Origin of the sequence: Aeromonas sp. 600724 (genome assembly GCF_049175135.1) — a bacterium.
Taxonomy (GTDB): Bacteria; Pseudomonadota; Gammaproteobacteria; order Enterobacterales; family Aeromonadaceae; genus Aeromonas; species Aeromonas veronii_A.
Genome location: NZ_JAAKUM010000003.1, coordinates 173,015 through 229,569, shown reverse-complemented (window position 1 = coordinate 229,569; position 56,555 = coordinate 173,015). Strand labels below are relative to the sequence as shown.

The window sequence follows — 56,555 nt, the reverse complement described above, 5'->3', positions numbered from 1 at the left end:
CAGATAGTGCGGGTTGATCTGCAGCGGGAACAGGCCCAGCGCGGGCAGCACGGCGGCGCTGCAAACCGGCATATCGTTGGTGGTGCGGATGCTTGGGGTCGCCACGTTGCAACCGGCGCTCCAGCCCACATAGGGGACACCCCGCTCGCGCACGGCACGCTGGATCGGCACGATCAGGCTGTTTTCATGCAGCATCTGGTTGAGGCGCCAGGTGTTGCCGCCGCTGATAAAGATGGCGTCCGCCTGATTGATGGCATCGACCGGGTCATCGAAGTGGTGGATGCTGATGGCATCGACTCCCAGACTCTCCTGCAGCTCGTTGGCGCGGGCATCCCAGTCGCTGCGGATCACCGCGTAGGGGATGAGCAGAATGCGCTTGACCTGTTTGCGAGCCAGCAGGCTCTGAACCCGATCGCGGGCCCAGCCGAGCAGACCCGGAAATTCGTTGGCTTTACCGTTGCTAAGCAGAAGCAGTTCCATCAAATCGTTCCTCAAAAAGTGAAAGCGGAGGAGGGAGGGCCACCGGATCCGCCGTGCGGCCGGATGGCAAGAGGAGGCATGCTACCACCATTGGCGCGGCGGTTCTGTGATCGCGAGGCCCATTCAACTGTTATGGATGGGGGATGCCATGCCAAGCGGTGGATTAATGAGCCGTGGTCAACGCGCCACCCCTCGCCAATAAAAGACCCCGCCGCAGCGGGGTCATGGCAGGGTTAGTCGAGTTTGAGATCGACCCACACCATGCGGTGATCCGAACTGACTCCCTTGGCGATGCCGAGTTTCGCATCATAGACCAGGTGATAACCGGCCTCGAAGCTGGCAGGCCAGTAGACACCGCTCTTCACCGCGTTGAGGTTGGCGGAGGGGATGACGTGATCCAGCTGCAGCACGCTGCTATTGGTGATCCGCTCCGGGTTGGGGCGATTGAGGTTGCGTTTGCAGTCGGTCCCCTTGCTGACACACTCCGGGCCCCCTTCGCTGACCGGGATCAGGGTGCCATTGGTGATGGCCTGATTCATCAGCGGGTTGTTTAGCAGATCCTGAATGGCGGTCAGGTCACCGTCACCGGTGAGCGGATCGGCGTTGAGATCGCCGGCGATGACAAACTTGGCGTTTTTGGCCAGCCCACCCTTGGTGCCCTTGTCATCGGTCATGTAGTTGAGACCCTTGACGTAGTCGTTCCAGAAGGCGATCTCGGCGCGGTTGTGCTTGACGGTGTGACGCGCCGCATTGGCAAAGATCGGCGGGGTCGGGTGGGAGATCAGGAAGTGGATCACCTCTTCCCCCTTCTCGGTCTTGATCCGTACCGGCACATCGGCGTGGTTCTTGGAGGAGAGCGGGTACTGCTGCCAGGCTGCGTCTGAATACCAGGCATCACCACACTGGCGGCTGGCCGGGATCTTGACCTTGGGATTGTTGCAGTCATCGATGATGGGGTTCTGCTCGCCCGGCATATCCTTCCACTTGAAGTTCTGGAAGGTGCGGATCTGCTTGGTGTCAATGGGATATTTGGACATCACCGCAAAGGCGTACTGGCCGTGATAGTTGCCAAAGCCCCAGGCATCGTCGGGGCCGCTGTTGACCTTGCCATCCAGATTGAGGTCATAACCGCTCATCAGGCCGGTGTTGGTGGCGAAGTGCTGCATCACCGGATAGCTGATGGCCGTCACCTCTGCGTGCTGGGCGTGAGCCAGATAGTTGTCGTTGAAGGCTTTCAGGTCGGCGGTGCTCTCGCCTTTGCCGTCGTTGTCGAACTCGTTGAGCAGGAACACATCCGGGCGGGTGCGCTGGATGATCTCCGCCACGTTGCGGATCTGCTGCACGTTCTTGGCTTTGGTTTCCGTGGCGCCGCTCAGGCTCCCTTCGGCGAGGCGGGCCAGCAGGGCATCCTGCTCGGTGCGGGTCAGTGCCAGCTCACCGGTCAGCATACCGGCGGCAGTGCGGTCAAAAGAGAGGTTGAAGGTGGCAAAACGAACCATGGGATCAGCTGCCTTTGAGTCGTTGTCGCTGTTGCAGCCTGCCAGCATCCCGAGAGAGATGGCGGCAGCCAGTAGGGTCTTGTTGATATTTTTCATTGTAATTGTTCCGTAGCATCAATGAGTTATGCCTTCTGTGAGGCGGCGCCATTATAAGTAGACGGCGATGCTGCGGGGATTTTGCCTGAGTAAAGTGTGAGGATATTCACACCATATAGCTGGCGATGATGAATGTTAGCAGGGCGATATGGGGTGTGAAAAACCGGTTTATACGCTGCAGTTTTCGTGATGAATAGCGCGCTTCCTGCCGTTACCGCACTCTGAATTTGTCACACTACCATAGGCAGGCCGCTCTCGGGGTGATGGATCACCTGTGCCGGATAATCATAGAGACGGGCGATCAGCTCAGGGGTCAGCACTTCGGCTGGTGTGCCATCGGCCATCAGTTTGCCCCGCTCCAGCATCACCAGCCGATCGGCATAGCGCGCCGCCAGATTGAGGTCGTGCAGCACCACCAGCACGGCGGTGTTGCGACTGGCCAGCGCCCGGGCCATAGCCAGCAGTTGGTGCTGATATTTCAGATCGAGGGCCGAGGTGGGTTCGTCGAGCAGCAGCAGGCGGGGTTGCTCGGCTTGCTCGGTCGGGGAGGGGGCCTGCCAGATCTGCGCCAGCACCCGGGCAAACTGCACCCGCTGCCGCTCGCCGCCGGAGAGCCCCGGATAGAGCCGCTTGGCCAGATGCTCGACCCCGGCATGGGTCATGGCCGCTGCCACAATCTCGTCACGCCGCGCCGCCGGTTCACTGTGGGGCAAGCGCCCCATGGCGACCACTTCCTCGCAGAGAAAGGGGAAGTTGAGAGAGGAGCTTTGCGGCAATACCCCGAGCCGGTGGGCCAGCTGGCTGCTGTCCCACTGCTGGCGATCCGCGCCAAACAGGGTGATGGAACCCTCATATTCCAGCTCGCCGGTCAGGCACTTGAGCAGCGAGCTCTTGCCCGCCCCGTTGGGGCCGAGCAGCGCGGTGAGGGTGCCGCTCTCGAGACTAAGATCGAGCCCATCCAGGATCAGGCGCTGGCCACGGCGCAGGCTGAGTCGGGTGCAGCTCAACAGGGGGGAGGAGAGTGAGGATGAGAGTGGTTGCATAACAGTCCGTATCACAGGGCGCGGCGGCCTTTTACCAGCAGCCAGATGAAGAAGGGGGCGCCGAGCAGGGCGGTGATGATGCCCACCGGCAGCTCGGCCGGGGCCAGCAGGGTGCGTGCCAGCATATCGGCTGCCAGCAGCAGAGCGGCGCCAAGCAGGGCCGAGAGCGGCAGCAACCTGACGTGGTTGGGGCCCGCCAGCAGGCGCACCAGATGGGGCACCACCAGCCCGACGAAGCCGATCATCCCCGATACCGCCACCGCCACCCCGACGCCCGCGGCGGTGAGCAGAATCAGGCGGCGCTTGAGGGATTGCACATTGACTCCCAGATGACGAGCCTCTCCTTCACCCAGCAGCAGGGCGTTGAGGGGATTGGCATCGCGCATAAAGAGCCACAGCAGGGCCGCCAGAGTGAGCAGGGCCAGCGCCACATCGGCCGGTTTGCCTGCCGCCAGCGTTCCCATCTGCCACAGGCTCAGGTTGCGCAGCATCTGATCGTCCGCCAGATAGGTGAGCAGGCCGATCACCGCGCCGGAGAGCGCCGTGATGGCGACCCCGGCCAGTAGCATGACGGTGACCGAGGTGCCCCCCTCACGGGTGCCGAGCAGATAGACCAGGGTGGTGGTGAGCGCGCCGCCGAGAAAGGCGAGCAGCGGCAGCAGACCAACCCCGATGGTGGCTTGCAGCTGCTGGCCGAGGGGGGCCAGCAGCACGATGGCGAGCGCCGCACCGAGTGCCGCACCGCCGGAGACACCTATGATGCCGGGGTCAGCCAGGGGGTTGCGAAACAGCCCCTGCATCACGGCGCCACAGAGCCCGAGGATCCCCCCCACTGCGATGCAGAGCAGGGTACGAGGCAGGCGAATTTCCTGCACGATCAGCAGTTTGTGCGACTCAATCCCGCTCTCCTGCCCGGCAAACAGCGCCCGTAGACTCTCGCCCAGGGTGAGGGTCATGGGGCCGGTTGCCAGCGAACCGAGCAGCAACAGCGCCAGTGCGGCCGTGGTGAAGGCCAGCAGCCAGGAGAGGGGTAACCGCATCATGACCCCTGCTTGATCCACTGGGCGATCTGGTTCGCCTGTTGCAGGGAGTTGAGGCTCAGGCCCCCTTGCAGGGCGTGGCCGTCGATGGCGTGAATGGCGTTACGCTTACCAGCCGGGGTGGCGGCCAGGGCGGGCACTTCTGCCAGCACCTTGGCCGGGTCGGCATATTGCTGCCAGTCACGACCGCTGACCAGTACCAGATCGGGCTGCATCTCGATGAGGGATTCGGCGGATACCGGCTTGTAGTTGCGCAACTCGGCGACCGGATTGATGCCGCCTGCCAGCGAAATCAGCGCGCTGGCGGTGGTGTCCCCCCCGGCGATGCTGGTGGGTTGCCCCTTGTGCAGCAGCAGGAAGGCGACCTTGAGCGGCTTGTTCTGTTTGGCTTGCGCCGCCAGCTGATCGGTCTGAGCCTGGATCTCTGCCTTCAGGCGATCGCCAGCGGCTTTGTCGCCCAGCAGGCTGGCGAGGGTGTCGATACGCTGGTTGAGGTTGGCGAGGGTCGGCGCGGTATCCAGCACCTCCACCTTGACCCCGGCACGACGTAGCTGATCCAGGGTCGGGGCCGGGCCCATCTCGTCGCTGCCCACCAGTCGGGTGGGGGAGAGGCTCAGGATCCCTTCGGCGGCCAGCGCCCGGTGATAGCCCACCTTGGGCAACCCTTTTGGCAAGGGGCTGCTGACATCGGTGGCGATCAGGCTCGATTCACCGCCAAGGGCCAGAATGAGTTCTGTGGTGGCCGGGCCGATACTGACGATACGCTCTTTCTGTCCGTCGGCGGCAACGGCAGAGAAGGGGGATAGTGAACTGCAGAGCAGGGTGATGGCGAGGGCAAGACGACGGCCCATGCTAACCTCCGAAGGGGTGAATGAAACGGGTGTGCCGCCGAGAATATCAAGGCTTTAGAAAAAATGCACTGATAATGATAGCAATTATCAATTGCATTGATTCCGGTGCTTTATTAGAGTAGCCGCCATGATAAACAGCGGGACGACCTGGTCCCGCAGAGGGAGAAAACATGAGCATTGCACAACGCATTCACGCGCTGCTGGAGCAGGATCCCGGCGCTCATCCGTCCACCCTGGCTGCCCAGCTTGCCATCAGCGAATGGGAGGTGGTTCGCCATCTGCCCGCCGAGCTGGTGACCCTGCTGCCCGCCGATCGCGCACAAGGTCTGTTGGAAGATCTGGCCGACTGGGGCCCGGTGACCACCATCGTCGAATCAGAAGGTTCCATCTTCGAGGTAAAAGCCCCCTTCCCGAAAGGCAAGGATGCACGCGGTTACTACAACCTGATGGGCCGCGACGGTGAGCTGCATGGTCACCTCAAGCTCGACAACGTGGCGGGGATTGCGTTGGTCAGCAAGCTGTTCATGGGCAAGGAGGGGCACTCCTTCCAGTTCTTCGGTCACTCCGGCCGCTGCATTTTCAAGGTCTATCTGGGTCGCGACGAGAAACGCCAGTTGCTGGCCGATCAGGTCACCCGTTTCATGGCGCTGCGCCACAACTCTCAAGAGGAAGTCAAAGCATGAGTGAACGTCAGGAGCGTCTGCAGAACCGTCTGCAACCGGAGATCCGCGAGTTTCGCGACAGCTGCCGCACCCTGCAGCTCGCCACCGTCGATGGCGAAGGCAATCCCAACGCCAGCTATGCCCCGTTCGTGCTGCAGGAAGATGGCTACTATGTGCTGATCTCCGAGATCGCTCGCCACGCCCGTAACCTGCAACAGGTGCCGCGAGTATCCCTGATGCTGATCGAGGATGAGAGCGGTGCCCGCGAGCTGTTTGCCCGCAAGCGCTTGACCTTCGATGCGGTGGCTGAAGTGGTGGCCCGTGACGACGCCCGCTGGAGCAAGGCGGTGGCGGCGCTGGAGGGGCGTTTTGGCGAGATCATCAAGGGTCTCTCCAACCTCAAGGATTTCAAACTGTTCCGCCTCAAGCCGGAGCAGGGGCTGTTCGTCAAGGGCTTCGGCCAGGCGTTCGCGGTCTCCGGTGACGAGCTGGTTGATTTCGTCCATCTGGTGGAGGGGCACAAGCGCATCGACACCGGTGCCGAGCTCACCAGCCCGGCCGATGCGCCGGTCTGACGATCCCTGTCGACCACGACAGCCGTCATAACAAAACGGGCAGCCATTGGGCTGCCCGTTTTTATTGCGTTATCTCATCCGGCCTGTTCAATCCTGCCAGCTGGCCTTGTTGGGAAAGGCGCGACGATCGGCGTCGGTGGCCGTTTCGTTGCACTCCCCCCGCACCTTCCAGGAGGTCTGGCTCAGCACGATGTACCCCTGACGGCAATACTGCTTGGTCGCCAGGGTCTCGGTCAGCAGGTTCTCCTGTAACGCCTCCCGCTGTTCCAGCAGCCGCTGGCTCTGGGCCGCCGAGAGGCCGCGCGGCAAGGTGTCGTTGGGTGCGGCTTCAAAGGTGAACCGCTTGCTCCCCTCCTCGTTGATGTGGGTCAGAAACAGGGGTTCCGGCCCGTCATACTTCTGTCCGGGCAAGCTGGAGCAGGCCGACAGCAGGGGAACAATCAACAACAGGGTGGCAGACAACAGGCGCACGACAGACTCCAGTGAGAAACGAGGCGAGGTTCGCAGATTAGCACGGCTGCAGGGCGGGTGTTACTGCCAGCAGCTCGTCGGTGGTGAGCAGGGTGACACTGCGCCCCTCCGGCAGGCTGAGGTGGCGCCACATCCAGTGATGGTGCTCGGTGATCTGGGCCGCGCTAAGGTGGGGGCGATCGGCGGTGGTGTGACCATCGCTCAACACCAGCACCTCGTACCCATGGGAGGCTGCACTGCGCACTGTGGTGTCGACGCAAAAATCGGTGGCGCAGCCACAGAGAATGAGTCGATCGACCGGCTGCTCGGCCAGCAGGAAGGCGAGCTCGGTGTCGAGAAAGCTGTCACAGGCCGTTTTGCGCACCCGGCTCTCTCCCTTGGCCGGTTGCAGCGCACTGTGCAACTGCCAACCCGGGGTGCCCGGTTCCAGTTCGGAACCGGGGGGCGAGTCATGCTGGATATAGATGACCCGTCCCTGTTGCTGCCTGACATGGGCCGCAGCCCGATTGATATTGGCCAGCACCTGCTCCTGGCGGTAACGGGGCTCGTTGAACAAGCCTTGCTGCACATCGATGATCAGTAACACATCCATATTTTACCCGCCGTTTCCTGGAAGATTAGGGTTGCAGCCACTGGCTGCAGTCACGACTGCGGGATTGATGCAGCGCGCCCATATCTTGCTTCATCTCGTCACTGTTTTGCCAGCGCTTAGGCAGCGGCATGATGGTTACCTGCACATCGGCTGCGGGATCTGCAACAGAGGTCTCATCTGTGCGGGGCACGACCAGCGCCACCTTGAGGGCAGGATTGCGGCTGGCGATGCGACTGGCGAGCCCAAGCCCCCCCTCGACGTGGAAATTGCCGGCGATATGCATGATCTGCTGGCCCGGGTGCTTGGCGAGATAATCCACCATGCTCTCGGCCATGGTGTCATCCCAGCTGGTCTGGGCGGCGAAGCGGCGGGCGTTGCTGTCGGCATCGCCGTGGTGCATGGAGGCCATAAATTTCTGGCGGTAGGGGTCATCCCCCAGCGCCAGCTGGCGGGCCAGCTGGTTGCGACGTGTGGCTGGCAGTTTGTCGAGCCACTCAGCCCCCTCCTGACCGACACAGCTCACCAGCGGCTTGGGGGCGTTGGCGGCGATCACCGGCATACGGTGAGCCTTGGCAAACTCCACCAGCGGGCGGTAGTCGCTCGGATAGTTGGGCCAGGCGTTGCCTTCGCGGATCAAGGCCGCTTCACCAATCTGGTTCGCCAGATAGGCATCCAGCGTCTTCTGATCGGCGCGGCTGAACTGCTCCATGGAGAGGACCAATGGCCGACCGTGCTGCTGACCTGCGGTGTAGAGCCCGCTCAGCAGGCGCGATTGCAACAGATGCACGGCGGGATGGCTGTGCAGCTCGCCCACCAGAATGATGTCGGCGTCGGCAATTCGCGCGATTGCCTGCTCCAGCGTCAGGTCTGCATCTCCCTCGCTGCTTAGCCGGTAGTCATAGAGCGTCTGCAACTGTGATGACACGGTTGGCTGGGTTGGGGTGGCACAGGCTGCCAGTAGCAGCGGCAGGGCGAGCAGGGGAAGTCGTCTAATCATGGGATCTCACGGCTGATATGCCCGGATGCCGGTGCATCTCGGGGGGCTAATAGAGAATAAGGGCAACACAGGGCGACAGTGTAAAACCAATTTGGTTCAAAACAAATGAGAATGATTTCGTTTCTTGTTGATCTTTGTCGAGAGCCGGGTAATATGCGGCCTGTTTGATAACAGTTCTCAATAAGGATTCGCTGTGACCCATCATAACGCACTCTCTCTGGTTGCCCTCGCCGTGGCGGCCGGTCTCTCCTCCCAGGTCTTTGCTGCCACCCAGAAGGCGGATGAAGTCGTGGTCGTCAGCGGCTCACGGATGGAGCAAAAACTGGAAGATGTCTCCGGCCCCATCTCGGTGATCACCGCCAAGCAGATTGAAGAGCAGGTCGTCACCAACGTCGCCGACCTGTTCCGCTACGAACCCGGTGTGACCGTGCTGGGCGGTCAGGGGGATGCGCAGACCTTCATCATCCGCGGCATGGGGGAAAACCGGGTCAAGGTGGTGCGCGACGGTGTGCGCCAGAACGATGCCTACAGCAAGGGCGGGGTTGGCCAGAGCTACTTCGATACCGACATGATCAAGCAGGTAGAAGTGGCCAAGGGGCCGGCGTCTGCCGCCTACGGCTCCGATGCGCTGGGTGGCGTGATTGCCATCACCACCAAGGATGCCAGCGACTTCCTCAAGGGCAAGGATAGTTATCTGGATGTGACCAGCGGTTACGCCTCCAGCAGCCACCAGAAGATGGCGGGCTTTACCGGCGCCCTGCGCACTGGTGAAGTGGAGAACCTGCTGCGCTACACCTGGCGCGATGGCGGTGTGACCCAGAATTTCGACTCCACCAAGAACGACTTCGATATCGGTACCCACGCCCTGCTGCTCAAGAGCAAGTGGAACCTCTCCGATGAGCAGTTCCTCAAGCTGACCGTTGACTACCTGACCGATGGCGAGGAGCCGGATGCGGTCAAGCTCAACAAGGTCGGTACCGGCACTGCCCGTGTCTTTGATCAGCCCATCACCGACAAGCAGACCGACAACCTCTCAGTGGTGCTGGATCACGGCATCGCGCTGAATCAAGGCTGGGCCGATCGGATGGATAGCAAGGTCTATTTCGCCCGCACCAAGCAGACGCTGGATCAGTACGCCTCATCCAAGTATCCAGTCAGCCCCGGCAACCCCTATGTGACCAAAAACTCGCTGGATCACAACGTGTTCGATCAGAAGAACATCGGCGCCCAGCTGCAGTTCCACAAGGCAGTCGCCAACCACCGCCTGGCTTGGGGGGCTGAATACGAGCACACCGACAACGAACGTACCCGTTACAAGGGGCCGACGACTCCCGGTGATTTTGTCGGCTACAACGAGCTGAGCTTCCCGGCTACCACCAGCGAGCGCAGCGCCCTGTGGGCCTTTGACGAGATCAAGTTTGGCGAGCGCTGGGTGCTGACCCCGGGTGCCCGTTATGACTACTACCGGATGACCCCGGACAACGATCCGGCCTATACCGGCGACAAGCTGCACAAGTTCTCCGAAGGGGAGTTGTCACCCAAGCTGGGCCTGGTGTTCAAGGCCCACGAGGCGGCCAACCTGTTCGCCCAGTACAGCCACGGTTTCAAGGCCCCCATGTATGACAGCGCCTTCTCCACTCTGAACCATCAGGCGTACGGCTATCGCATCGAGCCCAACCCGAACCTCAATCCGGAGAGCAGCGACGGCATCGATCTCGGCGTGCGTGGCAGCAGCAACGGCTTCAGCTATGAAGTAGCCAGCTTCTACAACAAGTTTGAAGACTTCATCGAGATGGTGGAAGTGGGCAAAGAGGGGCGCACCGCCGTCTACCAGTACCAGAACCTGAGCAAGGCGACCACCAAAGGGGTCGAAGCCAAGGCGGATTACTGGCTCAACGACATCGTCAATGTCTGGGGCAACCTCGCCTACATCGAAGGCAAGGATGGGGATGGCAACTACATCAACAGCCTGAGCCCGCTCAACGGCTCGGTCGGTGTGCGTCTGGAACAGGCCCAATGGAACTTCAACACCGCGCTGCGCTTTGCTGACGACATGGACAAAGTCCGTAAAGACAGCAAAGGCAACGATTACGTGAAGAGCGCAGGTTGGGGTGTGGTGGATATGTACGCTCAGTTCAACCCGATGAGCGATCTGCAGCTCAACGTCGGGGTCTTCAACCTGTTTGACAAGGAGTACACCAGCTACGAGCGCATCGCCGGTCGTGCCGAGGGCTCCGATAACAGCATGATGACCGAACCGGGCCGCAACCTGAGTGCACGGGTCAAATACGTATTCTAAAGAGCAAACAACAGACGCAGATGATCAAAGGGGCTTCGGCCCCTTTTTTGTCGCCGCCATGTTGTGACGATGGCGCAGAGCAGATGTTTGCCTAAAAAAAGAAACCCGCCGTGGGCGGGTGGAAGGATTGCAACACTAACCAGGAGGAGGTGTTATCAAGTAGACCCCGCCTATTCGGTAATAGTTCAATTTTATTGAAGTTTTTCGTTTTCTGCGCGGGGTTTCCATCGGGATCTGCGGGGGAGGATGGGTTATCATTCTGCTCCCGTCATCCGGTTGCAGAGGATCTATGCCCGCGTTTTCCTGGTTAGCGCTCTTTTTCGGCGCCTTCTATTTTGTCTACGGTGCTTACTTGCCGTTCTGGTCGCTCTGGCTGGAGGGGGTGGGCGTCAGCGCCGAGATGATTGGTCTCCTGCTGGGGGCTGGGATGGCGATCCGCTTTGCCGGCAACCTGATGGTGATGGGGCAGATCAAGGGGGCGGGCCATCTGCTGCCGGTTACCCGGTTGCTCTCCCTGGTCAGTCTGCTGGCGTTTCTCGGCTTCTATCTCAGCCATCACCTCTGGTGGTTGGTGGGTTTGACCCTGCTGGCGAACTTTATCTATCCGACCCTGATGCCGGTGGGGGAGGCGCTGGCAACCCGCATGGTGGTGCAGGCGCACCTCGATTACGGCAAGGTGCGGCTGTGCGGTTCGTTTGCCTTTATTGTCGCCTCGACGCTGGTGGGGGCACTGGTGGGCAACTTCGGCAGCGACTGGATTTTGCACACCATGGTGGCGGGGCTGGTGCTGATGCTGCTGCTCAGTTGGCTGCCGCTCTATCCGGCGCCACAGGATAGTCAGGGCGAGCGGGCCAAGGCGTCCTTGCTGGCAACCCTGCGCAGCGCACCGGTACGTCGTTTCTTGCTGCTGACCGCTCTGCTGCAGGGGAGCCACGCCGCCTATTACGGTTTCAGCGCCATCTACTGGAAGGCGCAAGGGTATAGCGGCACCATCATCGGCTATCTCTGGGCGCTCGGGGTGGTAGCCGAGATCTGCATGTTCGCCGCTGACAAGCGGTTCTTGCAGCGCTTTGGCGCCCAGAGCCTCTTTATCGCTGGTGCCATCGGTTGCGTGGTGCGCTGGGTATTGCTGGGGGCCTCGACCGAGTTGTGGGTGCTGGTGCTGGGGCAACTGCTCCACTCGGTGACGTTCGGTATGAGTCATCTCGGGGCGGTGCGTTTCATGACTCGCCAGCTACCCGCCGAGCAGTTGATCCCGACCCAGGCGCTCTATGCGGCCCTTGGCCTCGGTATGACGGTGGCGGCCCTGATGGCGCTCTGCGGCGTGCTGTTCGAGCCTCTCGGCGGTGGCATCTTCTTCCTGATGGTGCTGGTGGTCTTGCCGGTGTTCTTCCTGCGGCTGCGCCCCTTTGCGCCGTCTGCGCAGGAGAGTGCTCCAGCCTGATATTTGTCTATTTGAATCATCACCTAACAAAAGGGAGAGCCACGGCTCTCCCTTTTTCGTTGCTGCGGTTTGCGGCGTTACTGTTGCTCGCCAAGATAGAGGCGGCTGAGGCGGCGCCAGGTATCCGAGCCGATGGTGCCGGCAAGCAGCTCATTGGATGCGGCATCAAAGCGGCCATCCGGCAGCCAGCCCAGTTGGGGCAGCAGTTGGGGCAGCGTCACGTCATTGTGTTGCAGCTCCCGCTCCAGCGCTTCCCAGAAGGCGCTCCCCTTGACGTAAAAGAGCGGGTAGTAGGAGCGATCGCCAGCCATCACCTCGCGGGCCGCCCGATAGAGACCGCTATCGCTATGGGGCAGCTGTTTGCCCCACTCGGCCAGCTCGTTGACCGCCGTGACTTGATGCAGCCGAAAGCGGCGTAGCGCCTTGATGGCAAGGTACTCGGCGAGGCTCTCGTTGACCCAGGTGGGTTGTGGAGCAGAGTGGCGAGCGCTCAGGATATGCACCGCCTCGTGGGCCGAGGTGCGCAGCAGGCGCAAGGGGGCCTGTGGCGTCGGTTTGCCAGCCTCGGTGGGGTAGTTGGCGACAAACACCTGATCTCCGGCGGCGCCGCCGAGAGAGCGGGTCGCCACATCCCGCCCCAGCCACACCAGTTGCCACGGGTGAGTGGGTGGATCCACATCGAGCTGGAAGGCCAGATAGTCGATGATCTCATTCAGTTGCTGCTGCAAGGCCGGCAGATCGAGCTGATTGGCGGTCTCGTCATGGCTCAGCACCAGCCGCGGATCCGGCTTGGTGACGGGCACAGTTTGCAGACCAAATGGCAAGATCAGCGGTGGCTGGTTGACATCCGGTAACGGTTGGCAGCTGCCATCCGGCAGACATACCTTCCCTTGGCGGCTCCCCTGCTGGCGCACAAAGTTACCCCATTCGGTCAATAGCCACTGGTTGGGAGCGAACAGAAGCGACTGTTGGGCCGAGGCATCCGCACCCACTGTCGGAGCCGGTGTGAGCGTGATCTGCCAGCCAACCTCTTTGCAGGAGAAGGGCTGGTTGAGGGCAACCGGCTGGTTGTCTGCAAGGCAGACCTGCGCGGGGGAAACCGGCGTGGCACTGCCCGGCAACTGACGAGCGGGGAGCAGGGTAAAAGGGGGCTTGCCCTGCATGGTGAGGCGCACTTGCAGCACATTGGCGCTGGCGCCCCGCTCGATAAGATAGCGGGGGCCGCTCGCGTCATTGCCAGCGCAGGCCCACAGCGGCAGCAGCCACAGGGCAAACAGGGTGATATGACGACTCATAAGGGGTTAGTGCTCCTGCTCGTAGCCCAGCAGATCGCCGGGCTGGCAATTGAGTTCACGGCAGATGGCCTCCAGAGTGGAGAAGCGCACCGCCTTGGCGTGGCCATTCTTGAGGATCGAGAGATTGGCCTCGGTGATGTCGATGCGCTGGGCCAGCTCGCGGGCGGTCATTTTGCGCTCGGCCAGCAGGGCATCGAGGCGGATGATAATGGGCATATGTTCCTCACACCGTCAGTTGCTGTTCATCGGCCAGCAGTTTGGCCTCGCGCATGACCAGTGCCAGCGCTGAGACGATCAATCCGGCCAGCAGCAACTGAAAGTTTGAGGAGCTGATATTGATGGTGCCGTGCAGTTCAGGGCCTTGCAGAGTGAGCGCTATATCCAGCAGTGGCGTGGTGATGATCTCGGCGATGAAACTGGCACACAGCAGCAGTCCGATCATTTTGTAACGACGGATCTGGTCGAAGGTGAACAGCATGGCGCATCGATAGCCACGAAACAGCTGGAGCAGTTGCCACAGGATGAGCATGAAAACTACATCAGGCAGCAGCATGACCAAGGTCGCCAGCAGGCGGGTACCCACATTGAGGGGGTAGTCGGCAATCGAGGGGGCCGTAGTGGTCACTACTGGTGAGGGCATGTTCAGTGGGACATTACTGAGTGTGGAACCGTCATTCACTGCCAGGGCATCGACCAGCTCCTGATGCAGATAGTCGTTGCCACCCAACAGGTGTGACCAGGCTCCCATGACGGTCATAAGTGGGGTGGCCACCAGTGCAAATAGCAGAACCCACTCGATCAGGCCGCTCATTCGTTCGAGCTTGTTGTGTTTCATCGTTTATCTCCAGATGGAATGTGACAGAAAGATTAGGGCCATGAACGGTGCTGTCAGCAGGGTCAGCAGCAGGCACCATTCGATCAGGTCGCTGATGTGTCCGAGCGTATGGTGTTTCATCGTTTCACCTCTTGCTTGAAAGAGAAAAAAGATGGAGCGTGCGCGCATGAAATTATTGTTTATCAATAAACAGATGCTAGTGTTTATCGTTTTGCGATATAGAGTCAAGGCTAAACTTATTGAAAAACGATAATTTCAATCCGTTCGAAGGGGATGACTTTTGGCTGCTGCCTCTCTAGACTGGCGAGGTTGTATACAAAAACTCAACATGGACAAGGAGTTATCGATGCACCAGGGATGGCTGCTGATCGGATTGTCGCTCACCTATCTGGGGCTGCTGTTTCTGATCGCCTTCGTGGCAGACAAGCACAAACGGCACCGTCTCAAGGGGCAACCGCTGCTATACAGCCTGTCGCTGGCAGTCTACTGCACCTCCTGGACCTTCTTCGGCACCGTGGGGCAGGCGAGTGAATCGCCCTGGTCGCCGGTGCCCATCTACCTTGGCCCCATGCTGGTCTTTCTGTTTGGCTGGCGGCTGCTGGCCCGCCTTATTCTGGTGGCCAAGCGCGAGCACATCACCTCCATCGCTGACTTTATCGCCGCCCGTTACGGCAAATCCCAGCGGCTCGCCATGGTGATCGCCCTCATCGCCATCATGGGGATCCTCCCCTATCTGGTATTGCAGCTCAAAGCCATCGTCACCGGGCTGGATCTGCTGATGGTCAACAGTGGCGGCATCAGCCCGACCAGCAATACCAGCGAGTTGGCGCTCGGGGTCACTCTGCTGCTGGCGCTGTTCAGCATCCTGTTCGGCACCCGCCATCTCGATGCCACCGAGCACCACAGGGGGATGGTGGTGGCCATTGCTTTCGAGTCGGTGGTCAAGTTGCTGGCCTTTATCGCGGTGGGGGGCTTTGCCCTCTGGCTGATCCTGAGCAAACCGGGCGAGGCTCACGAGCAGGTGACCCGTGACTTCTTTGCGCAGGTGGTGGCGGTGAGCCCCGGCAACCTGCTGGAGCTTGCCATCTACACGGTGCTGGCGATGTGCGCTGTTATCTGCCTGCCGCGCCAGTTTCATGTGACTGTGGTGGAGAACAATCAGGGGCAGGATCTGCACTGGGCGCGCTGGATCTTCCCGCTCTACCTGTTCGTGATGGGGCTCTTTATCTGGCCGCTGGCACTGGCGGGCAAACAGTGGGTGGGGGCCGACATGGCCTCCGACACCTATGTGATCAGTCTGCCGATGGCCCTCGGTTTCGATGGCATGGCGATGCTGGCTTTTCTCGGCGGCACCTCGGCGGCCACCGGCATGGTGATCGTCTGCACCATCGCGCTGGCCATCATGGTGAGCAACGATCTGGTGCTGCCGGTGCTGCTGCGCCGCTTCTGGCGGCAGGGGCGCGACGAGCGGCTGGTGCGTCTGCTGTTGCAGGTGCGCCGTGGCGCCATCCTGCTGATCTTGCTGGCGGCCTGGGGGCTCTACCTATGGCTCGGCGATCTCACCAGCTTGTCGCGCATCGGTTACCTCTCCTTTGGCGCGGTGGCCCAGTTTGCGCCGGCTCTGCTGCTCGGTCTCTACTGGCGCCACGGCAATCGCAAGGGGGTCTATCTTGGGTTGAGCCTCGGAGTGAGCCTCTGGTTCGTGACTCTGCTGGTGGAGAGTGGCTTGCTGGCGGGCTCGCCCTTGGCCGAGCTGCTGGCGCCGCCGGACTGGCCCGCGTTTCGCGAGCTGAGTCTCGGGGCCTGGTGCATCTTCCTGAGCCTGCTCTTCAACCTGCTCGGCTATGTGGCAGGCTCGCTTCTGTCGCGCCCTGCGGTGAGCGAGCGGCTGCAGGCGGCCAACTTTGTCGGCAAGCCGAGCCGCGATACCGCCGCCCTCTATCAGGCGCGGGTCTCGGTCAAGGAGCTGGAGATGCTGGCGGCTCGTTTTGTCGGCTCAAGCCGGGTCAAGCGCGCTTTTGGTCGCTTCGCCGGTGAGCGGGGCGGCACCCTTGCTCCGCAGATGCAGGCTTCGGCCGAGCTGATTGCACACACCGAGCGGCTGCTGGCGGGGGTGTTTGGTACCTCGTCGGCACGGCTGGTGCTTGCCTCTGCCCTGCAGGGGCGCAACATGCAGCTCGAGGAGATCGCCACCATCGTCGATGAGGCATCCGACGTGTTTCGCTTCAACCGCGGCCTGCTGCAGGGGGCGATTGAGCATATCGGGCAGGGGATCTCGGTGGTGGACAGGGAGCTTCGGCTGGTCGCCTGGAACCGCCGCTACATCGAGCTGTTCCACTATCCGCCGGGGCTTATTCAGGCAGGGCGCCCCATCGAGGAGATCATCCGCTACAACGCCCAGCAGGGGCTCTGTGGCCCCGGCGATATCGAGGAGCACGTGGCGCGGCGGGTCGCCTTTATGAAGCGGGGCAGCGCCCATATCTCGGCGCGGGAGCGCCCGGACGGGCGGGTGATCGAGATGCAGGGCAACCCCATGCCCGCCGGTGGTTTCGTCATGACCTTTACCGACATCACCCCGTTTCGTGATGCGGAGCGGGTGCTGCGCGAAGCGAACGAACATCTGGAGGCGCGGGTGGCCGAGCGTACCTGTGAGCTCTCCGAACTCAACCGCCAACTATTGCTGGTGAACCAGCAGGTGGAGCGGGCCAATCAATCCAAGAGCCGTTTTCTGGCGGCGGTCAGCCACGATCTGACCCAGCCCCTCAATGCGGCCAAGCTGTTTACCTCCTCCCTGCTGGAGATGTTGCCCGATGCTGGCGAGCAGGCCCGCATCGCCCGCCATATCGACGATGCGCTGGGGGCGACCGAGGATCTCATCACCGATCTGCTCGATATCTCGCGGCTCGAAGCGGGCAAGTTCAAGGCCAGGAAGCTCGACTTTGCCCTGCGCGATCTGCTCGACAACCTCAAGGCGGAGTTTGGCGTGTTGGCGCAGGCGGGGGGGATCCACTTCTCGGTGGTGGATAGCAAGCATGCGGTACACAGCGATGTGCGGCTGCTGCGTCGGGTGCTGCAGAACTTCCTCACCAATGCGTTTCGCTACAACCCGGGTGGCCGGGTGCTGCTCGGTTGTCGCCGGATGGGGGAGAAGATCCGCATCGAGGTATGGGACAACGGCCCCGGCATCCCGCAGGACAAGCAGGAGGCTATTTTTGACGAGTTCTCCCGCCTCGATCACTCCCGCACCGCCAAGGAGCAGGGGCTGGGTCTGGGGCTCGCCATCGCCCGTGGCATCTCGCAGGTGCTCGGTCATCAGCTCACATTGCAGAGCTGGCCGGGCAAGGGATCGGTCTTTGCGGTGACCCTCAATCTGGCGACCCGGCCGGTCACGGCCTATCAGCTGGCGGCGCCGGTGGCGCGCGACAGCCAGCTGGAGGGGGTGGCCGTGCTCTGCATCGACAACGAGCGGGACATTCTGACCGCCATGAGCACCCTGCTTTGCCGTTGGGGCTGCGAGGTGCGCTGCGCCGTCGATCTGGCCGAAGCCGAGGCGCTGGTGACAGAAGGGTTTGTGCCGCGGCTGGTGCTCTCTGACTACCACCTCGACGACGGCAAGACCGGGTTGGAGGCGCTCGCTGCCCTGCAGCGGGTGTGTGGCGACGAGCTGGGAGGCATCATCATCAGCGCTGATCGCAAGAGCGAGTTGCAGGCGCAGATCCGCGAGCGGGGGTATGGCTACATCAGCAAACCGGTCAAACCACTCAAACTGCGGGCCCTGATGAACAGCCTGCTGCTGAGTTAAACAGGGGGAGATGTTTCTTATGGCTCCATAAGGGGCTCAATAAAACCGGCTACCTTGTCGCGGATCTTGGGCTGGGCCGCAGGGGTGGGATGAATACCATCGTTCATCATAAGTTCAGGGCGCAGCGCAATATCATCCATGAAGAAGGGCAGCAGCGGCAGATCGTTAGCCTGGGCCAACTCGGGAAAGATCTGTTCGAACTGGCGCAGATAGCGGGCACCGTAGTTGCGGGGCAGCTGGATTTGGGTCAACACCACACGGATCTGCTGCTCCTTGGCGAGCGCGATCATGCTGGCCAGATTCTGGCGGGTAATGGTCGGTGCGAAGCCGCGCAGGCCATCGTTGCCCCCCAGTTCGATCAGCAGCCAGTCCGGCTTGTGCTCCTTCAGCAGAGCGGGCAGACGGGCCAGCGCCCCCTGGGTCGTTTCACCGCTGATGCTGGCATTGAGCAGAGTGTGTTTGCCCCCCTCTTCCTGCCATTTCTGGTTGAGCAGGGCAGGCCAGCTCTGCTCAACCTGCATTTGATAGCCGGCGCTCAGGCTGTCTCCCAGCACCAGCAGGGTCTGGGCCTGAGCCGACGATAGCAGGCTGCCGAGGCCAACGAACAAGACAAACAGAATACGCACCATCAATTCAACTCCCGCTATGGATTGTCATCAAGGGATTGGAACAAAGGATACAGAGCATGAGTTCAACCCCCATTATTGTCGTCAAGGGCCTCGGCAAATCGGTTCGCCTCGGCCAGGAAAGCCTCACCATCCTTGAAGGGATCGATCTGCAAGTCAATAGCGGCGAGACGGTGGCGCTGGTCGGTGCCTCCGGCTCCGGCAAGTCCACCTTGCTGGGGCTGCTGGCCGGGCTCGATCTGCCGAGTCAGGGGGATATCGAAATCCTCGGCAAATCCCTTGGCGAGCTGGATGAGGAAGGGCGAGCCCGATTGCGCGCCGAGCAGATCGGCTTTGTGTTCCAGTCGTTCCTGCTGCTCCCGACCATGACGGCGCTGGAGAATGTGATGCTGCCCGCCGAACTGCGCGGCGAGCGTGATTGCGAACCAAGAGCTCGCGAGCTGCTGGCCGCGGTCGGGCTTGGCGAGCGGTTGCACCATCTGCCGCCACGGCTTTCCGGCGGTGAGCAGCAGCGGGTGGCCATCGCCCGCGCCTTTATGACCCGTCCAAGCCTGCTGCTGGCGGACGAGCCGACCGGCAACCTCGACAGCAAGACCGGCGAGAAGGTGATCGAGCTGCTGTTTGAACTCAATCGCAAGCACGGCACCACGCTAGTGGTCGTGACTCATGACCATCAGCTGGCCGAACGCTGTCAGCGGCAAGTGGTCATGACGGCGGGTCGGCTGGATCGCGAGGTGGCCCATGATGTGGTGTAACGGGGTGAGCTGCGGGTCAAGCGGGAGATGCAAGGGATGATGCAGTGGCGATTGGGATGGCGGTTGCTTCGCCGGGAAGGTTTCAGCGGCGAGCTGCGCTGGTTTGTGCTGGCGCTGGCCCTGAGCGTGGCGTGCGTCTTGAGTGTGGCATTGGTGGCGGATCGGCTCGATGCCGGACTCAAGGCCTCAGGCCGCGACTTTATCGGGGCGGATCGGGTGCTGCGCACCGCGGCCGCCCTGCCGGATGGCTGGCTGGCCCGAGCGAAACAGGATGGCTTGGCGGTGCAGATCACCGTCAGCTTCAACAGCATGCTGTTTCATGGCGATGCGTTGCAGCTCGCCTCCATTCGGGCGGTGCCCGATGGTTTTCCCTTCTATGGCAAGTTCACTCTGGAACCTGCCCGCGCCCCGGCCCCCGGCGAGATCTGGCTCTCCGCCCGGGTGATGCAGCTGCTTAAGGCCAAAACGGGGGATGAGCTGGAGGTGGGCAATACGGTGCTCAAGGTGGCCGGTCTGCTTGGCGAGGAACCGGATCAGGGTTTCAGCCCCTTCTTGCTGGCGCCGCGTGCACTGATCCATAGCGCTGATATCGAGGCGACCGGCGCTCTGCTCCCCGGCAGCCGCCAGCAGTGGCGCTATCTGTTCAAGGGGCCGCGAGAGTCGCTTGCTCGTTACGAACAGTGGCTATTGCCGCAGTTGCAGGCCGGACAGAAGTGGATCAAACCGGATGACAGCGAATCCCGTGTCGGCCGCTCGCTGGCCAATGCCGAGCGTTTCTTCCGGCTTGCTTCCCTAAGCGGGGTATTGCTGGGGGCGTTGGCGATGGGGATCGCTGTGCGCCACTTTGCCGAGCGCCAGACCAATATGGTGGCGCTGCTCAAAACCCTGGGGGCATCTCGTCGCTCGCTCTGGCAACTGATGGGAACCCTGCTGCTGTCGTTGACGCTGATCGGCGCGTTGCTGGGTCTGGTGGCGGGCACTGCCATGCAGTGGATCACCTTGCAACTGCTGGGGGACCTGCTGCCGCCGGATCTGCCGCCCCCCTCTTGGCGCCCCTTTGTGCTGGGCGTGGCAGTGGCGCTCTTTATCACCCTGCTGCTCGCTTTTGTGCCCTTCTTGCGGCTGCTGAAGGTGCCGCCGCTACGGGTGTTGCGTCGCGAGCTGGAGGCGGGGATTCCCCCCTGGCTGGCCCTGCCGGTCGGTCTGCTCGGGCTGTTTGCGCTGGTCTGGGGCTTTACCGCCGATGTGCGGCTGGCGCTGGGTCTGGTCGGTGGTATGGGCTTGCTGATGGGGCTGCTGGCCCTGCTGGCGGCGCTGATGTTGCGGCTGGGAGCAAGAGTGAACGGGCCTCATGCCTTGCGGCTGGCTCTGGCCCACCTGTCGCGCGAGCGCAGCAGCGGCCTGTTTCAGTTGGCGGGCTTTGCGCTGGCATTGATGCTGTTTGGCTTGCTCTGGGCGGCCAGGGTCGATCTGCTGGATGAGTTTTCGGCCCGTCTCCCCGTCGATGCGCCCAACCGTTTTCTGGTCAATGTGGCCGAGAACGAACGGGAGGGGATCCTGAGCGAACTGGCGGCGGCCGGGGCCACCACCTCCGATTTCTATCCCATGGTGCGCGGCAGGCTGACCCATATTGCCGGTGAGGCGGTGGGCGAGGGGGCCAGCAGTGGCCGCGAGGGGGTAGATCGGGAGCTCAACTTCACCACCACGGCTACCCTGCCAACCGACAACAAGCTGGTGGCCGGGAAGTGGCTTGCCGGGTCCGGCGAGGTGTCGGTGGATAGCGAGTTGGCCAAGCGACTCGATATCAAGCTGGGGGACATGCTCGCCTTTACCATCGAGGGGCGCAGCTTCGGCGCCAGGGTCACCAGTCTGCGCAGCATCAAGTGGGACAATATGCGCCCCAACTTCTACATGATCTTCTCCGAGGATCTGCTGGCACCCTTCTCCCGTACCTGGCTTGGCAGCTACCGGCTGCCCGAGGCGGGGCGCACTGCCGAGGTGGAGTTGATCCGCCGTCACCCCACGGTGAGCCTTATCGATGTGGATGACCTGATTGCGCGGCTCACTCAGGTATCGGAGCAGGTGAGCCGGGCACTGGCGCTGATGCTGGGGCTGGTGACAGTGGCCGCGCTGCTGGTGCTGCTGACCCAGACCCAGGCCAGCATGGCTCAGCGTCGGCGCGAACTGCTGCTGATGCGCACCCTGGGTGCCAGCAGCGAACTGCTGAAAAAGATGCTGCGTTGGGAGCTGGTGGCCAGTGGTGCGCTGGCGGGGCTCTGCGCCGCCATGGTGGTGGAGCTCTGTTCCTTTGGCCTGCAGTGGTGGTGGTTCGAGGGGTTGTGGCAGTTCCACTGGGCCATCTGGCTCGGTCTGCCGACTCTGGGGGCGCTGTTGGTGACGCTGGCGGGGCAGGGGATGCAGCGCCAGCTGCTGGCTGGCACCCTGAGCGATCGGCTGCGGGGGCTGGGTCAGGGACTGTTGTAATCCCGCCAGCGCGAGCCGATACACACAAGGTGCAATAGCGCAGCCGCAATAAGCAAGCAGCCCGGCCTTGGTCGGGCTGCTTGCTATGCGAGGTGCTGACGAGTGGACGCAGCGAACAGGTGTGAGTTAGCGGGGCTCGCGCAGCAGATTGGCGAGGGCGCTCGGCAGCTCGGGATAGCTGAAGTGAAAACCGGCCTGTTGCAGCCTTGTTGGTATCACCTTTTGTCCGGTCAGCAGCAGATCTGCCGCCTCCCCCATCACCAGTTGCAACAGCGGCGCCGGGACGAAGAAGAGGTGTGGACGGTGCAGGGTCGCGGCCAGAGTCTCACTGAACTCCCGGTTGCTGACCGGATGGGGGGCGGTTCCGTTGAAGATGCCGCTGCACTCTTCGTGCTCCAGTATGAACAGGATGGCGCGCACCAGATCCTGCACATGGATCCAGCTCATCATCTGGCTGCCCGACCCCATGGGGCCGCCGAGTCCGAGTCGGTATGGGGGGAGCATTTTGGGTAGCGCTCCCCCATCCATGCCGAGCACCAGCCCGATCCGCACGATACAGACCCGGGTCTGCTTGCTTTGTGCTTCCAGTGCCAGGGTCTCCCACTGTTGGCAGAGTTGGTGGGTGAACTCGTCGTTGGGAGAGCGGCACTGCTCGTCGAGGGTTTCGGTGCCCTGTCTGCCATACCAGCCGATGGCGGAGGCGTTGATCAGCACCTTGGGCGGCGTTGTGGAGAGCTTGATGAGATCCACCAGCTGCTCGGTCAGCAGCCAGCGGCTGTCGCAGAGCAGCTGTTTACGCGATTCGCTCCAGCGTCCGGCGGCGATGGGTTCACCCGCCAGATTGATCACTGCGTCCACGTCATTGAGGTCATCGAGCCGGTCAAGGTTATCCAATACCTTGATATCGTGACCGAGCAGGGAGTAGGCGCGGCTCCCCTGCCTGCTCAATACCACGACCTCGTGATTGACCTTGAGATGGGCAACCAGCTTGCGGCCGATAAAGCCGGTTCCTCCGGTAATCAGAATCTTCATCGTTGCACGCTCCTGCTGCCGTTTGCTCTACTCTAATGGCGTCGTCCTCCTTCAACAAGTGGACGAGTTTGACACGTTTTGTTCATTCGACTGATGTTAACTCTATCCTCTTCTTGCGACATATTGTTGAACAATAGTTTGAATTGATTGATTTTTGTCGGGTGGACATTTGTTGTTCAATCGCTATTATGGCGACCCTTTCGCCTGTCCACCGGGGCTGTCACCCACCATCCGAGCATCAAAGAGGCCGCCATGCCATTTCGTCGTTTGAAACTTCGCCAGCTTTACTCGAGGATTCTGGTGGCACTACTGATGGGGGGCGGGATCCTGCTGCTGGGGGTTGTTGCCGTTATCTGGCAGACAGTGACCGAGATAGAGCATGATTCCGATTCACGGTTGCAGCATGCCCGGATGATGTTTGATCGCTCCATCGGCCATGCCCGGCAAGCGGCCATCAATGTGGAGGGGATGCTTGGTCACTCCTGCAAGGAGGCGGCACAACTGCTGCGCGAACAGGTTGCCACTGTGCCTGATGTCCGCTCTGCCAATCTGGCTATAGGAAATCGTATCTATTGCACCTCGCTCTATGGTGACTACGATGGCCCCTTCAACCCTGACAGTTATGTGGATGGCAGGCTGCAACTGCTGCCAGGCAATGAGGTCACACCGGATCGCCCCCTGATCGTGCTGCGCCACGAAACGGACAAGGGGAGTGTGCTGATCGGTGTGGATGGCTACTACCTGCGCAATACCCTGGAGATCTCCAGCAAGAACTCCCCGATGGCTCTGGTGGTGGGGCAGAGGGCACTGTTTGGCTCGGGTCAGTTCGGGGCGGCGCCCTCTCCGGCAGAAGAGGGTTATATTGCCCTCGCTTCGGCCGATTTCCCCTATCAGGTCGTCACCCGGATCACGGTGCATGATTACTTGAGCCACGCATGGCGCTACTCCAGAGATACCTTGATCCTCTCTCCACTGCTGGCGCTGCTGATTGGATTCGGCACCTTCAGGCTGATGGGGCGTAGCAGCTCACCAGCGGAGGAGCTCAAGCGGGCGTTGATCGAGGAGGAGTTTATCCCCTACCTGCAGCCGGTGGTCTCCGGTGAGGATGAGCAGTGGCGTGGCTGTGAGGTGCTGATGCGCTGGCAGCATCCCAAGCAGGGGATGATCTCGCCGGATCGCTTTATCCCGCTGGCGGAAGATAGCGGCCTGATCGTGCCCATGACCAGCCTGTTGATGGCCGAGGTGCGTGACCACTTCTCCCCTTATGCCCGCAAGCTGCCGGCAAAGTTTCATTTTTGCTTCAATATCAGCGCCAAGCACTTCCAGGATCTCGACCTGTTGGCTGACTGCAAGGCCTTTCTCGACGCGTTTAAGGACAATCCCGTTGATTTGGGGTTGGAGCTGACGGAGCGGGAGCTGCTGGTGGCTGATGAGACAACCGCCCGGATGTTTGCCGAGTTGCGCAAACTGGGCGTGTTGATCGCTATCGATGACTTTGGCACCGGTCACTCCAGTCTGACCTATCTGCAGCAGTTTCAGGTCGATGCAATCAAGATTGACCGTAGCTTTGTAGAGATGATCGGTACGGATGCACTCTCCAGCCATATCGTTGAAAACGTGATTGATCTGGCGAAGCGACTTGAATTGATCCTGATCGCGGAGGGGGTCGAGAAGCAGTCGCAGGCGGACTACCTGCGGGCTCGCCACGTTGACTATCTGCAAGGATATCGCTACGGCCGCCCCATTCCGATGAAGCAGTTTTGCAAGACCCTGTTTGGCTGAACGGGTGAATGGGGAGCATAAAAAAACCAGCGAGCGCTCGCTGGTTTTTTGTTAATACGGTTTGGCTTGGGCGTTCAGAGCATCCGCTGGAGGGCGCGGGCCAGCCGCTTGACCCCCTCCTCGATGGTCGCCTCATCGACGCAGGAGAAGCTCAGGCGCAGGGTGTTCTTGATTTCGGGGCGTACATAGAAGGGGGCGCCGGGCACGAAGGCTACCTTCTCCTTGATCGCCTCGTCAAACAGCGCCATGGCGCTGATGTGGGCTGGCAGAGTCAGCCAGAGGAACATGCCCCCTTCCGGTCTGGTGTAGCTGACGCCGGGCGGGCAGTGACGGGCCAGTGCAGCCTCCATGGCGGCACGCTGGCGACCATAGACCTCCTTGATCTTCTCCAGATGGGCATCCAGTGAATTGTCGGTCAGGAAGCGGTGCAGCACCTGCTGGCTGAAGGCGTTGCTGTGCAGATCGGTTGCCTGCTTGGCGATGGTCACCTTCTTGCGTAGCCACTCCGGCACCAGCATCCAGCCCAGACGGAAGGCGGGCACCACGGTTTTGGAAAACGAGCCGAGCAGCACGGTATTGTTTGGCGCCAGCTTGGCAATGGGGGGCAGATGCTCCCCTTCGAAGCGCAGCTCGCCGTAGGGATCATCTTCCACCATCAACAGCTCGTGGCGCACCAGTCGCTCGGCCAGTGCCTCGCGGTTGGCACGGTTGTAGGAGACACCGCTCGGGTTCTGGAAGTTGGGCACGCCGTAGAGCAGCTTGGCATTGGATCCGCTTGCCAGCAGCGCATCCAGCGCCGCCAGATCCAGACCCTCTTCTTCAAGGGTGATCGGCTTGAAGGTGGGTTGATAGACAGAGAAAGCCTGAATGGCGCCAAGGTAACCCGGCTCTTCGATGATGAGATCCTGACCCTCGTCGATCAGCACCTTGCCCAGCAGATCCAGCGCCTGCTGGGAGCCGCTGGTGATGAGGATGTTGTCCGGATTGACCTGCATGCCGTGGCGGGTCAGATAGCGGTCGGCAATATATTGGCGCAGCGGGGCGAAGCCTTCGGTCGCCGCATATTGCAGGGCGGCAGCCCCTTGCTCGCGTAGCACATCCTGACAGGCCTGATCGATCGCCTTGACCGGAAACAGGTGGGGATTGGGCAGGCCACCAGCGAAGGAGATGATCTCCGGATTGGCGGCAACTTTGAGGATTTCACGGATAAAGGAAGGCTCAACCTTCTCGAAGCGCTGGGCAAAAAACGGCTGCATAGACAATTCTCTCGGCATGTGGGCGGTCGCTCCATTCGACCGCCAGGTTATCCGTTTGTATCAGATTTCAGAAATGAGGCAATGATTGTCACAAAAATCGCCAAAAAAGGCAGGTTTGGCACCTGCCCGAATTTTACCTGCCCGTGTGGCTCCCATGAATTGAAATGAGTTAGGGCGATCTTGTTTTGTGGACAAGCAACTGACCTTACAAACCCGGTTCCTTGAGGAAGCGGATCATCAGGTCGGTGTTGGCGCCAAGTTGGCTTTCTACTCTGCCTGGGAATAGTTCCGCCATCTTGTCGAGGCGGTCGTACTGGGTGTGCCAGATTTTTCCCCACTGGGTTTCGCTGTCACGATCGCAGGCGTTCTTGGTGGTGGCGTCATAGCAGTCCCACAGCGCTGGATTGGTGCTTTGGGAGTAGCCGTCATAGCCATCAGCGCCGTTGATGGTGAAGTTGGTCGCTTCAACGTAGGCGATCGGCACCCCCAGGCAGGCAAAGGGAGCGTGATCTGACCAGCTGCCAGTCTCCCCTTCCGGATAACCGCTGTAGCTGGGATGAATGGCAAACGGGGTCGCAGTCTGTTTGGAGAGGGTAAGCAGGCGATCCCGCACCTTGGGATCGAAGCTGTAGCGGCTCGGATCTGTGCAGTTGTATTCGGCGACGTCCGAGTGGGCTGAGTGGACGTAGACGATGTCGCCCCCGGCGATGGTGTCGTAGTTCACCATCGCCAGCAGCTTGGCGACGGCGGTGCTGTCGAGGCTGGCGGCATAGGCTTTGGAGCCGTTGAGACCGTTCTCCTCCGCCCCGAAGAATGCAAAGCGAACCGTGTAGGGCAAGGTTTGTCCTTTAAGCGCCTCAGCCACTGCCAGCAGGGCTGCGACGCCAGCGCCGTTGTCGGTGGCTCCTTCAGAACCTTTCTTGTCGCCCGTACTGTCGTAGTGGGCGCCGATCAGGATCACCTTGTCACTTGTGCCCTTGAGCTCAGCGATCAGGTTTTGGGAGTTTTTACTGGCGCCGCTTTTGGTGTAGGTGAAGGGTTGGCGTTGCACATTGTAGCCCCAACCGGTCAGATGGTCCTGGATCCATGCCGCGGCACGAGTTTCTGCCTCTGTCCCCGTGGGGCGCGCGCCAATCCCTTCTGCGGTTGAGCTCAACTGCACCAGATACTCATAGGCCTGCTCGGCGGCAGCAGGGGTTTGTGAGTCATTTGTTGATGTGTCGCATCCCGCAAGCAAAGTGGTGATGGCAAACGCCAATGCTCTGTATTTCATACTGCAATCCTTTGTTGTGTATGGTTTTATTTGCGCAGGCAGCATGTACTCGACGCGTGACCGATTCTGTGAACGGGTCGGCATTTGTCAACTGTTGTCAATGAAATGGAGAGAGATGAGGGATTTGTTTCGCGAAACACTTGCGCCTTGGGCCTATCTTGGGATAATTCGCTCCCCTGTTTTCGCGGGTCGATGAAATGCCGAGCCGCGAGCGGTCCCGCTAGGGATCGGACACAAGATGTATTACCCGGATTGATGAAATAACGAGACCATTATGCCTGTGACCCAAGATGTATTTAACGAAGACGGCAAGTTCATGCGCAAGATCCGCAGCTTTGTCCGTCGCGAAGGCCGCCTGACCAAAGGGCAGGAGAAGGCCCTGGAAGAGCTCTGGCCGGTCATGGGCATCGATTTCGAGCCAAAGCAGCTCGATCTGGTCGCACTGTTTGGCCGTGAAGCACCTGTGGTGCTGGAGATCGGCTTTGGCATGGGCGCCTCTCTGGTGGAGATGGCCAAGAATGCCCCCGAGAAAAACTTCATCGGCATTGAAGTGCACTCCCCGGGCGTGGGCGCCTGTCTGGGTACCGCTCAGGAAGCGGGCGTCACCAATCTGAAGGTGATCTGCCACGATGCGGTCGAGGTGCTGGAGCACATGATCCCGAACGGTTCACTCTCCTGCCTGCAGCTCTTCTTCCCGGATCCCTGGCACAAGAGCCGTCACCACAAGCGCCGCATCGTGCAGCCGGCGTTTGCCCAGGACATTCGCCAGAAGCTGGCCATCGGTGGTGTATTCCACATGGCTACCGACTGGGAAAACTATGCCGAGCACATGCTGGAAGTGATGAGCGCCGCCGAGGGTTACGAGAACACCTCAGCCACCGGCAACTGGGTGCCGCGCCCTGACTGGCGTCCGCTGACCAAATTCGAACAACGTGGCCATCGTCTGGGGCACGGGGTTTGGGATCTGATTTTCAAGCGTGTCAGCTGAGCTGGCACGTCAACACACCGAGCGTATCAACTAACTTGAGGAGCTATCATGGCCAATCGTAGCCGCCGCCTGCGCAAGAAACTGCGCGTCGATGAATTCCAGGAAATGGGTTTCGACATCAGTTTCAACTTCCCGGTCGGCACTGCCGAAGAGACCATCGATGCCGTAGTCGATGCGATGATCGATGAAGTGATCGAACCCCGCAAACTGGCTTTCGCCGGTTCCGGCCACCTGGCCTGGGAAGGGATGATCTGCACCCAGCAGCTGGGCAAGTGCAGCGAAGAAGACCGTGCCGCCGTCAAATCCTGGCTGGAAGGCAAGGGGATGGAAGCTGTCGTGGTCACCGAACTGTTCGACCTCTGGTACGGCGAACCCGCCTGATACCAGACTCGCTGTGGCAGGCGAGCCGGTGTCGACTGCCTGCCGCAGTCAGATAGACAAATCCCGCCACTGGCGGGATTTTTGTCAGTGGGGATGGGATCTCCACACCCGCTTTAGTCATGGAATTGCTTATGGTGTTGTCATCCGAATTACTGGCCAGCATTCTGGAAGAGGTGCGCCCGCTGCTGGGGCACGGCAAGGTGGCCGACTATATTCCTGCACTGGCGCAGGTGCCAGCCGACCGGCTCGGCATTGCGGTCTGTACCGTGGAGGGGGAGCTGTTCACGGCCGGTGATGCCTTCGAACCCTTCTCCATCCAGAGTATCTCCAAGGCCCTGAGCCTGACGCTGGCCCTCACCCTCTATCAGGAGGAGGAGATCTGGGCCCGGGTCGGCAAAGAGCCCTCCGGCCAACCCTTCAACTCGCTGGTCCAGCTCGAGTTCGAGCAGGGGATACCCCGCAACCCCTTTATCAATGCCGGCGCTCTGGTGGTCAACGATCTGCTGGAGACTCGCCTCACTGCACCGCGTCAGCGTACTCTGGAGCTGGCTCGCCGCCTCTCCGGCAATCCGGCCATCATGGCGGATCAGGTCGTCGCCCGCTCCGAATATCAGCACTCGGCCCGCAATGCCGCCATCGCCTATCTGATGAAGGCGTATGGCAACTTCGAAAACGAAGTGGACAAGGTGCTGCAGAGCTATTTCAATGCCTGCGCCATCCGCATGAGTTGCGTCGATCTGGCGCGAACCTTTATCTATCTGGCCAACCGCGGCTTGCCGCTTGGCGAGAGTACCCCACTGCTGCCGGCGCGCACCACCAAGCAGGTCAACGCCCTGCTAGCGACCTGCGGCCTCTATGACGAGGCGGGAGATTTTGCCTACCGGGTTGGCATGCCGGGCAAGTCCGGGGTCGGCGGTGGTATCGTGGCCCTGATCCCGGGAGAATTGTGCGTCTGTGTCTGGTCGCCCGAGCTTAACAAAGCGGGCAATTCGCTGGCAGGGACGGCAGCGCTGGAGTTACTGGCCGAGCGTCTGGGCCGCTCCATTTTTTAACCTTGTTCACTATGAATCGAGAAATCACCATGAAACGACATCTTCGCTTCTTGCAGGCCGCGCTGGCGACCTTGCTGCTCTGGTGTGCCCTGCCCACCTTTGCAGCCGAGTTGCCACCGCTTTCGCTGGCTGATGCCAAGGCCAAACAGGCGGTCATCCTGGATACTCGCGCCAGCTACTTCTATCAGGGGTGGCCCATGGAGGGCGAGAAGCAGGGGGGCCATGTGGCCGGCGCCGAGAACCTCTCCGCCGAGTGGAAATACCGCGATGCGGATTGGCCTGCCGCCCTTGCCATCAAGGGGCTGAAAGCCGACCGCCCGGTCGCACTGTATGGTGCGCCGCGCGAGGTGGCCGAGGTGGCGCGCATGCTGCGCATGCAGGGCATCAAGCAGCTGTTCGAGCTGCAGGGTTGGCAAAGCGCCCCGCGCGAACACCTGGCTCGCTGGCAACAGCTGGTCTATCCGCGCTGGCTGCTCGACCTGCAGGAAGGCCGGCCGGTAGCTGCAGCGCCCAAGGGTGACTGGAAGCTGTTTGAAGTGGATTGGGGTTCACCCAAGGCCTATCTGCTGAGCCACATTCCGGGGGCGGGTTATATCGATACCAACCGTCTGGAAGAGGAGCCGCTGTGGAACAAGGTCTCTGACGAGGCGCTCAAGGCGCTGCTGCTGGAGAACGGCATCCGCCACGACACCACCGTGATCCTCTACGGTCGCAACACCATGGCGGCTGCCCGCGCTGCGCATCTGATGATGTATGCTGGCGTGGAAGATGTCCGCCTGCTGGACGGCGGCCTGGATGCCTGGTTTATCCAGCACCTGCGCACCGAAACCGGCCTGCCCAACAAATATGAGCCGGTGAAGGATTTTGGCGTGGCCATTCCGGCTCACCCCGAGTACTACACCACGCTAAGTCAGGTGAAAGAACTGCTCAAGCAGCCCGATAGCGCGCTGGTCAGCGTACGTACCTGGGACGAGTTTGTCGGCAACACCTCCGGCTACAGCTACATCAAGCCGAAGGGCGATATCCCGGGGGCCAAGTGGGGTCATGGTGGTGTCGATGCCAACAGCATGAGCGACTTCCATAACCCGGACGGCACCATGAAGCCGGCCCGCGAGATCCTCGCCATGTGGAATGAGTGGAACATCGAGCCGACCCAGCAGGCCGCTTTTTATTGCGGTACCGGCTGGCGTGCCTCCGAAGCCTTCTTCTACGCCTGGCTGATGGACTGGAAGCGGATCAGCGTCTACGACGGCGGCTGGTACGAGTGGAGTTCCGATCCCAAGAACCCGACCGTGACCGGCGAGCGCCAGCCCGCCAAGTCATGATTGCGCTCTTGCGCTTGAAAGAAGAGGCCGGACAGATGTCCGGCCTTTTTGTATCCGCTCGGACCTGCGCCAGCCTGCCACTACACTTTGCTGGTGGCTATCAGGTCGATGGAAGGAGTGACTGATGAGACGGATATGGACAGGCCTGCTGGTGGCAGGCGTACTGGCACAGGGGGTAATGGCTGCCGAACGGGCTCGTTATCTGGTGCAACTCAAGCCGGGGGCGGAGGCCGCTGTGCTGGCCCAAAGCAAAGGGATGGGGGGCGAGCTGGCCCTGCAACTGCCCGAGCAGCATGCGCTGGCGCTCTGGTTGCCAGCTGCTGCAGCGACAGCGCTGGCGCGCAACCCCAACGTGCTGTGGGTGGAGCCGGATGCCAAGCGTTATGCCAGTGCCGAGACCCTGCCTTATGGCATTCCCATGGTACAGGCGCCACAACTGAGCGATGGTATGGCCGGAGAGGTGCTGGTGTGCATCATTGACTCTGGCTATAGCGGCAATCACCCGGATCTGCCCCATGGGGCGCAGGTGCAGGGTAGTGACAACGCAGGTACAGGCAGCTGGAGCAGTGACGAAAACGGTCACGGCACCCACGTGGCAGGCACCATAGCCGCCATTGGGGGGAACGACATGGGCGTGGTCGGTGTCTTGCCGAATCAGAGTGTCCCGCTGCACATCATCAAGGTGTTTGGCGCCAACGGCTGGGCCTATACCTCCAACCTGGTGGGGGCTCTCAATGCCTGCAAGCAGGGGATGAGCAGTCGTGGCTTTACTCGCATGGTCATCAACATGAGCCTGGGGGGCAATGTGCCCAGCAAGACGGAAGAGCAGGCGTTCAATCAGGCTTACAGCCAGAATGTGTTGAGTGTGGCGGCGGCGGGCAATGGGGGCAACACCAGCAAGTCCTATCCCGCCTCTTACAGCAGTGTGGTGAGCGTGGCTGCTATCGATGGCAGCAAGCAGTTGGCTTATTTCTCGCAACGCAACGATCAGGTGGAGCTGGCGGCCCCCGGTGTTGCTGTGCTGTCGACCGTGCCGAGTGGTTACGCCAGCTACAGCGGTACCTCGATGGCGACCCCTCATGTGGTCGGGGTCGCCACCCTGGCCTGGTCACAGCGGCTGGAGTGCAGCAATGATCAACTGCGCCAGACCCTGCGCAGCAGCGCCCAGGATCTGGGGGCTGTCGGACGGGACAACAGCTATGGCTATGGTCTGGTGCAGGCCAGAGCCGCGGCAGATCGGCTGGCACTTGGCTGTGGTTCCGGTACCGGTAGCAGTGGCAAACCGGGTGGTCGCAAGTAACTGATTTTTGATGGTGATCTCACTTTATTGTGCAAGTTTCCGACTGCCTGCCGGATTGGAGTAGGCTGGATATGACACCCTCGTGGTGAGGGTGAAAGGAGAAGAGTGCGCCTATGAAAAAACTGATGATGATCCTGGTGTGCGCCCTGGGGCTGGTAGCATGCAGCTCCCAATACATCATGAGCACCAAGGATGGCAAGATGATCACCACAGAGAGCAAGCCCAAGCTGGACGAGAGTACCGGTATGTATCGCTATTACGATCATGAAGGGCGTGAGGTGATGATCAATAAAGAAGATGTGACCCAGATCATGGAGCGTTGAGCGCTCATATGCAGTCAGGGCCGCAATATGCGGCCCTTCACATTTTTACCGGCAAATCTCTCCATTTTCTCAGGCAATCGCACCTCTTTCGCCACAAATGCGCGTTCGGGTACAGCTTCCGTTATGGTTCGGTCCGTATTATTGCACTCCGTTTTTTATTGGAGGTGTTATGTCCCTGATGTCTATCTGGAATTCCCGTTTTTCCGCGCGCACCCTGCTGGGTGGTGTCTTGCTGGTGGTGGCGTCAGCCAGCCATGCTGGCGATGATCAGTTCACGCTGGGGCGGACTATTTTGCTGGGGGCCGGTGATCATGGTGCGACAATTCCTTTGGTGATTTGCCGTCAGACCAAATATATCAAGGTGAAGGCGGAACGTGATTTGACCCTGGATCGGGTGGTGGTGACCTATGGTGGTGATCGTACCAAAACCATTCGCTTCGATCGGGAGATGAGCAGTGATAAAGAGACCGAGTGGAAATCACTGGGTTCGCGTCGTTGTGTGAAAAAGATCGAAGTGTACGGTAATTCAGAGCGCAGCAAAGCGGGCGTAAAAGTATTCGGCCGTAAATAATCGATGCATTTTGTCTGCACGAACAGATGAGCTAAAAATAATGGCGAGCCGTGGCTCGCCATTATTTTTTATGGTCGGCTTTGCTATTTTTTCGGCCGAAATGGCTTGATGACAGTTTCATCGCACTCAAGATACGGCCCTTCCATCAAATCGATGCAGTAGGGGATGGCGGGGAATACTGCATCCAGACACTCGCGGATCGATTTGGGCTTGCCCGGCAGATTGACGATCAGGGTATCGTCGCGCAGCCCGGCAGTCTGGCGCGACAGAATGGCGGTCGGCACAAACTTGAGGGATTCGGCCCGCATCAGCTCGCCAAAGCCCGGCATCATGCGATCACACACCGCTTCGGTCGCTTCCGGCGTGACATCCCGCTTGGCCGGGCCGGTGCCGCCTGTGGTGACGATGAGACAACACTGCTCTTCATCCGCCAGCCGGATCAGGGTCGCTTCAATCTGATCCTGTTCATCGGGGATCACCTGATAGACAGGTTCCCACTCCGAGGTCAGATAGGCGTTCAGGGTGTCGATGATGGCCTTGCCGGAGAGGTCTTCATAGATGCCCGCGCTGGCGCGATCGCTGACGGTGACGATACCGATTTTTGCCTTGCTCATGGTCTGCTCTTGAATGTCCGATAAAAGTGGCAATTAAAATAACATAATCAGTGAGATATGTTAAATCGTCGGAAGGAGCTACTGGTCATTTTATGGATGATAAAGAGTCGAATGAAGCAAAATTAATTTATCCCGGCTTTTATTGGAAATAAAAAACATAAAAAAGCAGCCTAAAATGTCTAAGTGTTTTGCATGCTCTTTCTTTTTTAAGCAAATGTTTGTTTCTGCATGTTATTTCAATGGATGATTTTCATCATGGTTGCCATTTTAATAACGATTACCTGAGTGGTGTGGTGAGCTCTTTGCCGCTCGGTCGTATATAAAGTTTTATATGGCTGATTCCTCAAGTTGTGGAGCCAGCAAGAGTCGCCGAGGAGGGCATATGGAGTTGCCTGATTTTGACACCCTGAAGGAGTTGGCCGCGAGAGAGCCTTCCCGGCTGGATGCGATCCTGGAGCAGCAGATCGACCAGTTGATGGCCCGTGCGAGCCCCGATCAGCAGCGCCGTCTGCGCGGATTGCAGTTCAAGATTGATGGTCAGCGTCGGCTGGCTAAAAACAATCTAGACAGCTGTATCCGGATTGCCAACATGATGCGGGAATCCTTTTATCTGATGCGCAGCGAAATGATCCAGTTCAGAGAAGAGGGAGAGCCTCCGCCTGAAAACGATGGCAGTGGTAAAATAATCCGTCTGGCGGACTATCGACGTCGTAAATAATCTGCAAGAAACTCCTTGGTTGATATTTCAGCCAAATCGGTGAGGTCATAATAAAGGGAATTGCTGACGACCTGATTGTTATGGTTTTTAATGTTAGTCGTAATGTATTTGTGATGTAATCTCTTTTCTCCTTCTTGTAATAAATTATTAGTCAGGTTGTGATTGAGGTGGATGAATAACGGTAAAAGTTAGGCTAATATGGCCGAAATTTTTATTGCTACGACTCGAAGGGATTATGAGAAGTATCACACCAAGACGGGTGTTGTCGCGGGAGCAACAGACAGAGATCACCCGCATTATCGTCAAGGTGGGTCAGTTGTTGGCCCAGTTCGGGGCGGAGAGCCGGATCATCGAACAGACCACGGTGCGACTGGGGATGGCGCTGGGGTTGGAGAGTGTCGAAATGGCTATCTCGTCGAGCGCCATTGTGCTCACCAGTCTCTATCAGGGCAGCTGTGTCACCACCACTCGGCGGGTGCGCGAGCATGGCATCAACATGCAGGTGGTGTGCGAAATCCAGCGGATCTGCATCATGGCGGAGAAAGAGCTGATCGGCGCACGGGAAGTGCGCCAGCGACTCGAGGCCATTGTCCCCTTCCATTATCACCCCTGGTTGGTGGTGCCCATGGTAGGGCTCTCCTGTGGAGCCTTTAGTCTGCTGTTTGGTGGTGATTGGCCCATCTTCCTGGTGACCTGCTTCTCGTCTGCCGTCGCGATGCGGGTGCGCCAGCTGATGGCCCGCCATCATCACAGTCCGCTCATCAACTTTGCTGTAACCGGTTTTATCGCCACCTTGCTCTCCTCCAGCGCCACCTTCTTCAACTGGGGTGACCAGCCCTATCTCGCCATGGCGGCCAGCGTGCTGTTGCTGGTGCCGGGCTTTCCGCTGATCAATGCGGTCTCCGATATGGTGAAGGGCTACTTCAACATGGGCTTGGCCCGCTGGGGGACTGCGACCCTGCTGACCATCAGTGCCGCCATAGGTATCATTTTGGCCATGTCGGTCACCGGGATCTGGGGGTGGAAAGTATGATGGATTTGCTCTGGCTACTGGCCAAGGATGCCTTCTGGTCCTCCATCCCGGCGGTGGGGTTTGCCATGCTGTTCAACGTGCCACCGCGAATGCTGAAGTACTGCGCTATGGGCGGCGCGCTGGCCCACAGCCTGCGTACCCTGCTGATCCACTATGGTATGCCCATCGAGTGGGCGACGCTGGCGGCGGCAACTACGGTCGGTTTTGTCTGTGTCTACTGGTCGCGACGTCTGCTGGCGCCGCGTCCGGTGTTCAGCGTTGCCTCCATCATTCCGATGATCCCGGGCAGCTATGCCTTCAAGACCATGATCGCGGTGGTGGAGCTCAACATCAACGGTGTGACCATGGAGTTGATCCAGAGCGCGGTGGAGAACGGCCTCAAGGCGCTGTTTATCGTCGGCGCCCTCAGTTTCGGTCTAGCGATTCCTTCCTTGGTCGTGTATCGTAACCGCCCCATTATATGAATGGTGAAGTGAGAGATTGATACCGTGAAGATTTCCATGATTGCCGCCGTGGCTCAAGACCGTGTGATCGGCAAGGACAACCAGATGCCCTGGCATATGCCGGCCGATCTGGCCCACTTCAAGCGGATCACCCTCGGCAAGCCGGTGCTGATGGGACGCAAGACCTTCGAATCCATTGGTCGTCCACTACCCGGGCGCCGTAATCTGGTGATCAGCCGTAATCCTGAGTATCGGGTTGATGGTGTAGAAGTAATTGATTCTGTTAAGGCTGCATTAGAACTATTGAGTCATGACGAAGCTGTGGAGGAGCTGATGGTGATCGGTGGTGGTCATCTGTTTGAACAGCTCTTGCCGAAGGCTGAACGCCTCTATCTGACCCAGATTGAACTTGAAGTTGAGGGCGACGCCCATTTTCCAGTGTTGGATCATACCGACTGGGAGCTATTGGAAGAAGAGTCTCATTTAGCTGATGAGCGGAACGCTTATCCCTACCGCTTCGAGACCTGGCAACGCCGGTGAATTATGGCATGCGCTAATCGATAGCCACTAAAAAGCCCCTTGTGTTGCACAAGGGGCTTTTTTCGCACGGGCTATTTGCCAGAAGCTCCGTGCCAGCAGGCCGATGGTCCAGAGGTGGCAGGGCGATCTCATCGCGGCGTGTGAACGCACCTTCATCCTCTGCTCTGCCCCTCCTCTGCTCCTTTTCTTGTCCCCCAATCTATCCTCATTGTGACCAATAAATGGTTAGATATGTAATTATTTGGTCGCTGTTGATTATCTGGGTGGCATGTCATGCTTTTACCTCCATCAAACTGCCTTTGCTTGCTCTTTTTTGATTGTTTTTGATGATTTTCCCCAGTGAATCTTCGTTTTATATGGAAAATTTTATGGATAAAACCAGACTTTGTCCGTTTTTTGTCGATATAAATAACTGATTAAAATCAAATGCTTATTTTGGCGTTAGCTTGCTGGGACTCTATTGGTTCTTTTGTTTTGGTTGTCTATTGCTTAGTGTAATAAGTAATTGGTTCGCGTTCGACGGTTTGCCTGGCAAGTCGTCGGCCAAGAAAAAAGGACAATATGACAGTCAAACTCGAGGTTAAATCACTCTACAAAATCTTCGGCGATCAGCCGGAAAAAGCGTTCAAATTGCTGGCGAAAGGGCATGACCGCGCCAGCATCCTGCAAAAAACCGGGCAGACCCTGGGGGTCCAAGATGTCAATCTGGCCATCGACGAAGGGGAGATCTTCGTGGTGATGGGCCTCTCCGGCTCGGGCAAATCCACCCTGGTGCGTCTCTTCAACCGGCTGATCGAGCCAACCCGCGGCCAGGTACTGATCGATGGTGAGGACATCGCCGCCATCTCCGACGGCGAGCTGCGTCAGGTGCGGCGCAAGAAGATCAGCATGGTATTCCAGTCCTTCGCCCTGATGCCGCACCTGAGCGTGCTGGAAAACACTGCCTTCGGGCTGGAGCTGGCCGGTGTGCCGCTGGCGGAGCGCCAGCAGAGCGCCCGCCAGGCGCTCCATCAGGTGGGGTTGGGTCAGTGGATCGATGCCTTCCCCGATGCCCTCTCCGGCGGCATGAAGCAGCGGGTCGGCCTGGCTAGGGCGCTTGCCAACGACCCTGACATCCTGCTGATGGACGAGGCTTTTTCGGCGCTGGATCCGCTGATCCGCACCGAGATGCAGGACGAGCTGCTCAAGCTGCAGGCCAGCCAGCAGCGCACCATCGTCTTCATCTCTCACGATCTGGACGAGGCGATGCGTATCGGCGATCGCATCGCCATCATGCAGGACGGCCAGCTGGTGCAGGTCGGCACCCCGGACGAGATCCTGAACCAGCCCGCCAATGACTATGTGCGCGCCTTCTTTCGCGGGGTGGATCTGGCCAACGTGTTCAGCGCCCGCGACGTGGCCAGCCGCAAGCAGATGCCGCTCATCAAGAAGCACACCACCGACGGGCCGGGCAACGCCCTGCGCCAGCTCAAGGAGCAGGAGCGGGAGTTCGGTTACGTGGTGGATCGCCGGCGTCGCTTCATCGGGGTCGTCTCGGTGGAGTCGCTCGGTCATGCAGTCAGGGCCAAAGGCAGCCTGGAGCAGGCGCTGCTGGCGGACATCCGGCCCATTATGGCGGACACCGCCCTCAACGAACTGATCAGCCAGGTGGCGGCCGCCCCCTGTCAGGTGCCCGTGGTCGAGGAGGATGGCACTTATCTGGGCCTCATCTCCAAGGCCAACCTGCTGAACACCCTGGACAGGAGTACCCCGGCATGAAGCTGATGAATCCCAATTTTTTACTGAGCGGGCTGCTGGCCCTGGTGCTGCTGGCGAGCCCCGCCCTGCGTGCCGATGAGGTGGCGGCCGACCCTTGGGGCGCCACGGCTTCTAGTGCCACCGAGGTGGCCGATCCCTGGAGTGATACCGCCACCGCCGCCACCGCCGCCACCGACTGGCAGAACCAGATCGAGACGGTGGATACCACAGCTGCCGTCGACTGGCTGGATCCCTTCCAGCAGGCGTTGGTGCCACTGGACAGCTGGGTCGAGGATGGCATCGGCTGGCTGGTGGACAACCTGCGTCCCGTGTTTCAGCTGATCCGTGCACCGGTGGAGCTGGCGCTGGGCGGCATGACCCATCTGCTGCAGACGGTACCTTCCACCCTGATGATCGGTCTGCTGACCCTGATCGCCTGGCAACTGGTGAACGCTCGCATGGCGCTGGGAACCCTGTTCTCGCTAGTGGTGGTGGGCCTTATCGGCGCCTGGTCCGATGCCATGGTGACCCTGTCGCTGGTGCTGACCTCGCTGTTCTTCTGCGTGCTGATCGGGCTGCCGGTCGGCATCCTGCTGGCGAGGAGCGAGCGACTGTCGCGCTGGACCCGGCCGCTGCTGGATGCGATGCAGACTACCCCGGCCTTCGTCTACCTCATCCCCATCGTCATGCTGTTCGGTATCGGCAACGTGCCCGGGGTGGTGGTGACCGTCATCTTCGCGCTGCCGCCGATGATCCGGCTGACCATGCTGGGCATTCGCCAGGTGCCTGCGGATCTGGTTGAGGCGGCCCACTCGTTCGGTGCCAGCCCCTCTCAGCTGCTGTTCAAGGTACAACTGCCGCTCGCCATGCCCACCATCATGGCCGGGGTCAACCAGACCCTGATGCTGGCACTCTCCATGGTGGTGATCGCCTCCATGATTGCGGTGGGGGGCCTCGGCCAGATGGTGCTGCGCGGCATCGGCCGGCTCGACATGGGGCTCGCCTCCATCGGCGGCCTCGGCATCGTATTGCTGGCCATCGTGCTCGACCGCCTGACCCAGGCGATGGGACAGCCGGATTGCAGTCGTACCGGCCGCTGGTATCAGCGCGGCCCCGCCGCCCTGCTGCTGCGCCTGCTCGGCCGCGACAAGTCTATCGATTACAAAGGAGTAAATGCATGAGGCTCATTACCAAGACGCTGACCCTGGGTTCCCTGCTGTTGAGCTCCCAACTGCTCGGCCCGCTCGCCATGGCCAGCACCGAGCTGCCGGGGGAGGGAGTGCGCGTCCAGCCCCTGCAGAGCTCGTTGCCGGAGGAGAGTTTTCAGACCCTGTTGGTCAGCAAGCTGATGGCGCGCCTCGGCTATGACGTCCAGCCGGCCCAGGAGGTGGATTACAACGTGGCCTACGCCTCGGTGGCGCAGGGGGATGGCACCTTCCTCGCCTTCAACTGGATACCGCTGCAAAACAACAAGTATGAGCAGGCTGGCGGCGACAAGGTGTTCTTCCGTGAGGGCACCTATGTGGCCGGGGCCGCCCAGGGCTATCTCATCGACAAGCAGACCGCGACTCGCTACGGCATCACCAATCTGGGTCAGCTCAAGGATCCCAAGCTGGCGGCGCTGTTTGACGGCGATGGCGACGGCAAGGCCGACCTGGTGGGTTGCAACCCGGGCTGGGGCTGCGAAGAGGCGATCAACCGTCATCTGGCCGGGTTCGGCCTGACCCCGACCGTCACCCACAAGCAGGGCAACTACGCGGCGCTGATCGCCGATACCCGTGCCCGTTACCAGGCCGGCAAGCCGGTGCTCTACTACACCTGGACCCCCTACTGGCTCAGCAGCGAGCTGGTGCCGGGCAAGGACGTGGTGTGGCTGGAGGTGCCCGCCGACGGCCCTGATGCGGCCAAGACCCGGCTGCCGAACGGCAAGAACTATGGCTTCCCGGTCAACACCATGCATATAGTGGCCAACAAGCAGTTCGCCGAGGCCAACCCGGCAGCCGCCAGGCTGTTCTCCATCGTCAAGCTTCCGCTCAATGACATCAACGTGCAGAACGGTCTGATGAACAAGGGGCAGAACAAGCCGGCGGATGTGGAGCGTCACGCCGACGCCTGGCTCAAGGGCCACGAGGTGCTGGTGAACGACTGGCTGACCCAGGCGCGCGCCGCCAAGTAATGAGGGGGGGAATGCCACCCTTTTGCGCAAATTAAAACGCCCGGCTGTTGCCGGGCGTTTTTTTATGAAAGCCGTGCGGGTGGACAGCTTGGCTCAGATGCCTGAGCCGTCGTTCTCGCCGTTCTCCTCGTGCAAACCGCACTCGCGTTTGAGGCCGAAGAAGCGGGTCTGCTCCTCGCTCATGCCCGGCTCCCACTTGGCGGTGGTGTGGATATCGCCCACCGAGAGATAACCCTGCTCCCACAGCGGGTGGTAGGGGAGGTCGAACTCCTTGAAGTAGTAGAAGACGTCCTTGTTGCTCCAGTCGATCACCGGCAGGAACTTGAAGCGGCCGCGCTGGATGCCCAGTACCGGCAGCTTGCCACGGCTGCCGGACTGCTCCCGGCGCAGGCCGGAGAACCAGGTCTGGGCCCCCAGTTCACGCAGGGCGCGGTCCATCGGCTCCACCTTGTTGAGCTGGTTGTAGCGGGTGATCCCCTCTACCCCCTGCTCCCACAGGAGGCCAAATCGCGCCTCCTGCCAGGCCGGTGACAACTCGGCCCGATAGATTTTCAGGTTGAGTGCGAGGCGCTCGGTCAGCTCGTCGATGAAACGGTAGGTCTCGGGGAAGAGATAACCGGTATCGGTCAGCACCACGGGCACGTCGGCCCGTTCGCGACTTACCAGATGGAGCATCAGCGCCGCCTGAATACCGAAACTGGAGGAGAGCACATGCTCCCCCGGCAGATTGGCCAGGGCCCAGCGCACCCGCTCGGGGGCACTCATGGTATCCAGCTCCCGGTTGAGGGGCGCGAGTGCCTCGACTTGCTCCTCACGGCCGAGGGCCAGCAGTGCCTGCAGGTCAAGGCGGCCATCTTCAGTGACATTAAGCGGCATAGAAGTCCCTCGCAGAATCGATAACGGGGGCAATTACCCCAACCCGGATCACGAAGTCGCCGAAGCACTCACCCTGATTGCGCTCTTTGGCCCAGCGGCCGATCAGCGCATCCAGTTCTGCCAGGATCTGCGGCTCGGTGATGTTCTCCTGATAGAGGCGCGGAATGCGGGTGCCCTCCAGGTTGCCCCCCAGATGGAGGTTGTAGCGGCCGGGCGCCTTGCCCACCAGACCCACTTCCGCCAGCATGGCGCGGCCGCAGCCGTTGGGGCAACCGGTGACCCGGAAGATGATGGCGTCATCGGCGAGATCGTGCTTGGCCAGTAAGCCCTCGATGTCGGTGACAAACGCTGGCAGCATGCGTTCCGCCTCGGCCATCGCTAGCGGGCAGGTAGGCAGTGCCACACAAGCCATGGACTGCTTGCGCTGCTCGCTCACGCCGTCATCCAGCAGGCCGTACTGGCGCGCCAGCCCTTCGATGCGGGCTTTCTCGCTGGCAGGTACCCCTGCGATGATCAGGTTCTGGTTGGCGGTCAGGCGAAAATCCCCCTGATGCACCTTGGCGATCTCCAGCATGCCGGTTTTGAGCGGCTTGCCCGGGAAGTCCAGCAGGCGGCCATTCTCGATAAACAGGGTGAGGTGATGCTTGCCGTCGATCCCCTCGACCCAACCGAAGCGATCGCCACGGCTGGTGAACTCATAGGGGCGAACCGGCCCGAACTGGATGCCAGCGCGGCTCTCCACCTCGGCCTTGAAGGTTTCGACGCCGACACGCTCGAGGGTGTACTTGGTCTTGGCGTTCTTGCGGTTGACCCGGTTGCCCCAGTCGCGCTGGGTGCTGACTACGGCGGCCGCCACCTCCAGCACGTGGGATAGCGGAATAAAGCCAAAGTCGCTCGCCTTGCGCGGGTAGGTGCTGGTGTCGCCGTGGGTCATAGCCAGCCCGCCGCCCACCAGCACGTTGAAGCCCACCAGCTTGCCATGCTCGGCGATCGCCACGAAGTTGAGATCGTTGGCGTGGATATCCACGTCGTTGTGGGGCGGGATCACCACGGTCGTCTTGAATTTGCGCGGCAGGTAGTTGGAACCCAGGATCGGTTCCTCATCCTGCCCCAGTTTTTCACCGTCCAGCCAGATCTCCACGTAGGCGCGGGTCTTGGGCAGCAGGTGTTCGGAGATCTTCTTGGCCCACTCGTAGGCCTCCTGATGCAGCTCGGACTCCACCGGGTTGCTGGTGCAGAGCACGTTGCGGTTCACATCGCCAGCGGTGGCGATGGAATCGATGCCGGTGCTGTTGAGGGTCTGGTGCATCAGCTTGATGTCGCGCTTCAATACCCCGTGGAACTGGAAGGTTTGACGGGTAGTCAGGCGGATGCTGCCGTAGAGGCTGTGCTCTTCGGCGAACTTGTCAATGATCTGCCACTGGGCCGGGGTGATGATCCCACCCGGCAGGCGGGCACGCAGCATGACGTTGTGCAGCGGCTCCAGCTTCTGGGCGGCGCGCTCCGGGCGGATGTCGCGGTCATCCTGCTGGTACATGCCGTGAAAGCGGATCAGCTGGAAGTTGTCGCCGTTGAAGCCGCCGGTGAGCGGATCCTGCAGATCTTGCTCTATGGTGCCGCGCAGAAAGTTGCTCTCGCGCTTGAGGCGCTCGTTGTCGGCCAGCGGCCCTTCGACCGGTCCCGCTTTTGGGTGAGAAAGAGGTTGTTTGCTCATCAATAGACATCCCTTTGATAACGTTTGGCACGACGCAATTCGCTCAAATACTCTTCTGCTTCCTCACGGCTCTTGTGACCGTGTTCGGCAATTACATCCAGCAGGGCCTCCTGTACATCCTTGGCCATCTTGTTGGCGTCGCCACACACATAGAAGTGAGCGCCTGCTTCCAGCCACTGGTAGAGCTCAAGCCCTGCCTCGCGCAGACGGTCCTGCACATAAATCTTGTTGGCCTGATCCCGGCTGAAGGCCAGGGAGATCTTCGACAGCAGCCCAGATTTCACATAACGCTGCCACTCCACCTGATAGAGGAAATCCTGGGTAAAGTGGGGGTTGCCGAAGAAGAGCCAGTTCTTGCCCTCGGCACCTTGGGCTTCCCGCTCCTGCATAAAGGCGCGGAACGGGGCGATGCCGGTGCCCGGGCCCACCATGATGACGGGGGTGTCGGGGTTTTGCGGCAGGCGGAAGTTGTCGTTGTGCTCGACGAATACCCGTACCTCGCCATCCTCAATCAGCCGATCCGCCAGATAGGAGGAGGCGGCGCCAGAGCGCACTGTGCCATCTTCCTGCGGGTAGCGCACCACGCCGACGGTCAGGTGCACCTCCTCTTCGACTTCGCTCTGTGCGGAGGCGATTGAGTAGAGGCGCGGGGTGAGGGGACGTAGCAACCCGATCAGCTGCTCGGCCGTGAGCGCGGTCGGGAAGCGTTTCAGCACATCCACCACCTGAGCGGAGGCCACCAGTGCATTGACCTGGGCCTTGTCACCGGCCAAGTCTTTCAGCGCCGCGTTGTCCGATATGTCAGCGAGTCCTGTGATAAAGCCGCCGTGCAGCCGGGTCAGTTCGAAGTGACTGGTCAGGGCAGCGCGCAAGGTGCCGTGGGCCGTGGATTCATCGCCAGAGAGGCCGGTCAGGGCCAGCACTTCGCCCACCAGTTCGGCGTCATTGTCGAACCAGACCCCGAGGGCATCCCCCGGCTGATAGGTGAGGCCGGAGTCGGCCAGATTGATTTCGATATGGCGGATATCCTTGGTGGAATCCCGGCCGGTGATCTTCTGATTGACCGAGAGGCGGGCAGGGAAGGGGTTCTCCTTGCTGTACTGGCTGTGGCCAACCGCCTGTTGCACCGCGCTGGCTACGCTGCTGGCCGCTCTGGTAGAGAGGGTCGTGGCAATGGCGTTGAGCGCTTGTTCGCCCCAGCTCTTGGCTGCATCCTGATAGTCCACATCGAGGCTGGCGAGCTCATAAATGCGCTCGGCCCCTGCTTTGGCGAGGAAGTCGTCAAAATCTTTGCCGGTCTGGCAGAAAAATTCGTAGGAGCTGTCACCCAGCCCCAGCACCGCGAATCTGAGGCCGTCCAGCTTGCCAATCTTGCCTTTTTTAAGCTGCTCGAACAGATCGACGGCGCTCTCCGGCGGTTCACCCTCCCCGTAAGTGCTCACTACCACCAGCAGGTGGCTCTCTTTCTTGAGCTGCTTGGGTTTGTAGTCGGCCATCGACGCTAGGGTGACCGGTAGACCGCGGGCCTCGGCCTGCGCCTTGATGGCAGTGGCGACCCCTTTGGCGTTGCCGGTCTGGGAGCCGTAGAGAATGGTCAGGCTGCCGCTGGGCGCAGCCACGGCGGCGCTGGCTGCAACGCTCTGCTGACCGCTCTGGGAGAGGCCGTAGAGATATCCGCTCACCCAGGCCAGTTGCTGGGTATTGAGGGTCGAGAGTACCTGACCCAACTGACGTTGCTGCTCGTCAGAGAGGGGGGATAGGTTGAATGGGGAATCCTTCAATTGCATCACACGCGTCTTCCATGGTCTGATTTTTGGCCAGATTAAAGGGCGTGTTGGCTAACAACAAAGAATAAAAATATCTTCTTTATTCCATTATTGAATTTATAAAGTGATTTAGCGGTAAAGAAGATAGAAAAACGCCCCGCTGTTGCGGGGCGTTTTTATTGGCTATCACGCTTGGGATTGACCCAAGGGATGTAGCTGACTTCTGTGGGCCTTATTTCTGCGGACGCAGGGCCGGGAACAGAATGACGTCACGGATGGTGTGGCTGTTGGTGAACAGCATGACCAGACGGTCGATACCGATACCCTGACCGGCAGTCGGCGGCAGGCCGTGTTCCAGTGCGGTGACGAAGTCGGCGTCGTAGAACATGGCTTCGTCGTCGCCTGCTTCTTTCTGATCAACCTGATCCTGGAAGCGCTTGGCCTGGTCTTCTGCATCGTTCAGCTCGGAGAAGCCGTTGGCCAGCTCGCGGCCACCGATGAAGAACTCGAAGCGGTCGGTTACGTCCGGGTTCACGTCGTTGCGGCGGGCCAGCGGAGAAACGGCAGCCGGGTACTCGGTGATGAAGGTCGGTTGCAGCAGCATGTGCTCCACGGTCTCTTCGAAGATCGCGGTGATCACGTGGCCCAGTTCCCAGCCCTTCATCAGCTCGATGTGCAGACGCTTGGCAACGGCCTTGGCGCTCTCCAGGGTAGCCAGATCGTCCAGAGTTACGTCCGGGTTGAACTTCAGGATGGACTCGACCATGGTGAGGCGCTGGAACGGCTGACCGAAATCGATGGTCAGGCCCTCTTCGCCCTCTTTGGCGTAACGGATCTTGGTGTCGCCCAGAATGTCCTGCGCCAGGGTGCGCAGCAGCTCTTCGGTCAGGTCCATCAGATCGATGTAGTCGGCGTAGGCCATGTAGAACTCGATCATGGTGAACTCGGGGTTGTGACGAACCGAGATACCTTCGTTACGGAAGTTGCGGTTGATCTCGTAGACACGCTCGAAACCACCGACCACCAGACGCTTCAGATAGAGCTCCGGAGCGATACGCAGGTACATGTCGATGTCCAGCGCATTGTGGTGAGTGACGAACGGACGCGCGGAGGCACCACCCGGGATGACTTGCATCATCGGGGTTTCCACTTCCATGAAGCGCTTTTCGTTGAAGAACTTGCGGATACCGGCAACCACCTGGGTGCGGATCATGAAGGTCTTGCGAGACTCTTCGTTGGCGATCAGATCCAGGTAGCGCTGGCGGCAGCGAGCTTCCTGGTCGGTCAGGCCTTTGTGCTTCTCAGGCAGCGGACGCAGCGCCTTGGTCAGCAGGCGGATATCGGAAACGTGAACGGAGAGCTCACCGGTCTGGGTCTTGAACAGGGTACCTTCGACACCCACGATGTCGCCCAGATCCCACTTCTTGAACTGCTCGTTGTAGAAACCTTCCGGCAGGTCGTCACGGGTGACGTAGACCTGGATCTTGCCGGCCATGTCCTGCAGGGTGGCGAAAGAAGCCTTGCCCATGATCCGGCGGGTCATGATGCGACCGGCAATCTTCACCCGTTTACCCAGGCTCGTCAGCTCCTCGGCGCTTTTGTCGTCGAACTCTGCGTGCAGATCGCCAGAGAGGCTGTCGCGACGGAAGTCGTTGGGGAAAGGATTACCCTGGGCGCGCAGGGCGGCCAGCTTGGAACGACGCTCGGTCATCTCGTTGTTGAGTTCGAGAGTTTGGTCGACTTCCGGAGTGATGGTTTGTTCAGACATGGTGATTCCTGCTTGTTTACAGACCTGATTTCAGGCTGGCTTCGATAAACTTGTCCAAGTCACCGTCGAGCACCGATTGGGTATTACGGGTTTCGACGCCGGTGCGCAGATCCTTGATACGGGAGTCATCCAGCACATAGGAACGGATCTGGCTGCCCCAACCGATATCAGACTTGGTCTCTTCCAGGGCTTGTTTCTCAGCGTTCTGCTTCTGAATTTCCAGCTCGTAGAGCTTGGCTTTCAGCTGCTTCATACACTGGTCTTTGTTTTTGTGCTGGGAACGGTCGTTCTGGCACTGTACCACGACACCGGTCGGAACGTGGGTAATACGCACCGCGGATTCGGTTCGGTTAACGTGCTGACCACCGGCACCGGAGGCACGGTAGACGTCGATCCGCAGATCTGCCGGGTTGATCTCGATATCGATATCGTCGTCGATCTCGGGGTAGACGAACACAGAACAGAAGGAGGTGTGACGGCGGCCGCCGGAGTCGAACGGGGACTTGCGAACCAGACGGTGTACGCCGGTTTCGGTACGCAGCCAGCCGAACGCATATTCGCCGGTGAACTTGATGGTGGCGGATTTGATACCAGCCACGTCGCCTTCGGAGCATTCAATCAGCTCGGGCTTGTAGCCGTGGGCATCGCCCCAGCGCAGGTACATGCGCAGCACCATGTTGGCCCAATCCTGCGCTTCGGTACCACCGGAGCCGGATTGAATATCGATATAGCAGTCGGAGCCGTCGTGCTGGCCGGAGAACATGCGGCGGAACTCGAGGTCCACCAGCTTGGCTTCCAGTTGCTCGGATTCGGCGATAGCTTCGTTGAAGGTCTCTTCGTCTTCTCCTTCCACGGCCAGGCTCACCAGCATCTCGACGTCATCCACGCCCTGGGTCAGGGTGTCGATGGTGCCGACCACGTTTTCCAGCGCGACGCGCTCTTTGCCCAGCGCCTGTGCGCGCTCGGGTTCATTCCATACGTCCGGCTGTTCCAGCTCGGCGTTGACCTCTTCTAGACGCTCTTTCTTGGCGTCATAGTCAAAGGTACCCCCTAAGAAGCTCGGTCCGCTCAGACAGCTCCTTAAGTTTATTTAATACGGGATTAACTTCGAACATCGTGAAAACTCTCAGGGTCGATGTGATTTAAAAACGGGATATTCTAGCCAATTGTGGAAGGAATAAACAGGGTTGCCTTGGCTTGTGCGGCTCATGCCGTCAATTTCTGGTGCACTTTTCTCCACCTCGGTAGAAAATATCGCCCGCCGACCCATTTTCAGGTTAAGTTTTGGCCATTCGGGTCGCTAATGACTACGTGTAGTGTTGTGCAATTTAGGGAAAAACCCGCTCCTCACCTCAATAAGAAGAACACATGATGAAAAACCTGTCACTCAAGCAGAAGATACTGTTGTCAGTGGTGATCGCCCTTTCGCTGGTGATCTCGTTGCTCTCCTGGCAGAGCTATAGCAGCCAGAAGAGTCTGTTGCTGCAAGGCAGCCAGGAGCAGTTGCAGCGGTTGGGCACCCAGCAGGCCGAGCGTGTCAGCGACTGGCTCGCCGCCCGTCGCGACGTCATTCAGGCGCTTGGCAACAAGGCCGGTGTCGACCCCCTCAATGCCTTGCAACAGGCACAAGTTTCCGGCCGTTTCCAGCTCACCTATTTCGGTGAGAGCAGCGGCAAGATGAATGACTCCGATCTCTCCATCAACCGCGATGGCTACGACCCGCGCTCCCGTGGCTGGTATCAGGAAGCAATGGGCAAGGGCGGCCTGATTGTCACCAAGCCCTATCTCGACGTGGCTTACAACATCATGGTGGTGACCCTGGCCCAGCCGGTTTCTGGCGGGGTAGTCGGTGGTGACCTCTCCATCGCCTCGCTGGTGGAGGACGTCACCAAGATGAAGCTGCCGGCCGATGGTTTTGCCATCATGATGCACAAAGACGGCACCATCATCGCCTACAAGGATGCCGCCAAGGCGATGAAACCGGCCACCGAGATCGACAACGATCTGACCAATGCGCTGATCGAGCAGAGCAAGGCCAGCAACGGTCTGGTGGCGGCCTACTTCGACAACGAAGGACGTGACAAGCTGCTGTGGGCGGTCGATATCCCCGACACCGACTGGGAACTCGTGTTGGTGCTGGACAAGGCCGCGCTGGAAGCGCCGCTCTCCTCCCTGCTGATGACCCAGCTGGGCATGGCGCTGCTGGTGCTGGTGGGCAGTATCCTCGCTATCTCCTGGCTGGTCAGCATGCTGCTGGGCCCGCTCAGCAAGGTCTCCCAGGCACTGGCACGCATTGCCGATGGTAACGGCGATCTGACCCAGCGCATCAAGATCGATGCCAACGATGAAGTGGGTCAGCTGGCGAACAGCTTCAACCGCTTCGTCGGCAGCCAGCACCAGCTGATCGGTAATATCCGCCAGCTGGCCAACGAGCTGAACGCCGATGCCGAGCGCAGTCTGGTGACCAACCAGGCCGCGGTGGACGAGCTGCAGCGTCAGCAGCAGGAGGTGACCATGGTCGCCACTGCGGTCACCGAGATGGCGAGCGCCACCATGGAGATCGCCGGCAACGCCGAGAACACCGCCGCCGCTGCCCAGCAATCTGCCCAGAGCAGTGAGCAGGGCAAGATGCTGGTCAACAAGACCCGCCAGTCCATCAATGGTCTGGCTGAAGAGGTGGGGCAGGCGACCGAGGTGATCGGCGAGCTGAGCCGTCACGCGCAGGCGATCACCAGCATTCTCTCCACCATTCAGGGGATTGCCGAGCAGACCAACCTGCTGGCGTTGAACGCGGCCATCGAAGCGGCCCGTGCTGGTGAGCAGGGTCGTGGTTTTGCGGTGGTGGCTGACGAGGTGCGGGTGCTGTCTCGCCGTACTCAGGACTCCACCCAGCAGATCCAGTCCACCATCGAGACCCTGCAACAGACCACCGCCCGCGCGGTGAGCCTGATGCAGACCAGTCAGGGGCTGGCGGACAACAGCGTGCAGGATGCGGATCAGGCGGTGCGCGCACTGGAAGAGATCACCAGTGCCATCTCCCTCATCTCCGACATGGCGGGCCAGATCGCCACTGCCGCTGAGGAGCAGACCCAGGTGACCGGCGAGATCACCCAGAACACCACCGCCATCAAGGATGTGAGTGACGAGATCACCGCCGCCGCCATGCGCGATCTGGATCAGGCCCAGAGTCTCAAGGGACGGGCAGCTGACCTTAACCAGCAGGTGTCGACCTTTATCCTGTAAGGTGCAACTCTCGGCCTGTTCCGGCTGAGATAAAAAAGCCCCGCCCTCTGTCGAGTGCGGGGCTTTTTGTTGTTCGGGGAAGTGCGGGATATAGGGATTCCGGGTTGCTCGCGGGTCACCCTGGTGGCGGATACGAGCCCCGGCTCTGCCTGCGTCACCTGGCGAGTCGATAACAAACAAAGAGCCCACCGAAAGGTGGGCTCTGATCATATACGTCTGACGGAAAGGGAATTACAGGAATGGCATCGCCATAAACAGCTTGATCACCATGGCGTTGATGATGTCGATAAAGAAGGCGCCCACCATGGGCACCACCAGAAACGCCAGGTGGGAGGGACCGAAGCGCTGGGTGATGGCCTGCATGTTGGCGATGGCGGTCGGGGTGGCCCCGAGGCCAAAGCCGCAGTGACCTGCCGCCAGCACGGCTGCATCATAGTTGCTGCCCATCACCCGGAAGGTGACGAAGATGGCGTAGAGCGCCATTGCCACGGTCTGGGCGGCCAGCAGAATGAAGATGGGCAGGGCCAGGCTGGCCAGATCCCACAATTTCAGGCTCATCAGTGCCATGGCGAGGAACAGCGACAGGCTGACGTTGCCCAGCAGGGAGACCTCGCGATCGCTCACCTCATGCCAGTTCAGCAGGGTCAGGACGTTGCGCAGCAGCACGCCGACAAACAGCACGCAGACAAAGATCGGCAGCTCGAAGGCGCCCCCTTTGAGAGAGGCCGAGAGCAGCTCGCCACCCTTGAGGCTGATGGCTATCAATGCCAGCGTTTCGATAACGCTGAAAGTGGTGAGGGGGCGCTCCATATCTGGCATTTCGAAGCCCTGGGGGGCCTCATCCTGATTGTGCTCCTCACCGGGCACCTGCACTTTCTTCACCAGATAGCGAGCCACCGGGCCACCGATCAGGCCGCCCAGCACCAGACCGAAGGTGGCGCAGGCGATGGCGAGTTCGGCAGCGGATTGCACGCCGTATTTCTCGGAGAAGGTGGCACTCCAGGCCGCCCCGGTGCCGTGGCCGCCGGAGAGAGTGATGGAGCCGGCCAGCAGCCCCATATGGGGATCCAGACCGAGCAGGGTCGCCAGACCGACACCCAGACTGTTCTGCACCAGCAGCAGGCCGGTGACCACCATCAGGAAGGTAACCACCGCCTTGCCGCCGCGTTTCAGGCTGGCGAGATCGGCGGAGAGACCGATGGAGGCGAAGAAGGCCAGCATCAGCGGGGTTTGCAGGCTGGTATCAAATTGCAGCTCCATCTGCAGGGTGGAGCGCAGCAGCAGCAGTACCAGCGCGACCACCAGGCCGCCGGCTACCGGTTTGGGGATGTTGAAGGTACGCAGCAGCCCGACTCGGGTAACCAACACCCGGCCAAGCAGCAATACCAGAGTGGCAGCGACCAGCGTTGCGTAGGAATCAAGTTGTAACATTCAGTACTCCCATGTTGATTGGCTGTGTCTTTCATAGCAAAAGACTTACAGATTCAGCCGGGATGAAAACAGTGTGGCTCATGCGCCAACAAAGAAGGGGAAACATCTCCCCGCCCCAGGAAAGATGGGGCTTGTGCGGGCCTGAAATGCTCAGGCATCCAGATGAGATTTTAGTAAAATCCGGCGGATTGTAGCAAAAAGCATCGTTTAATTCCATCTTTGTCGTATTAATGCTCGTTTTAGTGGTTTATTGTGACATTTAGCACTATGTAGGTAGAGGGCAGAAAAGCCGAAAAGGGTGCATGGAACGGCTGTCATTTGGGGCGCCAGTCTCTATAATTCGCCGGTTTCCGCTGCACGCAGAGGCGCTGGCGGGCGTTGACATTGTGGTTCACCCCGACATGGTTCATGTTCCGGCGGTGTTCACTTCATCAAGAGGAGAGGGTGTGAAGAAGTCTATCTACATTGCCTACACAGGCGGCACCATTGGGATGCAGCGTTCCGATCACGGCTACGTGCCGATGGCGGGCTTTATGGAAGACTGTCTGGCGCGGATGCCCGAGTTCCACCGCCCCGAGATGCCGGATTACCATATCCACGAATATGCGCCCCTCATCGACTCCTCCGACATGACCCCGGCGGATTGGCAGCGCATCGCCGAGGATATTCGCGACAACTACGAGAAATACGATGGCTTTGTGATCCTGCATGGCACCGACACCATGTCGTTCACCGCCTCGGCGCTCTCCTTCATGCTGGAAGACCTGCACAAGCCGGTCATCATCACCGGCTCCCAGATCCCGCTCGCCGAGCTGCGCTCCGACGGTCAGCAGAACCTGCTCAACGCCCTCTATATCGCGGCCAACTACCCGATCCACGAGGTGACGCTGTTCTTCAACAACCAGCTCTATCGCGGCAACCGCAGCAAGAAGGTGCACGCCGACGGCTTCCACGCCTTCGACTCCCCCAACTATCCGCCGCTGCTCAACGCCGGGATCGCCATCTCGCTGGAAGCGGGCGAGTTGGGTGTGCCCTCCGAGCGGCCGCTGGTGCTGCACGACATCATCCCCCAGCCCATCGGCGTGGTGACCCTCTATCCGGGGATCTCCAGTGAGGTGATCGCCAATATCCTGCAACAGCCGGTGAAGGCGCTGATCCTGCTGTCATTCGGGGTCGGCAATGCGCCGCAGAACCCGGCCATGCTGGCGCTGCTCTCCGAGGCCTCGGCCCGCGGCGTCATCATCGTCAACTTGAGCCAGTGCCTGCACGGCAAGGTCAATATGGGGGGCTATGCGACCGGCAACGCCCTGTCGCGGGCCGGGGTGATCTCGGGCTTTGACATGACCGCCGAGGCAGCACTCACCAAGCTGCACTTCCTGCTGAGTCAGGACTTGCCATCCCACCGCATTCGCGAGCTGATGCAGCAGTCCCTGCGCGGGGAGCTGACGCCCTGAGAAACTGTCCGCGACCTTACTGCGAAGCCGTGATCAAGGCTCATGTGCTGCGCGGAATCCTCATGTATGTATATACACTCCGGTTCCTGCGCTGCTCTTCACCTTGCTGACGTCTTCTCGCTACAGGTCGTGAACAGCTTCTGACCTCCCTACCATGGGGAGAGTGGAAAAAGAGGGGAGCCATAATGGCTCCCCTCTCTGTTGTGGCCGCCGCGAGCGGCCTACCGGATCAGGTTCAGTGGTTGAGGTCGACCCGTACTATCTCTTCCTCGTCGCGATACTGACGCTTGAGCTCGCTCTTGCTCTTCATCACGATCTCGCCGTCACGACCTATGTTCATGTGCTCGGGATTGTCGATGTGCATCGCCTGCCAGGCCATCACGGCTTGCAGGGAGGTGGCCTTCTGCTCGTCGGTCAGGGGCTTGCCATCGGGCCACTTGCCCAGCTCGACTGCGGTCTTGAGCCGCTCGTACACCTCTTGTGGCATCTGCCTGATAGCTTGTAAAAACTCACCCTGTTGAAACGACATCCGGCCTTCTCCTTGAACTATTGAGCCATAAACTGCGGGATCTGACGGGTCATGCAGGTAGACTCTATCGGTCTATGCAGGCAGATCCTGGCGGACTACGCCAGCCATCTGTTCCATCACCCGCACTACCTGACAACTGTACCCGAACTCGTTGTCATACCATACGTAGAGCACGCAGTGATCCCCCTCGGCGATGGTCGCCTGGGAGTCGACGATGCCCGCATAACGGGAACCTACCATGTCGGAGGAGACCAGCTCGGTACTGGCGCTGAAGTCGATCTGGCGGTGCAGGGCCGAGCTTAGCGCCATCTGCTGCAGATAGGCGTTGAGGCTCTCCCGATCGGTGGCCTGCTCCAGCGACAGGTTGATAATTGCCAGCGACACATTGGGGGTCGGCACCCGGATGGCGTTGCCGGTCAGCTTGCCCTTCAGTTCCGGCAGCGCTTTGGCCACCGCCTTGGCGGCGCCGGTGCTGGTCATCACCATATTGAGGGCGGCGCTGCGACCGCGGCGCTCGCCTTTGTGATAGTTATCGATGAGGTTCTGATCGTTGGTGTAGGAGTGGACCGTCTCCACGTGGCCGTGGCGAATGCCGTAACGCTCCTGCATCACCTTGAGCACAGGGGTGATGGCGTTGGTGGTACAGGAGGCGGCGGAGATGATCCTGTCACCCGGGCCTATCACTTCATGGTTGACCCCGAACACCACGTTTTTCATCTCCCCCTTGCCGGGAGCGGTCAGCAGCACCTTGCCGGCACCGCGCGCCTTCAAGTGCTCGGAGAGGCCTGCCTCGTCACGCCAGACGCCGGTGTTGTCGACGATCAGCGCATCGTGAATGCCGTAGGCGGTGTAGTCGATGTCGGCCGGGCTATTGGCGTAGATCACCTGAATGAAGGTGCCGTTAGCGATGATGGCGCTGCGCTCCACATCCACCTCGATGGAGCCGTTGAAGGGGCCATGCACCGAGTCGCGGCGCAGCAGGCTGGCACGTTTCTCCAGATCTCCGTCGCGACCACCGCGTACCACGATGGCGCGCAGGCGCAGCGGATTGGCGGCGCCGGTGCGCTCGATCAGCAGGCGGGCCAGCAGGCGGCCGATACGGCCAAAGCCGTAGAGCACCACGTCGGTCGGCTGCGGCATCTGGTTGCGGCCAAGGGCCGGTGCCAGTCGCGCTTGCAGATAGTCCTCGATCCCCGCCTCATCCTGATGATCCTGCCAGTAGCCGACTGCCAGCTTGCCAAGGTCAACCTCGGCGGCGGTGGGTTTGAGGGCAACGATGGCCTGAAGCAGGGGGAAGCTTTGCTGGATGGGGAGGGGGGCGCCCTGGTGGCGGCGGACGACCCGGTGGGCCTTGAGGATATCGATGGTGGAGGCGTTTTGCAGCGGGCGGCCGTAGAGGGTGATCTCGACCCCTTGTTGTCGGTAGAGGCGACCAATCAAGGGCTGCATGGCTTCGGCGAGCTCCTGGCTCTCCTGCCACGCTTGCAAGTAGTGCTCGTGGGTCATTGACCAGATCCTTTATTTCACGTTGTTGGTGTAAATAGAAAATTCGTCGAATGCAGATCAGTGTAGGGGTGTATATTTCGTTATATTATTCTGCAGTCGCGGCCTTATATGGCGCGCGCATTGTAATGGATATGTAACCGGTTTGCTAGCCGGAGGTGGCCCGTAAAGGCGCCAGTTGTTACCAACCCGCGTTACCAACAAGATGTGAACCATGGCCAATTTCCCCCTGCGACAGACCTTCATCATGCTTTCAGTCGGCCTTGCCGTGGCTGGCTGCAATGACGACCGGATCCACAACATCTGTGGCAATCATCCCGAGCTCTGCCAGGATCTGGTGGACGATGGCTGGTGTCGCTACGAGCGTACCGATGTGATCCGCAGTCGCTTCTATCTCAAGGAAGAGGGGACGGATCGGCGCAAGTACGAGCTGATGCGTAACCTTGAGCGCTATCTCAAATGTGCCGAGCGTTCCACGAGCATTGAATACAAGAATGCCCGCGAGCAGAAGAGTCCACGGGTCGAGGGCATGCTGGCGGCCGGGGATCAGTTGGCTCAGCTCGATGCGGCGACCCGCAATTCGCAAGATCCCTACCTGCTGCTCTGGCACTGGACCAACAACACCAACGAGCTGGCTCGTCAGCAGTTTATGGCGCTGGAAGGTAACAAGGTGCTCGACGAACCGGAACTTCAGCTGGCCCTTGGCGGAGCCTACGCCAAGAGCGACCCCGAGAAAGCTATTTCCATCATGCATCACGGCCTCTCCCTCTATCGGGAAGGTGACAAGATAAACAGCCGCCTGCTCACCTCCCTCAGCACCCTCTATATGGGCCAGAAGCAGTACGGGCTGGCCTATCTGTGGGGCAAGGTGAGTGAGTCTTTTCAGGATGCGCCAGAGGTCTCTGCCAGGCGTTTTGGTATTTATCACACCCTGAGCAAAACAGATCAGGATGCCTACGACGTGCGAGCGGCTGAAATAGTCGATCAACTGAAACATGGCAGCTATCGGCACTGAGGCTCTGATGATTGCACTATCCCCGGCCAGCTGCTGGCCCGCACCTTTTTCCCTCTCGTTTGTCCATGGCGAGGTGATCACCGATGGCCATACCCTGGAACGCCTTACGGTACGTGCCGTAGTACTCCGTGGCGACGAGTTGCTGCTGGTTCACTCCCGGGTCAACGGTGATCTGATGTTTCCTGGCGGCGGCGTTGAAGCGGGGGAAAACCACCATGTGGCGCTGGCCCGCGAGCTGAAGGAGGAGTGTGGTGCCGAGTTGCTGGAAGTAGGGACCCTGCTTGGCGAGACCCGGGAATACCGCGCCGCCCGCGAGCCGGGGTTCGATGCCTACTGCATCCGCTCGCTCTACTACTTGTGCCGGATTGGTGATCAACTGGTGGAGCCACAGCCACAGCCCTACGAGATCCGCCTTGGCTTCGTGCCCGGCTGGTTTGGCCTCGACGAAGCGCTGCAGACCAACAAGACCCAGCTGGCGGGGCCCTGTCCCCAGTGGACGGCGCGAGAGACCCGGGTGTTGGCCCAGTTGCAACGCTGGCATCAGCAGGGGGTCTTCGACCACGGCTGATGAGTAGATCAAGCTGCAACGGTCAGTGACACCAACAGAAAGAGCGCCAATAGGCGCTCTTTTTCATTGCGAGGGTGGCGGTTACTGGCCGCTCTATCGTGCGAGGTTACTTGACCTCTTCGCCCTTGGCTTGCAGATCCGCGTGATAGGAGGAGCGCACGAAAGGACCGCAGGCGGCGTGGGTAAAGCCCAGCTCCATGGCGACATCTTTCAGCTCGTCAAACTCTGCTGGCGGCACGTAGCGCTTGACCGGCAGGTGGTGGCGGCTTGGCTGCAGATACTGACCCAGGGTCAGCAT

Annotated in this window: 51 protein-coding genes (2 of these 51 running past the window's edge); 26 read left to right on the top strand and 25 right to left on the bottom strand. The window is 60.3% G+C overall.

What is annotated here, in order from left to right:
- The 5 genes from pepE to G5168_RS04485 all read right to left on the bottom strand — a co-directional run.
- Window positions 1–480 carry the 5' portion of a dipeptidase PepE gene (pepE, locus tag G5168_RS04505; protein ID WP_421208842.1) on the bottom strand. 258 nt of this gene lie to the left of the window's left edge, so the window shows 480 of its 738 coding nt (coding positions 1–480); it begins with the start codon at window positions 478–480; its stop codon lies off the left edge, out of view.
- Between the two features lie 233 nt (window positions 481–713).
- Window positions 714–2,075, bottom strand: coding sequence for an endonuclease/exonuclease/phosphatase family protein (locus G5168_RS04500; protein ID WP_421251887.1), 1,362 nt, complete (start codon window positions 2,073–2,075; stop codon window positions 714–716).
- 230 nt (window positions 2,076–2,305) lie between these two features.
- The gene (locus tag G5168_RS04495; protein ID WP_268012483.1) at window positions 2,306–3,118 is read right to left on the bottom strand and encodes a heme ABC transporter ATP-binding protein; all 813 of its coding nucleotides are present in this window, start codon (window positions 3,116–3,118) and stop codon (window positions 2,306–2,308) included.
- Between the two features lie 11 nt (window positions 3,119–3,129).
- Window positions 3,130–4,161, bottom strand: coding sequence for a FecCD family ABC transporter permease (locus tag G5168_RS04490; RefSeq protein WP_005335261.1), 1,032 nt, complete (start codon window positions 4,159–4,161; stop codon window positions 3,130–3,132).
- Window positions 4,158–5,009: a heme/hemin ABC transporter substrate-binding protein gene (locus G5168_RS04485; protein ID WP_040066746.1), complete on the bottom strand. Its 852-nt coding sequence runs from the start codon at window positions 5,007–5,009 to the stop codon at window positions 4,158–4,160. The genes G5168_RS04490 and G5168_RS04485 overlap by 4 nt, the downstream gene beginning before the upstream one ends.
- Window positions 5,010–5,179: 170 nt before the next feature.
- Between G5168_RS04485 and hutX the strand changes: the two genes are divergently transcribed.
- Both hutX and hutZ read left to right on the top strand, forming a co-directional pair.
- Window positions 5,180–5,692: a heme utilization cystosolic carrier protein HutX gene (hutX, locus tag G5168_RS04480; protein WP_005362516.1), complete on the top strand. Its 513-nt coding sequence runs from the start codon at window positions 5,180–5,182 to the stop codon at window positions 5,690–5,692.
- Window positions 5,689–6,246 carry a heme utilization protein HutZ gene (hutZ, locus tag G5168_RS04475; protein WP_042658521.1) on the top strand — a complete coding sequence of 186 codons (558 nt, stop codon included), beginning with the start codon at window positions 5,689–5,691 and terminating at the stop codon, window positions 6,244–6,246. Before hutX ends, hutZ begins: the two co-directional genes overlap by 4 nt.
- An 87-nt stretch (window positions 6,247–6,333) precedes the next feature.
- Here the strand turns inward: hutZ and G5168_RS04470 are convergent, their stop codons facing one another.
- From G5168_RS04470 to G5168_RS04460, 3 genes are read right to left on the bottom strand one after another with little or no spacing between them, the layout of a single operon-like run.
- The gene (locus tag G5168_RS04470) at window positions 6,334–6,717 is read right to left on the bottom strand and encodes a hypothetical protein (RefSeq protein ID WP_005335256.1); all 384 of its coding nucleotides are present in this window, start codon (window positions 6,715–6,717) and stop codon (window positions 6,334–6,336) included.
- Between the two features lie 37 nt (window positions 6,718–6,754).
- Window positions 6,755–7,309: a cysteine hydrolase family protein gene (locus G5168_RS04465; RefSeq protein WP_421251886.1), complete on the bottom strand. Its 555-nt coding sequence runs from the start codon at window positions 7,307–7,309 to the stop codon at window positions 6,755–6,757.
- Window positions 7,310–7,334: 25 nt separating this feature from the next.
- The gene (locus G5168_RS04460) at window positions 7,335–8,306 is read right to left on the bottom strand and encodes a ChaN family lipoprotein (protein ID WP_421251885.1); all 972 of its coding nucleotides are present in this window, start codon (window positions 8,304–8,306) and stop codon (window positions 7,335–7,337) included.
- Window positions 8,307–8,499: 193 nt separating this feature from the next.
- Here G5168_RS04460 and G5168_RS04455 point away from each other — a divergent pair, with 193 nt between their 5' ends.
- Entirely contained in the window at window positions 8,500–10,605 is a 2,106-nt protein-coding gene (locus G5168_RS04455; protein ID WP_159158318.1) for a TonB-dependent hemoglobin/transferrin/lactoferrin family receptor, read from the top strand.
- A gap of 289 nt (window positions 10,606–10,894) precedes the next feature.
- Window positions 10,895–12,049, top strand: a complete 1,155-nt coding sequence (locus G5168_RS04450) for a 3-phenylpropionate MFS transporter (protein WP_421251884.1) — start codon at window positions 10,895–10,897, stop codon at window positions 12,047–12,049.
- Window positions 12,050–12,126: 77 nt separating this feature from the next.
- On the opposite strand, the gene G5168_RS04445 is transcribed toward G5168_RS04450, so the two are convergent.
- From G5168_RS04445 to G5168_RS04435, 3 genes are read right to left on the bottom strand one after another with little or no spacing between them, the layout of a single operon-like run.
- On the bottom strand, window positions 12,127–13,344 hold the full coding sequence (locus G5168_RS04445) for a hypothetical protein (RefSeq protein WP_421251883.1): 1,218 nt from the start codon (window positions 13,342–13,344) through the stop codon (window positions 12,127–12,129).
- Window positions 13,345–13,350: 6 nt separating this feature from the next.
- Entirely contained in the window at window positions 13,351–13,560 is a 210-nt protein-coding gene (locus tag G5168_RS04440; protein ID WP_201949611.1) for a helix-turn-helix domain-containing protein, read from the bottom strand.
- A gap of 7 nt (window positions 13,561–13,567) precedes the next feature.
- The gene (locus G5168_RS04435) at window positions 13,568–14,179 is read right to left on the bottom strand and encodes a DUF2975 domain-containing protein (RefSeq protein ID WP_201949613.1); all 612 of its coding nucleotides are present in this window, start codon (window positions 14,177–14,179) and stop codon (window positions 13,568–13,570) included.
- Between the two features lie 346 nt (window positions 14,180–14,525).
- On the opposite strand from G5168_RS04435, the gene G5168_RS04430 reads away from it, so the two are divergent.
- Window positions 14,526–17,981, top strand: a complete 3,456-nt coding sequence (locus tag G5168_RS04430; RefSeq protein ID WP_421172137.1) for a NahK/ErcS family hybrid sensor histidine kinase/response regulator — start codon at window positions 14,526–14,528, stop codon at window positions 17,979–17,981.
- A 17-nt stretch (window positions 17,982–17,998) separates the two neighbouring features.
- On the opposite strand, the gene G5168_RS04425 is transcribed toward G5168_RS04430, so the two are convergent.
- The gene (locus G5168_RS04425) at window positions 17,999–18,610 is read right to left on the bottom strand and encodes an arylesterase (RefSeq protein WP_421249424.1); all 612 of its coding nucleotides are present in this window, start codon (window positions 18,608–18,610) and stop codon (window positions 17,999–18,001) included.
- A 56-nt stretch (window positions 18,611–18,666) separates the two neighbouring features.
- On the opposite strand from G5168_RS04425, the gene G5168_RS04420 reads away from it, so the two are divergent.
- Together G5168_RS04420 and G5168_RS04415 are read left to right on the top strand one after the other, a co-directional pair.
- A complete protein-coding gene (locus G5168_RS04420) occupies window positions 18,667–19,362 on the top strand; it encodes an ABC transporter ATP-binding protein (RefSeq protein ID WP_064340783.1) in 696 nt (231 codons plus the stop codon).
- 36 nt (window positions 19,363–19,398) lie between these two features.
- Window positions 19,399–21,846 carry an ABC transporter permease gene (locus G5168_RS04415; RefSeq protein ID WP_421172135.1) on the top strand — a complete coding sequence of 816 codons (2,448 nt, stop codon included), beginning with the start codon at window positions 19,399–19,401 and terminating at the stop codon, window positions 21,844–21,846.
- Window positions 21,847–21,972: 126 nt separating this feature from the next.
- Here G5168_RS04415 and G5168_RS04410 read toward each other — a convergent pair whose 3' ends face one another.
- Window positions 21,973–22,878, bottom strand: coding sequence for a TIGR01777 family oxidoreductase (locus G5168_RS04410; RefSeq protein WP_144714304.1), 906 nt, complete (start codon window positions 22,876–22,878; stop codon window positions 21,973–21,975).
- Window positions 22,879–23,130: 252 nt separating this feature from the next.
- On the opposite strand from G5168_RS04410, the gene G5168_RS04405 reads away from it, so the two are divergent.
- Complete coding sequence (locus G5168_RS04405) at window positions 23,131–24,660, top strand: EAL domain-containing protein (protein WP_144714306.1); 1,530 nt, start codon at window positions 23,131–23,133, stop codon at window positions 24,658–24,660.
- Between the two features lie 74 nt (window positions 24,661–24,734).
- On the opposite strand, the gene G5168_RS04400 is transcribed toward G5168_RS04405, so the two are convergent.
- Together G5168_RS04400 and G5168_RS04395 are read right to left on the bottom strand one after the other, a co-directional pair.
- Entirely contained in the window at window positions 24,735–25,916 is a 1,182-nt protein-coding gene (locus tag G5168_RS04400; RefSeq protein ID WP_144714308.1) for a PLP-dependent aminotransferase family protein, read from the bottom strand.
- Between the two features lie 205 nt (window positions 25,917–26,121).
- Window positions 26,122–27,189 (bottom strand): M28 family metallopeptidase, encoded by a 1,068-nt coding sequence (locus G5168_RS04395; protein WP_421251882.1) that lies wholly within the window; start codon window positions 27,187–27,189, stop codon window positions 26,122–26,124.
- Window positions 27,190–27,463: 274 nt separating this feature from the next.
- Between G5168_RS04395 and trmB the strand changes: the two genes are divergently transcribed.
- The 7 genes from trmB (at window position 27,464) to G5168_RS04360 (ending at window position 33,129) form a co-directional block, all read left to right on the top strand.
- Window positions 27,464–28,177 carry a tRNA (guanosine(46)-N7)-methyltransferase TrmB gene (gene trmB, locus G5168_RS04390; protein WP_005335228.1) on the top strand — a complete coding sequence of 238 codons (714 nt, stop codon included), beginning with the start codon at window positions 27,464–27,466 and terminating at the stop codon, window positions 28,175–28,177.
- Between the two features lie 48 nt (window positions 28,178–28,225).
- Complete coding sequence (locus tag G5168_RS04385; protein WP_033112740.1) at window positions 28,226–28,558, top strand: YggL family protein; 333 nt, start codon at window positions 28,226–28,228, stop codon at window positions 28,556–28,558.
- 131 nt (window positions 28,559–28,689) lie between these two features.
- Entirely contained in the window at window positions 28,690–29,610 is a 921-nt protein-coding gene (gene glsB, locus G5168_RS04380) for a glutaminase B (RefSeq protein WP_162516836.1), read from the top strand.
- A gap of 29 nt (window positions 29,611–29,639) precedes the next feature.
- Window positions 29,640–30,935, top strand: coding sequence for a sulfurtransferase (locus G5168_RS04375; protein ID WP_421251881.1), 1,296 nt, complete (start codon window positions 29,640–29,642; stop codon window positions 30,933–30,935).
- 124 nt (window positions 30,936–31,059) lie between these two features.
- A complete protein-coding gene (locus G5168_RS04370; protein ID WP_421251880.1) occupies window positions 31,060–32,235 on the top strand; it encodes a S8 family peptidase in 1,176 nt (391 codons plus the stop codon).
- A gap of 113 nt (window positions 32,236–32,348) precedes the next feature.
- Window positions 32,349–32,558: a YgdI/YgdR family lipoprotein gene (locus tag G5168_RS04365; protein WP_129503426.1), complete on the top strand. Its 210-nt coding sequence runs from the start codon at window positions 32,349–32,351 to the stop codon at window positions 32,556–32,558.
- A gap of 169 nt (window positions 32,559–32,727) precedes the next feature.
- Window positions 32,728–33,129, top strand: coding sequence for a DUF2541 family protein (locus tag G5168_RS04360; protein WP_129503427.1), 402 nt, complete (start codon window positions 32,728–32,730; stop codon window positions 33,127–33,129).
- An 83-nt stretch (window positions 33,130–33,212) separates the two neighbouring features.
- On the opposite strand, the gene mog is transcribed toward G5168_RS04360, so the two are convergent.
- Window positions 33,213–33,743: a molybdopterin adenylyltransferase gene (gene mog / locus G5168_RS04355; protein ID WP_005354170.1), complete on the bottom strand. Its 531-nt coding sequence runs from the start codon at window positions 33,741–33,743 to the stop codon at window positions 33,213–33,215.
- A gap of 382 nt (window positions 33,744–34,125) precedes the next feature.
- Here mog and G5168_RS04350 point away from each other — a divergent pair, with 382 nt between their 5' ends.
- The 7 genes from G5168_RS04350 (at window position 34,126) to proX (ending at window position 40,390) form a co-directional block, all read left to right on the top strand.
- On the top strand, window positions 34,126–34,461 hold the full coding sequence (locus tag G5168_RS04350) for a DUF3135 domain-containing protein (RefSeq protein WP_421205075.1): 336 nt from the start codon (window positions 34,126–34,128) through the stop codon (window positions 34,459–34,461).
- A 235-nt stretch (window positions 34,462–34,696) separates the two neighbouring features.
- Complete coding sequence (locus G5168_RS04345) at window positions 34,697–35,494, top strand: threonine/serine exporter family protein (RefSeq protein WP_216953003.1); 798 nt, start codon at window positions 34,697–34,699, stop codon at window positions 35,492–35,494.
- Complete coding sequence (locus G5168_RS04340; protein WP_026035076.1) at window positions 35,491–35,958, top strand: threonine/serine exporter family protein; 468 nt, start codon at window positions 35,491–35,493, stop codon at window positions 35,956–35,958. The genes G5168_RS04345 and G5168_RS04340 overlap by 4 nt, the downstream gene beginning before the upstream one ends.
- 24 nt (window positions 35,959–35,982) lie before the next feature.
- A complete protein-coding gene (gene folA / locus G5168_RS04335) occupies window positions 35,983–36,477 on the top strand; it encodes a type 3 dihydrofolate reductase (RefSeq protein ID WP_227342053.1) in 495 nt (164 codons plus the stop codon).
- Window positions 36,478–37,038: 561 nt separating this feature from the next.
- Window positions 37,039–38,235, top strand: coding sequence for a glycine betaine/L-proline ABC transporter ATP-binding protein ProV (gene proV / locus G5168_RS04330; protein WP_216953005.1), 1,197 nt, complete (start codon window positions 37,039–37,041; stop codon window positions 38,233–38,235).
- Window positions 38,232–39,395, top strand: coding sequence for a glycine betaine/L-proline ABC transporter permease ProW (gene proW / locus G5168_RS04325; RefSeq protein ID WP_227342054.1), 1,164 nt, complete (start codon window positions 38,232–38,234; stop codon window positions 39,393–39,395). The genes proV and proW overlap by 4 nt, the downstream gene beginning before the upstream one ends.
- Window positions 39,392–40,390 (top strand): glycine betaine/L-proline ABC transporter substrate-binding protein ProX, encoded by a 999-nt coding sequence (gene proX / locus G5168_RS04320; RefSeq protein WP_227342055.1) that lies wholly within the window; start codon window positions 39,392–39,394, stop codon window positions 40,388–40,390. The genes proW and proX overlap by 4 nt, the downstream gene beginning before the upstream one ends.
- 93 nt (window positions 40,391–40,483) lie before the next feature.
- Here proX and G5168_RS04315 read toward each other — a convergent pair whose 3' ends face one another.
- The 5 genes from G5168_RS04315 to prfB all read right to left on the bottom strand — a co-directional run bounded on the left by G5168_RS04315 (window position 40,484) and on the right by prfB (window position 47,629).
- Window positions 40,484–41,266: a phosphoadenylyl-sulfate reductase gene (locus G5168_RS04315; protein ID WP_227342056.1), complete on the bottom strand. Its 783-nt coding sequence runs from the start codon at window positions 41,264–41,266 to the stop codon at window positions 40,484–40,486.
- Window positions 41,256–42,980 (bottom strand): assimilatory sulfite reductase (NADPH) hemoprotein subunit, encoded by a 1,725-nt coding sequence (gene cysI / locus G5168_RS04310; RefSeq protein WP_227342057.1) that lies wholly within the window; start codon window positions 42,978–42,980, stop codon window positions 41,256–41,258. Before cysI ends, G5168_RS04315 begins: the two co-directional genes overlap by 11 nt.
- Window positions 42,980–44,767, bottom strand: coding sequence for an assimilatory sulfite reductase (NADPH) flavoprotein subunit (locus tag G5168_RS04305; protein WP_421251897.1), 1,788 nt, complete (start codon window positions 44,765–44,767; stop codon window positions 42,980–42,982). The genes cysI and G5168_RS04305 overlap by 1 nt, the downstream gene beginning before the upstream one ends.
- A gap of 211 nt (window positions 44,768–44,978) precedes the next feature.
- Window positions 44,979–46,514 (bottom strand): lysine--tRNA ligase, encoded by a 1,536-nt coding sequence (gene lysS / locus G5168_RS04300; RefSeq protein ID WP_005335201.1) that lies wholly within the window; start codon window positions 46,512–46,514, stop codon window positions 44,979–44,981.
- Window positions 46,515–46,530: 16 nt separating this feature from the next.
- Window positions 46,531–47,629, bottom strand: a protein-coding gene (gene prfB / locus G5168_RS04295) for a peptide chain release factor 2 (RefSeq protein ID WP_100645262.1) whose coding sequence is annotated in 2 segments (ribosomal slippage) — window positions 46,531–47,553 and window positions 47,555–47,629 — 1,098 coding nt in all. Because the reading frame shifts where the segments join, the coding sequence is not laid out codon by codon here.
- 256 nt (window positions 47,630–47,885) lie between these two features.
- Between prfB and G5168_RS04290 the strand changes: the two genes are divergently transcribed.
- Window positions 47,886–49,757, top strand: coding sequence for a methyl-accepting chemotaxis protein (locus G5168_RS04290; RefSeq protein ID WP_421251896.1), 1,872 nt, complete (start codon window positions 47,886–47,888; stop codon window positions 49,755–49,757).
- Between the two features lie 231 nt (window positions 49,758–49,988).
- On the opposite strand, the gene gltS is transcribed toward G5168_RS04290, so the two are convergent.
- A complete protein-coding gene (gene gltS / locus G5168_RS04285) occupies window positions 49,989–51,188 on the bottom strand; it encodes a sodium/glutamate symporter (RefSeq protein WP_108614086.1) in 1,200 nt (399 codons plus the stop codon).
- Between the two features lie 446 nt (window positions 51,189–51,634).
- On the opposite strand from gltS, the gene ansA reads away from it, so the two are divergent.
- Window positions 51,635–52,642, top strand: coding sequence for an asparaginase (gene ansA / locus G5168_RS04280; RefSeq protein ID WP_421251879.1), 1,008 nt, complete (start codon window positions 51,635–51,637; stop codon window positions 52,640–52,642).
- A 235-nt stretch (window positions 52,643–52,877) separates the two neighbouring features.
- Here ansA and G5168_RS04275 read toward each other — a convergent pair whose 3' ends face one another.
- Window positions 52,878–53,171 (bottom strand): YeaC family protein, encoded by a 294-nt coding sequence (locus tag G5168_RS04275; RefSeq protein WP_151286082.1) that lies wholly within the window; start codon window positions 53,169–53,171, stop codon window positions 52,878–52,880.
- A gap of 72 nt (window positions 53,172–53,243) precedes the next feature.
- Complete coding sequence (locus G5168_RS04270; RefSeq protein ID WP_042054745.1) at window positions 53,244–54,677, bottom strand: glyceraldehyde-3-phosphate dehydrogenase; 1,434 nt, start codon at window positions 54,675–54,677, stop codon at window positions 53,244–53,246.
- Window positions 54,678–54,888: 211 nt separating this feature from the next.
- Between G5168_RS04270 and G5168_RS04265 the strand changes: the two genes are divergently transcribed.
- A complete protein-coding gene (locus G5168_RS04265; RefSeq protein WP_421251878.1) occupies window positions 54,889–55,689 on the top strand; it encodes a DUF2989 domain-containing protein in 801 nt (266 codons plus the stop codon).
- A gap of 7 nt (window positions 55,690–55,696) precedes the next feature.
- On the top strand, window positions 55,697–56,257 hold the full coding sequence (locus G5168_RS04260) for an NUDIX domain-containing protein (protein ID WP_227342061.1): 561 nt from the start codon (window positions 55,697–55,699) through the stop codon (window positions 56,255–56,257).
- Between the two features lie 106 nt (window positions 56,258–56,363).
- Here G5168_RS04260 and lipA read toward each other — a convergent pair whose 3' ends face one another.
- Window positions 56,364–56,555: the 3' end of a lipoyl synthase gene (gene lipA, locus G5168_RS04255; RefSeq protein ID WP_139740976.1), read on the bottom strand. It continues 774 nt past the right edge of the window; 192 of the gene's 966 nt are visible here — the last part of the coding sequence; its start codon lies off the right edge, out of view — the gene reads right to left on this strand; the stop codon is at window positions 56,364–56,366.

Coding starts and splice junctions, on each gene's coding strand:
- G5168_RS04500 (WP_421251887.1), bottom strand. CDS start 2,075: ATGAAAAATATCAACAAGACCCTACTGGCTGCCGCCATCTCTCTCGGG.
- G5168_RS04495 (WP_268012483.1), bottom strand. CDS start 3,118: ATGCAACCACTCTCATCCTCACTCTCCTCCCCCCTGTTGAGCTGCACC.
- G5168_RS04490 (WP_005335261.1), bottom strand. CDS start 4,161: ATGATGCGGTTACCCCTCTCCTGGCTGCTGGCCTTCACCACGGCCGCA.
- G5168_RS04485 (WP_040066746.1), bottom strand. CDS start 5,009: ATGGGCCGTCGTCTTGCCCTCGCCATCACCCTGCTCTGCAGTTCACTA.
- hutX (WP_005362516.1), top strand. CDS start 5,180: ATGAGCATTGCACAACGCATTCACGCGCTGCTGGAGCAGGATCCCGGC.
- hutZ (WP_042658521.1), top strand. CDS start 5,689: ATGAGTGAACGTCAGGAGCGTCTGCAGAACCGTCTGCAACCGGAGATC.
- G5168_RS04465 (WP_421251886.1), bottom strand. CDS start 7,309: ATGGATGTGTTACTGATCATCGATGTGCAGCAAGGCTTGTTCAACGAG.
- G5168_RS04460 (WP_421251885.1), bottom strand. CDS start 8,306: ATGATTAGACGACTTCCCCTGCTCGCCCTGCCGCTGCTACTGGCAGCC.
- G5168_RS04450 (WP_421251884.1), top strand. CDS start 10,895: ATGCCCGCGTTTTCCTGGTTAGCGCTCTTTTTCGGCGCCTTCTATTTT.
- G5168_RS04445 (WP_421251883.1), bottom strand. CDS start 13,344: ATGAGTCGTCATATCACCCTGTTTGCCCTGTGGCTGCTGCCGCTGTGG.
- G5168_RS04440 (WP_201949611.1), bottom strand. CDS start 13,560: ATGCCCATTATCATCCGCCTCGATGCCCTGCTGGCCGAGCGCAAAATG.
- G5168_RS04435 (WP_201949613.1), bottom strand. CDS start 14,179: ATGAAACACAACAAGCTCGAACGAATGAGCGGCCTGATCGAGTGGGTT.
- G5168_RS04430 (WP_421172137.1), top strand. CDS start 14,526: ATGCACCAGGGATGGCTGCTGATCGGATTGTCGCTCACCTATCTGGGG.
- G5168_RS04425 (WP_421249424.1), bottom strand. CDS start 18,610: ATGGTGCGTATTCTGTTTGTCTTGTTCGTTGGCCTCGGCAGCCTGCTA.
- G5168_RS04420 (WP_064340783.1), top strand. CDS start 18,667: ATGAGTTCAACCCCCATTATTGTCGTCAAGGGCCTCGGCAAATCGGTT.
- G5168_RS04415 (WP_421172135.1), top strand. CDS start 19,399: ATGATGCAGTGGCGATTGGGATGGCGGTTGCTTCGCCGGGAAGGTTTC.
- G5168_RS04410 (WP_144714304.1), bottom strand. CDS start 22,878: ATGAAGATTCTGATTACCGGAGGAACCGGCTTTATCGGCCGCAAGCTG.
- G5168_RS04405 (WP_144714306.1), top strand. CDS start 23,131: ATGCCATTTCGTCGTTTGAAACTTCGCCAGCTTTACTCGAGGATTCTG.
- G5168_RS04400 (WP_144714308.1), bottom strand. CDS start 25,916: ATGCAGCCGTTTTTTGCCCAGCGCTTCGAGAAGGTTGAGCCTTCCTTT.
- G5168_RS04395 (WP_421251882.1), bottom strand. CDS start 27,189: ATGAAATACAGAGCATTGGCGTTTGCCATCACCACTTTGCTTGCGGGA.
- trmB (WP_005335228.1), top strand. CDS start 27,464: ATGCCTGTGACCCAAGATGTATTTAACGAAGACGGCAAGTTCATGCGC.
- G5168_RS04385 (WP_033112740.1), top strand. CDS start 28,226: ATGGCCAATCGTAGCCGCCGCCTGCGCAAGAAACTGCGCGTCGATGAA.
- glsB (WP_162516836.1), top strand. CDS start 28,690: ATGGTGTTGTCATCCGAATTACTGGCCAGCATTCTGGAAGAGGTGCGC.
- G5168_RS04375 (WP_421251881.1), top strand. CDS start 29,640: ATGAAACGACATCTTCGCTTCTTGCAGGCCGCGCTGGCGACCTTGCTG.
- G5168_RS04370 (WP_421251880.1), top strand. CDS start 31,060: ATGAGACGGATATGGACAGGCCTGCTGGTGGCAGGCGTACTGGCACAG.
- G5168_RS04365 (WP_129503426.1), top strand. CDS start 32,349: ATGAAAAAACTGATGATGATCCTGGTGTGCGCCCTGGGGCTGGTAGCA.
- G5168_RS04360 (WP_129503427.1), top strand. CDS start 32,728: ATGTCCCTGATGTCTATCTGGAATTCCCGTTTTTCCGCGCGCACCCTG.
- mog (WP_005354170.1), bottom strand. CDS start 33,743: ATGAGCAAGGCAAAAATCGGTATCGTCACCGTCAGCGATCGCGCCAGC.
- G5168_RS04350 (WP_421205075.1), top strand. CDS start 34,126: ATGGAGTTGCCTGATTTTGACACCCTGAAGGAGTTGGCCGCGAGAGAG.
- G5168_RS04345 (WP_216953003.1), top strand. CDS start 34,697: ATGAGAAGTATCACACCAAGACGGGTGTTGTCGCGGGAGCAACAGACA.
- G5168_RS04340 (WP_026035076.1), top strand. CDS start 35,491: ATGATGGATTTGCTCTGGCTACTGGCCAAGGATGCCTTCTGGTCCTCC.
- proV (WP_216953005.1), top strand. CDS start 37,039: ATGACAGTCAAACTCGAGGTTAAATCACTCTACAAAATCTTCGGCGAT.
- proW (WP_227342054.1), top strand. CDS start 38,232: ATGAAGCTGATGAATCCCAATTTTTTACTGAGCGGGCTGCTGGCCCTG.
- proX (WP_227342055.1), top strand. CDS start 39,392: ATGAGGCTCATTACCAAGACGCTGACCCTGGGTTCCCTGCTGTTGAGC.
- G5168_RS04315 (WP_227342056.1), bottom strand. CDS start 41,266: ATGCCGCTTAATGTCACTGAAGATGGCCGCCTTGACCTGCAGGCACTG.
- cysI (WP_227342057.1), bottom strand. CDS start 42,980: ATGAGCAAACAACCTCTTTCTCACCCAAAAGCGGGACCGGTCGAAGGG.
- G5168_RS04305 (WP_421251897.1), bottom strand. CDS start 44,767: ATGCAATTGAAGGATTCCCCATTCAACCTATCCCCCCTCTCTGACGAG.
- lysS (WP_005335201.1), bottom strand. CDS start 46,514: ATGTCTGAACAAACCATCACTCCGGAAGTCGACCAAACTCTCGAACTC.
- G5168_RS04290 (WP_421251896.1), top strand. CDS start 47,886: ATGAAAAACCTGTCACTCAAGCAGAAGATACTGTTGTCAGTGGTGATC.
- gltS (WP_108614086.1), bottom strand. CDS start 51,188: ATGTTACAACTTGATTCCTACGCAACGCTGGTCGCTGCCACTCTGGTA.
- G5168_RS04275 (WP_151286082.1), bottom strand. CDS start 53,171: ATGTCGTTTCAACAGGGTGAGTTTTTACAAGCTATCAGGCAGATGCCA.
- G5168_RS04270 (WP_042054745.1), bottom strand. CDS start 54,677: ATGACCCACGAGCACTACTTGCAAGCGTGGCAGGAGAGCCAGGAGCTC.
- G5168_RS04265 (WP_421251878.1), top strand. CDS start 54,889: ATGGCCAATTTCCCCCTGCGACAGACCTTCATCATGCTTTCAGTCGGC.
- G5168_RS04260 (WP_227342061.1), top strand. CDS start 55,697: ATGATTGCACTATCCCCGGCCAGCTGCTGGCCCGCACCTTTTTCCCTC.